The organism is Chryseobacterium sp. PvR013, assembly GCF_017833095.1.
Taxonomy (GTDB): Bacteria; Bacteroidota; Bacteroidia; order Flavobacteriales; family Weeksellaceae; genus Chryseobacterium; species Chryseobacterium culicis_A.
Genome location: NZ_JAFIBT010000001.1, coordinates 2,184,656 through 2,242,326, shown reverse-complemented (window position 1 = coordinate 2,242,326; position 57,671 = coordinate 2,184,656). Strand labels below are relative to the sequence as shown.

Annotated in this window: 55 protein-coding genes and 1 riboswitch (2 of these 56 running past the window's edge); of the genes, 25 read left to right on the top strand and 30 right to left on the bottom strand. The window is 36.4% G+C overall.

Annotated features, from left to right (window positions below):
• Nucleotides 1–41, top strand: partial view of a DNA primase gene (gene dnaG / locus JOE44_RS10060; RefSeq protein ID WP_209785481.1) — the end only. Its footprint begins 1,948 nt before the window's first position; only the last 41 of its 1,989 coding nucleotides appear in the window; its start codon lies beyond the left edge, outside the window; its stop codon occupies nt 39–41.
• A 111-nt stretch (nt 42–152) separates the two neighbouring features.
• On the top strand, nt 153–839 hold the full coding sequence (clpP, locus tag JOE44_RS10055) for an ATP-dependent Clp endopeptidase proteolytic subunit ClpP (RefSeq protein WP_027373257.1): 687 nt from the start codon (nt 153–155) through the stop codon (nt 837–839).
• A gap of 326 nt (nt 840–1,165) precedes the next feature.
• Here clpP and JOE44_RS10050 read toward each other — a convergent pair whose 3' ends face one another.
• A complete protein-coding gene (locus tag JOE44_RS10050) occupies nt 1,166–2,272 on the bottom strand; it encodes a T9SS type A sorting domain-containing protein (RefSeq protein ID WP_209785480.1) in 1,107 nt (368 codons plus the stop codon).
• A gap of 60 nt (nt 2,273–2,332) precedes the next feature.
• A riboswitch (cobalamin riboswitch) is annotated at nt 2,333–2,523 on the bottom strand.
• A gap of 234 nt (nt 2,524–2,757) precedes the next feature.
• Here JOE44_RS10050 and JOE44_RS10045 point away from each other — a divergent pair.
• Nucleotides 2,758–4,026 (top strand): esterase-like activity of phytase family protein, encoded by a 1,269-nt coding sequence (locus JOE44_RS10045; protein WP_209785479.1) that lies wholly within the window; start codon nt 2,758–2,760, stop codon nt 4,024–4,026.
• A 96-nt stretch (nt 4,027–4,122) separates the two neighbouring features.
• On the opposite strand, the gene tpiA is transcribed toward JOE44_RS10045, so the two are convergent.
• The 4 genes from tpiA to JOE44_RS10025 form a co-directional block, all read right to left on the bottom strand.
• A complete protein-coding gene (gene tpiA, locus JOE44_RS10040) occupies nt 4,123–4,881 on the bottom strand; it encodes a triose-phosphate isomerase (RefSeq protein ID WP_209785478.1) in 759 nt (252 codons plus the stop codon).
• Nucleotides 4,882–4,918: 37 nt separating this feature from the next.
• The gene (locus tag JOE44_RS10035; RefSeq protein WP_209785477.1) at nt 4,919–5,266 is read right to left on the bottom strand and encodes a TerB family tellurite resistance protein; all 348 of its coding nucleotides are present in this window, start codon (nt 5,264–5,266) and stop codon (nt 4,919–4,921) included.
• Between the two features lie 101 nt (nt 5,267–5,367).
• Complete coding sequence (locus tag JOE44_RS10030; RefSeq protein WP_209785476.1) at nt 5,368–6,477, bottom strand: BT_3928 family protein; 1,110 nt, start codon at nt 6,475–6,477, stop codon at nt 5,368–5,370.
• Between the two features lies 1 nt (nt 6,478).
• Entirely contained in the window at nt 6,479–7,045 is a 567-nt protein-coding gene (locus tag JOE44_RS10025) for a DUF1599 domain-containing protein (RefSeq protein WP_209785475.1), read from the bottom strand.
• Between the two features lie 408 nt (nt 7,046–7,453).
• Between JOE44_RS10025 and folP the strand changes: the two genes are divergently transcribed.
• The 7 genes from folP to ilvA all read left to right on the top strand — a co-directional run bounded on the left by folP (nt 7,454) and on the right by ilvA (nt 15,719).
• Nucleotides 7,454–8,224, top strand: coding sequence for a dihydropteroate synthase (folP, locus tag JOE44_RS10020; RefSeq protein WP_245169752.1), 771 nt, complete (start codon nt 7,454–7,456; stop codon nt 8,222–8,224).
• 369 nt (nt 8,225–8,593) lie between these two features.
• Nucleotides 8,594–9,466, top strand: coding sequence for a branched-chain-amino-acid transaminase (ilvE, locus tag JOE44_RS10015; protein ID WP_209785473.1), 873 nt, complete (start codon nt 8,594–8,596; stop codon nt 9,464–9,466).
• 179 nt (nt 9,467–9,645) lie between these two features.
• Nucleotides 9,646–11,328 (top strand): dihydroxy-acid dehydratase, encoded by a 1,683-nt coding sequence (gene ilvD, locus JOE44_RS10010; RefSeq protein ID WP_209785472.1) that lies wholly within the window; start codon nt 9,646–9,648, stop codon nt 11,326–11,328.
• Nucleotides 11,329–11,334: 6 nt separating this feature from the next.
• Nucleotides 11,335–13,065 carry a biosynthetic-type acetolactate synthase large subunit gene (ilvB, locus tag JOE44_RS10005; protein ID WP_209785471.1) on the top strand — a complete coding sequence of 577 codons (1,731 nt, stop codon included), beginning with the start codon at nt 11,335–11,337 and terminating at the stop codon, nt 13,063–13,065.
• Between the two features lie 5 nt (nt 13,066–13,070).
• Entirely contained in the window at nt 13,071–13,352 is a 282-nt protein-coding gene (locus JOE44_RS10000; protein WP_062671248.1) for a hypothetical protein, read from the top strand.
• A gap of 46 nt (nt 13,353–13,398) precedes the next feature.
• Complete coding sequence (gene ilvC, locus JOE44_RS09995) at nt 13,399–14,445, top strand: ketol-acid reductoisomerase (protein WP_105683973.1); 1,047 nt, start codon at nt 13,399–13,401, stop codon at nt 14,443–14,445.
• An 11-nt stretch (nt 14,446–14,456) separates the two neighbouring features.
• Nucleotides 14,457–15,719, top strand: a complete 1,263-nt coding sequence (ilvA, locus tag JOE44_RS09990; protein ID WP_209785470.1) for a threonine ammonia-lyase — start codon at nt 14,457–14,459, stop codon at nt 15,717–15,719.
• Between the two features lie 490 nt (nt 15,720–16,209).
• Here the strand turns inward: ilvA and JOE44_RS09985 are convergent, their stop codons facing one another.
• The 6 genes from JOE44_RS09985 to alaS all read right to left on the bottom strand — a co-directional run bounded on the left by JOE44_RS09985 (nt 16,210) and on the right by alaS (nt 27,195).
• Entirely contained in the window at nt 16,210–17,679 is a 1,470-nt protein-coding gene (locus tag JOE44_RS09985; protein WP_209785469.1) for a M20/M25/M40 family metallo-hydrolase, read from the bottom strand.
• Between the two features lie 8 nt (nt 17,680–17,687).
• Nucleotides 17,688–17,924 carry a hypothetical protein gene (locus tag JOE44_RS09980; RefSeq protein ID WP_047381259.1) on the bottom strand — a complete coding sequence of 79 codons (237 nt, stop codon included), beginning with the start codon at nt 17,922–17,924 and terminating at the stop codon, nt 17,688–17,690.
• A gap of 75 nt (nt 17,925–17,999) precedes the next feature.
• On the bottom strand, nt 18,000–20,327 hold the full coding sequence (locus JOE44_RS09975; RefSeq protein ID WP_348635052.1) for a hypothetical protein: 2,328 nt from the start codon (nt 20,325–20,327) through the stop codon (nt 18,000–18,002).
• A gap of 297 nt (nt 20,328–20,624) precedes the next feature.
• Entirely contained in the window at nt 20,625–22,439 is a 1,815-nt protein-coding gene (locus JOE44_RS09970; protein WP_209785467.1) for a cytochrome c peroxidase, read from the bottom strand.
• Between the two features lie 65 nt (nt 22,440–22,504).
• Nucleotides 22,505–23,983, bottom strand: a complete 1,479-nt coding sequence (locus tag JOE44_RS09965; RefSeq protein WP_209785466.1) for a hypothetical protein — start codon at nt 23,981–23,983, stop codon at nt 22,505–22,507.
• A 608-nt stretch (nt 23,984–24,591) separates the two neighbouring features.
• Nucleotides 24,592–27,195, bottom strand: a complete 2,604-nt coding sequence (gene alaS / locus JOE44_RS09960) for an alanine--tRNA ligase (RefSeq protein WP_209785465.1) — start codon at nt 27,193–27,195, stop codon at nt 24,592–24,594.
• Between the two features lie 276 nt (nt 27,196–27,471).
• Between alaS and JOE44_RS09955 the strand changes: the two genes are divergently transcribed.
• The 4 genes from JOE44_RS09955 to msrB all read left to right on the top strand — a co-directional run bounded on the left by JOE44_RS09955 (nt 27,472) and on the right by msrB (nt 29,940).
• The gene (locus tag JOE44_RS09955; RefSeq protein WP_209785464.1) at nt 27,472–28,026 is read left to right on the top strand and encodes a sigma-70 family RNA polymerase sigma factor; all 555 of its coding nucleotides are present in this window, start codon (nt 27,472–27,474) and stop codon (nt 28,024–28,026) included.
• A 5-nt stretch (nt 28,027–28,031) separates the two neighbouring features.
• Nucleotides 28,032–28,301, top strand: coding sequence for a hypothetical protein (locus tag JOE44_RS09950; RefSeq protein ID WP_209785463.1), 270 nt, complete (start codon nt 28,032–28,034; stop codon nt 28,299–28,301).
• Between the two features lie 80 nt (nt 28,302–28,381).
• Nucleotides 28,382–28,819: a DUF417 family protein gene (locus JOE44_RS09945; protein WP_209785462.1), complete on the top strand. Its 438-nt coding sequence runs from the start codon at nt 28,382–28,384 to the stop codon at nt 28,817–28,819.
• A 23-nt stretch (nt 28,820–28,842) separates the two neighbouring features.
• Nucleotides 28,843–29,940: a peptide-methionine (R)-S-oxide reductase MsrB gene (gene msrB / locus JOE44_RS09940; RefSeq protein ID WP_209785461.1), complete on the top strand. Its 1,098-nt coding sequence runs from the start codon at nt 28,843–28,845 to the stop codon at nt 29,938–29,940.
• 43 nt (nt 29,941–29,983) lie between these two features.
• On the opposite strand, the gene JOE44_RS09935 is transcribed toward msrB, so the two are convergent.
• The 3 genes from JOE44_RS09935 to JOE44_RS09925 form a co-directional block, all read right to left on the bottom strand.
• Nucleotides 29,984–30,613, bottom strand: coding sequence for a hypothetical protein (locus JOE44_RS09935; protein WP_209785460.1), 630 nt, complete (start codon nt 30,611–30,613; stop codon nt 29,984–29,986).
• A gap of 123 nt (nt 30,614–30,736) precedes the next feature.
• Nucleotides 30,737–31,582 carry an ABC transporter permease gene (locus tag JOE44_RS09930; RefSeq protein WP_209785459.1) on the bottom strand — a complete coding sequence of 282 codons (846 nt, stop codon included), beginning with the start codon at nt 31,580–31,582 and terminating at the stop codon, nt 30,737–30,739.
• A 2-nt stretch (nt 31,583–31,584) separates the two neighbouring features.
• Complete coding sequence (locus JOE44_RS09925; RefSeq protein ID WP_209785458.1) at nt 31,585–32,487, bottom strand: ATP-binding cassette domain-containing protein; 903 nt, start codon at nt 32,485–32,487, stop codon at nt 31,585–31,587.
• Nucleotides 32,488–32,603: 116 nt separating this feature from the next.
• Here JOE44_RS09925 and JOE44_RS09920 point away from each other — a divergent pair, with 116 nt between their 5' ends.
• From JOE44_RS09920 to JOE44_RS09900, 5 genes are all read left to right on the top strand, one after another.
• Nucleotides 32,604–33,959 carry an AAA family ATPase gene (locus JOE44_RS09920; RefSeq protein ID WP_209785457.1) on the top strand — a complete coding sequence of 452 codons (1,356 nt, stop codon included), beginning with the start codon at nt 32,604–32,606 and terminating at the stop codon, nt 33,957–33,959.
• 96 nt (nt 33,960–34,055) lie between these two features.
• Entirely contained in the window at nt 34,056–35,162 is a 1,107-nt protein-coding gene (locus JOE44_RS09915) for an FAD-dependent oxidoreductase (RefSeq protein WP_209785456.1), read from the top strand.
• 28 nt (nt 35,163–35,190) lie between these two features.
• Complete coding sequence (locus JOE44_RS09910; RefSeq protein ID WP_209785455.1) at nt 35,191–35,679, top strand: hypothetical protein; 489 nt, start codon at nt 35,191–35,193, stop codon at nt 35,677–35,679.
• A 130-nt stretch (nt 35,680–35,809) separates the two neighbouring features.
• Nucleotides 35,810–36,922 carry a peptide chain release factor 2 gene (prfB, locus tag JOE44_RS09905; RefSeq protein ID WP_209789157.1) on the top strand — a complete coding sequence of 371 codons (1,113 nt, stop codon included), beginning with the start codon at nt 35,810–35,812 and terminating at the stop codon, nt 36,920–36,922.
• Nucleotides 36,923–37,008: 86 nt separating this feature from the next.
• The gene (locus JOE44_RS09900; protein ID WP_105683992.1) at nt 37,009–37,707 is read left to right on the top strand and encodes a VTT domain-containing protein; all 699 of its coding nucleotides are present in this window, start codon (nt 37,009–37,011) and stop codon (nt 37,705–37,707) included.
• A 331-nt stretch (nt 37,708–38,038) separates the two neighbouring features.
• Here the strand turns inward: JOE44_RS09900 and JOE44_RS09895 are convergent, their stop codons facing one another.
• The 3 genes from JOE44_RS09895 to JOE44_RS09885 form a co-directional block, all read right to left on the bottom strand.
• The gene (locus JOE44_RS09895) at nt 38,039–38,908 is read right to left on the bottom strand and encodes an alpha/beta hydrolase (protein WP_209785454.1); all 870 of its coding nucleotides are present in this window, start codon (nt 38,906–38,908) and stop codon (nt 38,039–38,041) included.
• 50 nt (nt 38,909–38,958) lie between these two features.
• The gene (locus JOE44_RS09890) at nt 38,959–40,350 is read right to left on the bottom strand and encodes a serine hydrolase (protein ID WP_209785453.1); all 1,392 of its coding nucleotides are present in this window, start codon (nt 40,348–40,350) and stop codon (nt 38,959–38,961) included.
• 120 nt (nt 40,351–40,470) lie between these two features.
• Nucleotides 40,471–40,953 (bottom strand): tetratricopeptide repeat protein, encoded by a 483-nt coding sequence (locus JOE44_RS09885; RefSeq protein WP_245169750.1) that lies wholly within the window; start codon nt 40,951–40,953, stop codon nt 40,471–40,473.
• Nucleotides 40,954–41,108: 155 nt separating this feature from the next.
• Between JOE44_RS09885 and JOE44_RS09880 the strand changes: the two genes are divergently transcribed.
• Entirely contained in the window at nt 41,109–41,993 is an 885-nt protein-coding gene (locus tag JOE44_RS09880) for a DUF808 family protein (RefSeq protein ID WP_209785451.1), read from the top strand.
• 172 nt (nt 41,994–42,165) lie between these two features.
• Here JOE44_RS09880 and JOE44_RS09875 read toward each other — a convergent pair whose 3' ends face one another.
• The 6 genes from JOE44_RS09875 to proS form a co-directional block, all read right to left on the bottom strand.
• A complete protein-coding gene (locus tag JOE44_RS09875) occupies nt 42,166–42,846 on the bottom strand; it encodes a DUF4304 domain-containing protein (protein WP_209785450.1) in 681 nt (226 codons plus the stop codon).
• Nucleotides 42,847–42,941: 95 nt separating this feature from the next.
• On the bottom strand, nt 42,942–44,060 hold the full coding sequence (gene dnaJ, locus JOE44_RS09870) for a molecular chaperone DnaJ (protein ID WP_209785449.1): 1,119 nt from the start codon (nt 44,058–44,060) through the stop codon (nt 42,942–42,944).
• A gap of 101 nt (nt 44,061–44,161) precedes the next feature.
• Complete coding sequence (locus JOE44_RS09865) at nt 44,162–44,698, bottom strand: nucleotide exchange factor GrpE (protein ID WP_209785448.1); 537 nt, start codon at nt 44,696–44,698, stop codon at nt 44,162–44,164.
• Between the two features lie 512 nt (nt 44,699–45,210).
• Nucleotides 45,211–46,545, bottom strand: coding sequence for an Nramp family divalent metal transporter (locus JOE44_RS09860; protein WP_209785447.1), 1,335 nt, complete (start codon nt 46,543–46,545; stop codon nt 45,211–45,213).
• Between the two features lie 113 nt (nt 46,546–46,658).
• Nucleotides 46,659–47,990 (bottom strand): OmpA family protein, encoded by a 1,332-nt coding sequence (locus JOE44_RS09855; protein WP_209785446.1) that lies wholly within the window; start codon nt 47,988–47,990, stop codon nt 46,659–46,661.
• Nucleotides 47,991–48,108: 118 nt separating this feature from the next.
• The gene (gene proS, locus JOE44_RS09850; protein WP_209785445.1) at nt 48,109–49,584 is read right to left on the bottom strand and encodes a proline--tRNA ligase; all 1,476 of its coding nucleotides are present in this window, start codon (nt 49,582–49,584) and stop codon (nt 48,109–48,111) included.
• A gap of 144 nt (nt 49,585–49,728) precedes the next feature.
• Here proS and JOE44_RS09845 point away from each other — a divergent pair, with 144 nt between their 5' ends.
• Together JOE44_RS09845 and JOE44_RS09840 are read left to right on the top strand one after the other, a co-directional pair.
• Entirely contained in the window at nt 49,729–50,838 is a 1,110-nt protein-coding gene (locus JOE44_RS09845) for a prolyl-tRNA synthetase (protein ID WP_209785444.1), read from the top strand.
• Between the two features lie 29 nt (nt 50,839–50,867).
• Nucleotides 50,868–52,277, top strand: a complete 1,410-nt coding sequence (locus tag JOE44_RS09840) for a hemin receptor (RefSeq protein WP_209785443.1) — start codon at nt 50,868–50,870, stop codon at nt 52,275–52,277.
• Nucleotides 52,278–52,337: 60 nt separating this feature from the next.
• On the opposite strand, the gene JOE44_RS09835 is transcribed toward JOE44_RS09840, so the two are convergent.
• The 6 genes from JOE44_RS09835 to JOE44_RS09810 all read right to left on the bottom strand — a co-directional run bounded on the left by JOE44_RS09835 (nt 52,338) and on the right by JOE44_RS09810 (nt 55,656).
• Nucleotides 52,338–53,069, bottom strand: coding sequence for a ZIP family metal transporter (locus tag JOE44_RS09835; protein WP_209785442.1), 732 nt, complete (start codon nt 53,067–53,069; stop codon nt 52,338–52,340).
• Nucleotides 53,069–53,794 carry a class I SAM-dependent methyltransferase gene (locus JOE44_RS09830; RefSeq protein WP_209785441.1) on the bottom strand — a complete coding sequence of 242 codons (726 nt, stop codon included), beginning with the start codon at nt 53,792–53,794 and terminating at the stop codon, nt 53,069–53,071. Before JOE44_RS09830 ends, JOE44_RS09835 begins: the two co-directional genes overlap by 1 nt.
• Nucleotides 53,795–54,080: 286 nt before the next feature.
• Nucleotides 54,081–54,308, bottom strand: coding sequence for a hypothetical protein (locus JOE44_RS09825; protein ID WP_209785440.1), 228 nt, complete (start codon nt 54,306–54,308; stop codon nt 54,081–54,083).
• Nucleotides 54,309–54,357: 49 nt separating this feature from the next.
• Nucleotides 54,358–54,534, bottom strand: coding sequence for a type II toxin-antitoxin system HicA family toxin (locus tag JOE44_RS09820; RefSeq protein WP_209785439.1), 177 nt, complete (start codon nt 54,532–54,534; stop codon nt 54,358–54,360).
• Between the two features lie 125 nt (nt 54,535–54,659).
• The gene (locus tag JOE44_RS09815; RefSeq protein ID WP_209785438.1) at nt 54,660–55,190 is read right to left on the bottom strand and encodes a DUF4468 domain-containing protein; all 531 of its coding nucleotides are present in this window, start codon (nt 55,188–55,190) and stop codon (nt 54,660–54,662) included.
• Nucleotides 55,191–55,194: 4 nt separating this feature from the next.
• Complete coding sequence (locus JOE44_RS09810) at nt 55,195–55,656, bottom strand: hypothetical protein (protein ID WP_209785437.1); 462 nt, start codon at nt 55,654–55,656, stop codon at nt 55,195–55,197.
• 220 nt (nt 55,657–55,876) lie between these two features.
• On the opposite strand from JOE44_RS09810, the gene JOE44_RS09805 reads away from it, so the two are divergent.
• The gene (locus tag JOE44_RS09805) at nt 55,877–56,158 is read left to right on the top strand and encodes a hypothetical protein (protein ID WP_209785436.1); all 282 of its coding nucleotides are present in this window, start codon (nt 55,877–55,879) and stop codon (nt 56,156–56,158) included.
• Nucleotides 56,159–56,210: 52 nt separating this feature from the next.
• The gene (locus tag JOE44_RS09800; RefSeq protein ID WP_209785435.1) at nt 56,211–56,645 is read left to right on the top strand and encodes a hypothetical protein; all 435 of its coding nucleotides are present in this window, start codon (nt 56,211–56,213) and stop codon (nt 56,643–56,645) included.
• A 227-nt stretch (nt 56,646–56,872) separates the two neighbouring features.
• Here JOE44_RS09800 and JOE44_RS09795 read toward each other — a convergent pair whose 3' ends face one another.
• Entirely contained in the window at nt 56,873–57,304 is a 432-nt protein-coding gene (locus JOE44_RS09795; protein WP_209785434.1) for a hypothetical protein, read from the bottom strand.
• A 182-nt stretch (nt 57,305–57,486) separates the two neighbouring features.
• Between JOE44_RS09795 and JOE44_RS09790 the strand changes: the two genes are divergently transcribed.
• On the top strand, nt 57,487–57,671 hold the 5' portion of the coding sequence (locus JOE44_RS09790; protein WP_209785433.1) for a hypothetical protein. 85 nt of this gene lie beyond the right edge of the window; the window shows 185 of its 270 coding nt (coding positions 1–185); it begins with the start codon at nt 57,487–57,489; its stop codon lies beyond the right edge, outside the window.

Sequence of the window (57,671 nt, the reverse complement as noted above, 5' to 3'; positions counted from 1 at the left end):
ATTCGCCTATCAAAGGAATCTATGGAGATAGAAGAAGATAGTTTTTAAGTCAGTTTTTTTGATATTCTGTGACAAAAAGTCCTATAAAATTTTAGGAATAAATATTGTAATTTAAACTTCGAGAATAGTTAAAAATAATACATAATAGAAATATGGACATTAAAAAAGAATTCAGAGATTTCTCTGTAAAACATTTAGGAAACAACGGTTTGGTTACCGATCAGTATATGGGAATGTATGGCCCAACGAATCTTACTCCGTACATCATGGAAGAAAGAAGATTAAACGTTGCTCAAATGGACGTTTTCTCTCGTTTGATGATGGACAGAATTATCTTCCTGGGAACAGGGATTGATGATCAGGTAGCAAACATCGTTACAGCACAGCTTTTATTCTTAGAAAGTGCAGACCCTTCAAAAGATATTCAAATCTACATCAACTCTCCTGGTGGTAGCGTATATGCAGGTTTAGGTATTTATGACACCATGCAGATCATTAAGCCGGATGTAGCAACAATCTGTACAGGGATGGCTGCTTCAATGGGAGCTGTATTATTGGTTGCCGGAGAAAAAGGAAAGCGTTCTGCGCTTAAGCATTCAAGAGTAATGATCCACCAGCCTTCAGGAGGTGCTCAGGGAGTTGCTTCTGATATGGAGATCAACTTAAGAGAGATGTTGAAATTGAAACAGGAGCTTTATGAAATCATCGGTCATCACTCAGGACAAACGTATGAGTGGGTAGAGAAATCTTCTGACAGAGATTATTGGATGACTTCCGAAGAAGCAAAAGGTTACGGAATGGTAGATGAGGTTCTACAAAGATCTACAGAGAAAAAATAATTGATTGTAAAATCATAAGAAACCGCACCATCTGGTGCGGTTTTTTTTGTAGGATTAATTATGGATTTAAGCTGTATTTACTGTGTGGATTCCTGCGGAACGACACAATTGAAATGATGGTTTATACATAAAGTTTGTCATTCCGTAGGAATCCAGCCGCAATTATTCATGAAGAAATACTTCAGAAATAATTACAATCCAGACGATATTTCAATTAAAGACGTAAAAATTCCCATCCTTTGGAGGGGTGGCAAAAATTCAAAGAATTTTTGACGGGGTGGTTTTCTACACGCATTCATTAAACAACAACAATTAGGCACTTTTCTTTATTTTTTAACAATCTTATGGATCACAGAACCACTATTGGTTTTAATCTCAACAAAATAAACTCCTGAGGATAAAGATCGGATAGGAATCTTCAACTCCTGAGAAGTTATTACTTTCTGTCCTGTAGCAGAATAAATATTCACTTCTTTCAGTTTCTCATCAGTTTCAATCTGAATAAAATCACTGGCCGGATTTGGATAAATGCCGAATTTTTTCTTTGTAACGGAAGAAATACCTAAAGTCAGTTGTGCTTCAGTTGGAGTAAATGGTCTTCTTTGTCCGAAGCTTAATCCTAACCAATCGTTATTGCTCAGCTGAACCTGAGATAGATTTGCTTTCATTTGCCAGCTTGATAAATCTTTTCCTTTATACAATTTCCAGCTGTCCGATCCGGAAGTATTCCCGGTAAATGAATTTAATGATAAGTTAGAAATCTGATTGTTCGCTGATGTAAAATTAAAATAGGAAATCTGAGTCTGAACCAGCTGTAGAGCCTGCTCTGCAGTTATACTTCCGTTATATTTAATTCCAAACACAAAAGAATTGGCATTTCCATTGGCATTGTCTGTCCCAAAATCAATAACTATGAGGCTTTTATTATTTCCGGTTCCCACCCAATGAGTAACCTGAGAGGGAGTAAACCATGAAGAACTATAAGCCGGAACAGGAGGAGAAGGAGGGATGTCATAATGATCAAGGCCATATGAAACTCCATACCATTTTCCGTCCACTAAAGGAGTATAGCCTACACCGTTGTTCCATGTCATGCCGGATGTACTGGATCCGGACCATGTTATCCAGCTGTCATCAATGGTGGATGTATGATGGTTATAATTAAGAATAGAAAGATATCCTGTGGGAATATCAACGTTCATTTGGGGTTCTGCTGCCACAATTGCATTGATAAGATCTTCCATCAATAAATCATTGCCATCAAAACGGTATCCCCATGCATAAGAATTGGGAGTACTGCTGTCATTAAAATCTGCAATGAAATAGGCCTTTTTAGAACCGGTTCCTACCCAAAATTTAATGTCGTTTTCTGTAAATTGGGCCGACAAAAGCTGCATACAAAGCAGTAAGAAAAAAAGATAAATTTTCCTCATGATATTAATTTAAAGTTTTATTCCCGAAACTTATCTTCACGGGGAGAAACAATTCTTTCTCTGAAGTCAGTATTCTAAGGCAGGTCTCCTGGCTCACATCTTACAGCTTCCTTCCCGGATTTCCCTCCAGTGGATTATTATGCTATAAGTTTAAACAGTTTACAGTTGCGGGTACAGCTCAGGATTTGAATAGTATTCTCACCTGATTCCCTATTAATGAACATTGTTCAGCCTTAAAACGCTGCAAATATATCATATAAATTGATGAGTCTGTTTTGTGAATTATTTTTTTTCAGATATCCTTAAAAAATTGATTTTCATATTGTTTAATGATTTGATTGTATTGTTATTGTTTTATTTTTAAATCCTGAATTTTTCTGTTTATATTCAATTCATTTTGTAGATTCTAATGTTAAAATACAATTATCATTATATTCAAGATCAGTTTACAATCAGTTTATACATTCGCAGCCATAAAATAGCATATGAAAAAATTACTATGGTCTGTTGGAGTACTGGCAGTATTGGCCTCATGTAAAAGTGATGATGACACAACAATAATGAATCAGGATATTAATTATTCCAAACTTCCTCAGGAGTTTCCATTTACAAAACTGGCTACGATTAACGGAGTGGATGTTATCAACGGCGGATTTGGTTCCGGAGCTGCAGCTCACCCTACAAGAAAAGGTGAATTTTATGTCATTACAGACAGAGGTCCAAATACCGACTTCCAGAATGGAAAAAAGTTCTTAGCACCTAACTTTACGCCAACGATTATGCATTTTAAAATTAATGCTGACGGGAATGTAGAGGTTATCAAATATATTAAGCTTAAAAATCCATCAGGACAACCTATTACAGGTCTTCCAAATCCTGTAGGAATGGGAAGTACAGGAGAAATTGCTTATGATGCTTCCGGAAATGTTTTAGGTACTGATCAGTACGGTCTTGACAGTGAAAGTATTGTAGCAGCAGCCGACGGTACATTCTGGGTTTCCGATGAATACGGACCGCATATTGTGCATTACAGTGCAGAGGGAGTAGAAATGGAAAGAATAAGCCCGATAGGTGTAAATACCGGATCCAGAAAACTACCTGCCGTTTTAGCCAAAAGAAGGGCCAACAGAGGGATGGAAGGATTGTGTATTACTCCGGACGGAAGAACGCTGGTAGGAACCATACAGTCGATGATGCTGGTACCAAGCAAGGCATTGGCAACCAATACTACTTTAACGAGAATTGTCACATTTGATATTATTACAGGGCAGACCAAGCAGTTTTTATATAAACAGGATGGAGGTGCTTCGGATTCGGTTTGTGATATTACGGCGTTAAGTAACAACGAATTTTTAGTGATCGAAAGAGACGGAAATTTTGGTTCCCAGGGAGGAATTAAAAAAGTATACAGAATCAATCTGAGCAATGCAACGGATGTAAACGGAACAGATATTACTGCTATGGACGGTATGAAAGTGAATGGAAAAGCTTTGGAACAGTGCTCATGGGATGAAATTACCACTGCCGGAATAAAAGCTGTGACCAAAACATTGGCTGTTGATCTTGTTGCAAAACTGGGGTATGAGCATGATAAGTTTGAAGGGATCGTTTATTTGGGAAATAATAAACTTGCTGTTTTCAATGATGATGATTTTGGAGTAGTGGATGATGGAAACGGAAATCCGAAAGCTAAGATTCTTCCTAAAACAGGGAAGGTAGATAAAGGAACGATGTATGTAGTCGATATTCAATAATTAGATTTTTTTAACGGAAAACGGCGGCATCGAAGATGCCGCCGTTTTTATGTATCAATAGGAGCAGACTTAATCCGGGACCTGTTTTTTTTGATATTAGTTAAAACCTTCAATAATCTTAGAGAAATCCTCTAATTTCAAAGCAGCTCCTCCAATAAGACCTCCGTCAATATCCGGCTGAGAGAAGATTTCTTTTGCATTGTCTGGCTTCACAGATCCTCCATAAAGGATTGAAATTTCATCAGCAACTTCCTGTCCATATTTGGCAGCAATGATGCTTCTGATATGTGCATGGATTTCCTGAGCCTGCTCAGGTGTTGCCGTTTCTCCTGTTCCGATAGCCCAAACTGGTTCATAAGCAATCACTACTTTTTTGATCTCTTCAGCAGAAAGTGTGAAAAGAGCCACTTCAGTCTGATTCTTTACCACATCAAAGTGCTGTCCTGCTTTTCTCTGTTCAAGAGTTTCTCCATTACAGTAAACAGGAATAAGGCCTTTATCAAGAGCTAATTTGATTTTTCTGTTACAGTGAGAATCTGTTTCTCCGTGATACTGTCTTCTTTCAGAGTGTCCGATTAATGAACCGGTAGCATCGATAGATTCCAGCATATCTGCAGAAATTTCTCCCGTGTAAGCTCCACTTTCATGCTCACTCATATCCTGAGAAAATACTCCGATCTCATCCTTTTCAAAGATGTCTTTTGCCATCATTAAATATAATGCTGGTGGTGCAATCCAAACCTCACAGTTCGTAGCATTATTGTTTTTATAGCTTAGTAACTGAATCATCAATTGTTGTGCATCAATTACATTTTTGTTCATTTTCCAGTTTCCTGCAACTATTTTTCTTCTCATAAGATTTATTATATTGATTTATTTACTTTTTTCGCGTTTATAATCCCCAAAGGTTCTTTAGTAAAACATAGAAAGTATGCTCTTCTTCAGTTACTTTATTATCTGCTTTAATAAGTGATTTTGCAAACTGAACAAACTTTATACGTTCTTCTTCTGTAGAATCTTCGTGGAAACATCTTGCATGGAATTCAAAATGATCTTTCCATTCTTCAGGCTGTAAAAGAGCAAGGGTCTCAAGCTCATTGTCAAGATTCATTCTGAACGGGAATTCATCTGCCAGGTACTGCTGTACAAGCATTCCCTCCTCAGGAGCAAACTCTCCGTCCACAGAAGAAAGGATCATTGATAAGTGATAACCAGCGATTGATTTATTTGATTTTTGCATGAGTAGTTGTATGTTTAAGTTTAGTGTTTAAAGTTGATAATTGATAATTGAGCTATGATTATCCCTTCTATCATTTATAATTCATCATTCATCATTTATAATTAATTAACGTAGTCCTTTGCAGGCTGTTTGTCAATGATTTTTCCATTTTCAAGAATCAGTACAAATGGGTTGCTTCTTGCTATTGTTTTGATGGCAGTTCCGTCCATCATTAAATTTTTGATGGTTTTAAAAGTATTGGGTTCCGTAGAAACGCCATAGAGAAGAGCTCCTTTCTGAGTTTTTACTTTCGCTTCTACTTTCTGAAGAAGATCTGCAGGAACATCTTTGGGATGGTAAGAGAACACCAAAATTGCTTTCGGAGCATTAATGATCTCATTGGTAGCGTCCATTCCTGTAGGGTCTTCAATCTTAAATTTCACAATTTCAGACTTGTAGCCCTCTTTGGTTAGTACAGATTCATTCTTGCCTTCTTCAATTTTCCATGGAGAACCTTCTGCCCAATATTCTGTTTTTTTGATATAATCATCCTGATTTACTTTTACAACAGCTCCGGTTTTCTGATTTTTCAGAGAATAGAAAGTCTTGTATTCAGAAGGATTTTTTTCGATTTTTACTTTTTCACCTTTAATATCTGTTCCTATTTTATAATCACGGAAATCTATGATCGGTTCATGCATAATTCCTTGCGCCATCACGTAGATCATTCCCAGTGAAAAGACTGTTAAAAGGATATATTTAAATGTATTGGAAGGCTCTTTCTCCGTAACTCCATACTCATCTTTTTTGCGGAATTCTTTTCTGTAAAGAACAAATAGTATAATCAATCCTACAAGAAGGACAACATCTTTAAGGAAGCTCTGCCAAGGCGTGAATTTGATAGCATCACCAAAACATCCGCAATCGGTTACTACGTTGAAATACGCTGAATAAAATGTCAGGAATCCAAAGAAAATACACAGGGCAATTAATATGGATAAGGTAAATTTAAGCTTTAATTTAAGCAGCAGCATAAATCCTAGGAAAAGCTCCAGTACCACTACAATGATGGAAAACAGCAGGGCAAACTTTTCTAAAAACGGCATATTGAAAACCGGAGGGGCAAAATACTCTTCCATTTTGAAAGAAAAACCTACCAGATCCACGGCTTTTACAAAGCCTGAAAGGATAAAAATAACAGCAATAATAAAGCGTAATAAACCTTTGAGCATATTAAATATTTTTGGGTTCGAATTGATTTTCTTGTTCTGAGAACTTAATCAGACAGAAGACAGCGTAATTCAGCATATCGAAATAGTTGGCATCAAGACCTTCTGAAACGATTGTTTTCCCCTGATTGTCCTCAATCTGTTTGGTTCGTAATACTTTCTGATAAATAAGATCTGTGATGGAAGAGATTCTCATATCTCTCCAGGCCTCACCATAATCATGATTTTTTCTTTCCATTAAAGCTTTGGCTTCATTGGCATATTTGTCATACAGACCTAAAATTTCTTCTTTATTTTCATTAAAATCATTGGAAAGACCTTTCTCTAGCTGAATAAGTCCAATGATAGAATAGTTTACAATTGCGATAAACTCACCTTCCTCACTCTCATCCACCATTTTTTTATCAGTCATCTGCAACGTACGGATTCTATTGACCTTGATATAGATCTGATCTGTAATAGAGCTGGGTCTTAAAACCCTCCATGCTGCACCGTAATCCTGTAATTTTTTACCGAAAAGATCACGGCATTCACTGATAATTTTCTCGAACTGTACTGATGTTTTTAGCATAAATTTTCTTAATCTTCCAAATATACGAATTCGGTTTTAGATTTTTGAATTTGAAGAGCTGAGTTTGTGTGTGAGAGGGGGTGAGAGTGGGAGAGTTTGAGAGTTTTTAGGGTTAGAGATAAGAATTTCAAAATTCGATTTACTGAGTTTTAGGATTTGAAAGTGCACATTTAGCTTCCAGCCTCCAGCTTCATGCTTCCAGCTTGCAATTTCTAATTTCCAGCTTCTAACTTCTCATAAAAACTGATAAATCACTAATTTTGCAGAATAGCCAAAATCATTTATCATTTATCACTCATCAATAATAATCTCATGCTCTCCAACCCTCCAACTCTCCAACCCTCAGACCCTAAAACCTATTCAATCAACTGTAACGGTCGTTTAGTACAACTCGACACTCCAAAAATCATGGGAATCCTCAATCTTACGCCGGATTCTTTCTCTGATGGTGGAAAATTCAATAATGAGAATTCAGCTTTAAAACATGCGGAAAAACTATTGAATGAAGGTGCTGAAATATTAGATGTCGGTCCTCAGTCTACACGTCCCAATGCTGAATTTTTGAGCGCTGATGAAGAAATAAAACGAATCGGAAATCTTATTTCTCTGATCAAAAAAGAATTTCCGGAAGCCCTGATTTCTCTGGATACTTTTTATGCAGAAACCGTAAGATTCGGATTTAATGAAGGAATTGATCTGATTAATGATATCTCAGGCGGTCAGTATGATGCAGAAATGTTTGATACAGCTGCAGAAACGAAACTTCCTTACATTTTGATGCATATAAATCCTTCCTACGAAACCATGCACGATAAAATAAAGTTCGAAGATATTACGCTGGAAGTGAACCGGTATTTTTCCAAAAAAACAAAAGAACTTTTAGAAAAAGGAGTGAAGGATATTATTCTTGATCCCGGTTTTGGGTTCGGAAAAACAGTGGAAGATCAGATGAAAATGATCCACGAAGTTGAATATCTGGGATTTGGAAAATTTCCTCTTTTAATAGGTATTTCCAGAAAATCATTTATCTATAAACCGCTAGGGAAATCTTCTTTGGATATCAATGATGAAACACAGAAACTGCACCTAAAAGTTTTGGAACAGGGCGCAAAGATTCTAAGGGTTCATGATGTGGCTCAGGCAAAGGAAACATTGACTCATTTTTTACGAAAAAAATAAAAAGTGTGAAAAAAACTTGTGAGTAATTAAAAAGTTTATACATTTGCAATATGAATTTTACGAATCAGAAAAATATTATTGTCATTTCTATTATTGCTGTTGTCATTAACAACAGTAAGGAAACGGCATTTTAAATAGATTTTAATTTAAATTATATATAAAACCGTTTCAAATTATGAAACGGTTTTTTTTGTTTTAATTTTTTATAGTAAAAAATATGTATCAGTTATTATCAGTAATTATTATCGTCATTATTATTCCCTTGCGTTTGTGAGAAGGAAGATGTATGACTGTACATATATTGAGCCCTCTCACACTGTGAGAGGGCTTTTTTTATTCCCATTTTTTAAATTTTTTAAACCTTATAACATGTATTACAACGACGACACGATCATCTACTTTGACGGAAAATTTAGGAAAGCCAAAGAAGCCGGAACAGACCTTTACGGACAATCTCTGCACTATGGTTACTCTGTTTTTGAAGGAATTAAATCCTATAGCACAGATCACGGACCCAGAATTTTCAAAGCAAAAGAACATTATGAAAGACTGAAAAGATCTGCAGAACTGATGCATATTCCCTTTGATTATTCCGTGAACCAGCTTACAGAGCTTACGTATGAGCTTCTGGATCGTAATGGTTTTACGGATGCTTATATCCGCCCATTGGTTACATGTTCGCCCAATATGTCACTTTCAAAAGGACAAAAATCTTATCTGTCTCTTCTTGCCTGGGAATGGAATAACGGATATCTGGCAGACAAAATGAAAATCATGACTTCGCCTTTTCAGCGTCCTAATCCTAAAGCCTTTAAGGTTGAAGCCAAAGTAGGTGGACATTATGTAAACTCGATACTGGCGTGTCAGGATGCCAAAGACAAAGGCTATGATGAAGCGCTGGTATTGGATGAGGACGGAAATGTTGCAGAGAGCTCAGGTGCCAATGTTTTCTACGAAAAAGACGGAGTTTTATTTACTCCGGGCAAAGGAAGTATCCTTCCGGGAATCACAAGACAAACGGTTATGGAAATCTGTGATGAACTCAACATTCCTGTGAAAGAAACCTTCTTTAAACCGGAAGAAATGCGTGGTGCTGATGCAGGTTTTTTCTGTGGTACGGCTGCAGAGATTGTTGCCCTGGATTCCCTTGATGATGTTCCTTTTAGCAAAAACTGGGAAGAGACTGCCAGTAAGAAAGTACAGCAAGCTTATTTGAAACGGGTAAGAGTTTTGTCATTGTAAATTTAAAGAGTTTAAATGATTGATTATTAATTAAATATGTCTGTTTTTGAAACGATTGGATATTGTAGTTTTCAGGAAATTTGAAAATGAATAAAATATAACAAGCTGTAGTTTTGGGGCAAAATTAAGTAAAGAACTAGATTTTTAAATGATGAAAGAACATCAAATGCATGATAAATATGTTAAATAAATATTCAAAAACATTCACGCAGAACAGTGAACAACCCGCAGCCAAAGCTATGTTGTACGGGATAGGATTTACAGAAGAAGATATGCACAAGGCTCAGGTCGGAATTGCCAGTATGGGCTACGACGGGAATACCTGTAATATGCATCTGAATGATCTGGCTAAAATGGTAAAAAAAGGAACATGGGATCATGGATTAGCCGGATTGATTTTTAATACCATTGGGGTAAGTGACGGGATGAGCAATGGAACAGATGGAATGCGCTATTCTCTGGTAAGCCGTGATGTGATTGCAGACAGTATCGAAGCGATCTGCGGCGCACAATACTACGATGGATTAATTGCTCTCCCAGGCTGCGACAAAAACATGCCGGGAACTATTATTGCAATGGGAAGACTCAACAGGCCATCGATCATGGTGTACGGAGGAACTATTGCTCCCGGCTGCTACAAAGGGGAACAGCTCAATATCGTTTCTGCATTCGAAGCGCTGGGTAAAAAGATTGCTGGAGAAATCACAGAGGAAGATTTTGATGGAGTTGTAAAAAATTCTTGTCCCGGTGCCGGAGCATGTGGTGGAATGTATACAGCCAATACTATGGCTTCCGCTATAGAAGCATTAGGAATGAGTCTTCCATATTCTTCTTCCAATCCCGCTTTGAGCAAGGAAAAACATGAAGAATGCCATGAGGCAGGAAAATATCTCAAAGTATTACTGGAAAAGGACATCAAACCTTCAGATATCATGACCCGCAAAGCTTTTGAAAATGCTCTTCGCATGATTGTTATTCTAGGAGGAAGTACCAATGCTGTTTTACATTTTATAGCCATGGCAAAAAGTGTCGGAGTACCTCTTACTCAGGATGACTTCCAGAAGATGAGCGATGTAACTCCGGTATTGGCAGACCTGAAACCTAGCGGAAAATACCTGATGCAGGATTTGTATGAACACGGAGGAATACCATCAGTAATGAAATACCTTTTAAAACAAGGATTATTACACGGTGATTGCCTGACTGTAACCGGAAAAACACTGGCTGAAAATTTAGAAAATGTTCCCGATCTGGATTTTAATAAACAGAAAATCATAAAACCTCTGTCAGAACCTGTAAAAGCTACCGGACACCTGAGAATACTATACGGAAACCTTGCAGAGAAAGGAAGTGTAGCCAAAATTACAGGAAAAGAAGGTGAACGCTTTGTAGGAAAAGCTCGTGTATTTGACGGCGAAAAAAATCTTATCAGAGGAATTCAGGATGGAACCGTACAGCATGGTGATGTCATTGTAATCCGCCATGAAGGTCCCAAAGGAGCTCCCGGAATGCCGGAAATGTTGAAACCTACCAGTGCTTTGATAGGAGCCGGTCTGGGAAGCAGCGTTGCTTTGATTACCGATGGAAGATTTAGCGGAGGAACCCACGGATTTGTGGTAGGACACATCACTCCCGAAGCTCATGAAGGAGGTCTGATAGCCTTTGTAAACAATGATGACCTGATTGAAATTGATGCTTTAAACAATATCATACAGCTCAAAGTTTCAGAAGAAGAAATAGAAAGAAGAAAAAAAGGATGGCAAAAACCACCACTTAAAGTACAGAAAGGACTGCTTTATAAATATGCATTAACAGTATCATCAGCCGCAGAAGGCTGTGTAACAGACGAAATCACTCAATAAAAGTATATGGAAAACCTGAATTTATCAACAGAAATACAACTTAGCGGAAGCCGCATTATTCTTGAAGCTTTTCTTCAGGAAGGAGTGAAAACCGTTTTCGGATATCCTGGAGGTGCCATTATTCCTATCTATGACGCTCTTTATGATTATAAAGAAAACCTGAAACACATTCTTGTACGTCACGAGCAGGCAGCAGTACATGCAGCACAGGGTCTGGCAAGGGTATCGGGAGAAGTAGGTGTCGTTCTGGCTACCAGCGGTCCCGGAGCAACCAATCTTGTGACAGGACTGGCAGATGCTTTATTGGATAATACACCTTTGGTATGCATTACGGGACAGGTTTTTGAACACCTTCTCGGAACGGATGCTTTCCAGGAAATAGATGTAATGAACGTCACTAGCCCGGTCACCAAATGGAATTATCAGGTGACTGATGCGAATGAACTTCCCGAAGTACTGGCAAAAGCATTTTACATTGCAAAATCAGGTCGTCCCGGCCCAGTATTGATAGATGTTAGCAAAAATGCCCAGCTCCAGTCTGTTGATTATAAAGGATATTCACCATGTCATTCATTGAGAAGCTATAAACCAGATCCTAATCCATGTAAGGAAAGCATAGGAAAAGCTGCAGAATTGATCAATAATGCAGAAAGACCATTTGTCATTGCAGGACAGGGAATTATGCTGGGTAAAGCTGAAAAAGAATTTTTGCAGTTTGCCGAAAAATCAGGAATTCCGGTAGCATGGACTGTTCTGGGAATGAGTGCCATTCCTACTTATCATCCTCAAGCTGTAGGCATGGTAGGAATGCACGGGAATTATGGACCGAATATATTAACCAACGAGTGCGATGTTTTGATTGCTGTCGGGATGCGCTTCGATGACCGCGTAACCGGAAGGCTGGATCAGTATGCAAAACAGGCAAAAATTATTCACTTTGATATTGATAACGCAGAGATCAATAAAAATGTGAAAGCTGATGTTCCGGTTCTTGGAAACTGTAAACATACGCTTCCTCTTCTTACGGAAAGGATCATGAAAAGAGAACATCATGACTGGCATGATAGGTTTAAAAAATGTCATGAAGTGGAAAGTATCAATCTTATCAATACTGAGCTTTACCCTGAAGAAGGAGAGATTACAATGGGAGAAGTTATCCGTCACCTGAATGAGATGACAGACGGTGAGGCAGTGATTGTAACGGATGTGGGACAGCATCAGATGGCAACATGCCGTTATTCTCATTTTAAACATTCCCGAACGAATGTCACAAGCGGAGGACTGGGAACAATGGGGTTTTGTCTTCCCGCAGCAATAGGAGCATCATATGCAGGGACCAATCGTCCTGTGATTGCGGTGATGGGAGATGGCGGGGCTCAGATGAATATTCAGGAACTGGGAACCATTATGCAGTATCATCCTGAGGTTAAAATTTTAATTCTTAATAATTGCTATCTGGGAATGGTAAGGCAGTGGCAGGAATTGTTTCACGAAGAAAGATATTCTTCAGTAGACATTCAGAGTCCTGATTTTGTTCAGGTTGCCAAAGGTTACAATATATCAGGGAATAAAGTGTCTGAGAGAGAAGATTTGCAATGGGCTCTCCGTGAAATGCTCGATCATAAAGGCTCTTTCCTCCTTGAAGTCATGACAGGAAAAGAACACAATGTATTTCCGATGATTCCACAGGGGAAAAGTGTTTCGGAGATTGTATTAAATAATAAAACTCAAAAATAAAAAAGATGAAAACAGATCATAAAGAATATACCATTACCGCGTATACAGAAGATTACTTAGGATTGATCAGCCGGATCAATGCTATTTTTTCAAGAAGAAGAATTTCTATGGTGACCTTCAATGTAGGGCCTTCCGAAATAGAAAAAGTAAAAAAGTTTGTCATTGTGATCAGAGAAACGGAAGATTCTGTTCAGAAGATCAGCAGACAAATGGAAAAACAGGTAGATGTTCTGGAAGTACATTATCATAGAAATCCATACCTGACGGCTGTAGAATATGCAAGCTAAACACAAAAATTAAACATCATAATCAATAATTATAAAATCAAAAAAAATGGCAAAATTGAATTTTGGAGGAGTAGAGGAGAACGTAGTAACAAGAGAAGAATTTCCGTTGGAAAAAGCTCAGGAAGTATTAAAAAATGAAGTCGTAGCAGTGATCGGATATGGAGTACAGGGCCCCGGACAGGCTTTAAATCAAAAAGATAACGGAATTAATGTCATTGTAGGACAGAGAAAAAACTCCAAATCATGGGATAAAGCAGTAGCAGACGGATTTGTACCTGGAGAAACCTTATTTGAAATTGAAGAAGCTTTAGAAAAAGGAACTATTATCTGCTATCTTCTGAGTGATGCTGCACAAATTGAGTACTGGCCAAAAGTAAAACAGCATCTTACCCCAGGGAAAGCATTATACTTCTCTCATGGTTTCGGAATTACTTTTAGTGAGCGTACAGGAATTGTTCCTCCTGCCGATGTAGATGTATTTCTGGTAGCACCTAAAGGTTCAGGAACCTCATTGAGAAGAATGTTTCTGCAGGACAGAGGTTTGAACAGTAGTTTTGCCGTATATCAGGATGCTACAGGAAAAGCCAGAGAAAGAGTAACAGCATTAGGGATTGCGATAGGAAGCGGATATCTGTTCGAAACCGACTTTAAAAAAGAAGTATACAGTGACCTTGCCGGAGAGCGTGGAACATTGATGGGTGCTGTACAGGGAATATTTGCCGCTCAGTACGATGTATTGAGGAAAAACGGACACAGCCCTTCAGAAGCGTTCAATGAAACGGTAGAAGAATTGACTCAGTCATTAATGCCTTTAGTGGCAGAAAACGGAATGGACTGGATGTACGCCAACTGTAGTACCACAGCTCAGAGAGGGGCTCTGGATTGGTGGAAGCGTTTCAGAGATGCCACTTCACCTTTGTTCGAAGAACTGTATGACAACGTAGCTAAAGGAAACGAAGCTCAGCGTTCCATAGACAGCAACAGTAAACCTGATTATCGTGAAAAATTAGAATTAGAGCTTACTGAGCTAAGAGAAAGTGAAATGTGGAAAGCGGGTAAGACGGTGCGAAGTCTGAGACCCGAAAACAATTAATAACTGAACAGATGATGAAAGAGGAAGTAAGTTCCCCTGTTTTAGAGAATGTCTATAAAGCGGAGGAGCGATTAAAAAATGTAGTAGTAAAAACACCTTTGGCTGTCAATAATAATTTGTCAGCCATTTATGAAGCGAACATCAGTTTTAAAAGAGAAGACCTTCAGAGAGTAAGATCCTATAAAATAAGAGGAGCATATAATAAGATGGCAACGATGTCTGAGGAAGAACTCTCCAAAGGAGTAGTGTGTGCCAGTGCCGGAAACCATGCGCAGGGAGTAGCGTTTGCATGTCAGAAAATGAAGGTGAAAGGAACTATTTTTATGCCTTTGCCAACCCCCGGACAAAAACTTGAACAGGTAAAAATGTTCGGTGGAGAATACATAGATGTGATTCTCTACGGAGATACTTTTGATGATGCTAAAGATGCTGCGATGAGGTTTTGCAAAGACCATAACAGTGTATTTATTCATCCTTTTGATGATCCGGCCATTATTGAAGGGCAGGCCACAACTGCGCTCGAGATTCTGGAGCAGACAGAAGGTAGTGTTGATTATCTTTTTGTTCCGATTGGCGGCGGCGGATTAGCTGCAGGAATCTGTACGGTGTTTCAACATTTATCTCCCCAAACAAAGATCATTGGGGTAGAGCCTTCCGCTGCTGCAAGTATGAAAAAAGCTTTAGAAAAAGGAAAACCTGTTCTCCTTGAAAAGATAAGCCGTTTTGTAGATGGGGCAGCAGTACAACAAGTGGGAGATCTCACTTTTGAACGCTGTAAAAATATCCTGTATGATATGGCTACTGTAGATGAAGGACTGGTCTGTGAAACCATATTGTCGTTATACAATAAAGATGCTATTGTGGTAGAGCCGGCGGGAGCCCTTTCAGTGGCTGTACTGGAAAAATACAGAGAGGAAATAAAAGGTAAAAATGTAGTGTGTATTATCAGCGGAAGCAATAATGACATTACCCGTATGGAAGAGATCAAAGAGAAAGCATTACTGCATGCAGGATTAAAGCATTATTTTCTGGTCAGATTTCCACAGCGCCCCGGGGCATTGAAAACTTTTGTAATGGATGTTCTCGGTCCTGATGACGATATTACTTATTTCGAGTATACTCAGAAAAACTCAAAAGAAAAAGGAATAGCAGTCGTAGGAATTGCTCTGAAACAAAACAAAGACTTTCCCCCTTTGATTGATAAGATGAAACAATATGATTTTTTTGTCAACTATCTGAACAATGATCCTTCTCTGATGAATCTTCTTATTTAAAAGGAATGTTTATTAAACACAGAAATTTTCTTTTATCAACCATATTAATGACATAAGAAACTGCAGCGTTAAAAAAATGAATTCTGAGAACGTTAAAAAAACTCTACTGTCTGAGTGCGGGACATAATATGATTCTAAACATACATTGCTACCGCACGAGTTTTAGATTTTTTAGAGAACAGATTTCATTTTTAGCGGAAGTTTCTAAGTCTTGAATTTTTGGTTCTTTTGCTTCAAGGCAAAAGAACAATAACAAATATTAAATTATTTCGTACACAATCAGATTCTAAAAACACAATGATGAAAAAAGCTTCACAATCTGTGAAGCTTTTATTTTTTTGAACCATTAAGAAGGATTAAAATTTTAAGAATAGTGAAGAAGAATATCTTTTGATATTTAGTAAGCAGATTGCTTCATTCAAATTGATTTGAATCTTAATTTTCCTTACAGCCTAAATCCTTCTTAATGGTTCAATTTTTTCAGTATTGTTTATCTTTCAAGCGAAAAATTGGAAATTACTTTCGGCCTTTCAGTTTCATTCGCTACTTTCCAGGATGTTCTGTACATCCATTCGGTCATTTTATAAAGCTTTTTGTAATTGATATTCTCAGATTCATCTTGTGGTGTATGATACTGGTCGTGCAGTACACTGGTGAAAAATATAGCAGGAATCCCAATTTTAGCATAAGGAAGATGATCACTTCTGAAATAGAAATACTCAGCATGACTCGGAGCATCCCAATCCTTTAAGTATTTGAATTTTGTACTCTCATTATTAGCATCTTCAGCCATTTTTACAAGCTCTTCAGAGTTTTTATGAGGAGCATTTCCTCCTAATAGTGCTGCCTCGTTATTATCATTTCTTCCGATCATATCGCCATTCAGTACGGCTACAATTTTCTCTTTCGGAACAACAGGGTGGGCTGCATGCCATCTTGACCCCAGCAAGCCTCTTTCTTCAGCTCCATGGAAAACAAACAGGATACTTCTTTTTCCCGGCTGTTTTTTATAAGCTCTGGCCATAGCCAGCATTGCAACACAGGTGCTTGCATTATCATCTGCTCCGTTATAGATGGTGTCATTCTTTACAGGATGTCGGATTCCGTCATGATCCTGATGTCCGCTTAGCAAAACATATTCATTTTTAAGAACCGGATCTGTACCTTCTATTTTCCCGATAATATTCACTGACGGATATTTGTAGGTTTCAGTGATCAGGTTCAGAGAAGCTTTAGGATTATTTTTTACCCAGGCAGCATTTTCTCTTTTAATCCATAAAACAGGAATATTATTCGTGATTTTCTCTCTTAGTCCTTCCACGCCGTAGCTTCCTCTTGTCATTTGAGGCAGTACTTCTACCCAGCTTTGTTCAGAAGTATCATCGGTAATGAAGATGATTGCCTTAGCTCCCAGTTCAGCAGCTTTATTGTAGTATTTGTTTCTTACAAATCCGGGATATCTTCTTACAAAAAGAGTCATATCTTTTGAAATGTTTTTGTCTGAAGCATTCACCGCAAGAACTTTTCCTTTAATATTTAATTTAGTCAGATCTTCAGGTTCTGCATTTCCGGCATACACAATTTCAGCATCTACAGAAGCATTCACAGGTTCGGCAACCAAGAAGTCTTTCCATAATTTCAAACTTGTATCCCCAATTTTCAGGCTGCTTTGAGGAATCACCTGATGTCTGTACATATCAAAAAACTGGAAAAAAGTACCATTGTCTCCGGCCGGTTTCATTCCTGCTTCTTTTGCTTTGTCAGCAAGCCACATAGAAACTTTTAATTCATCCAGTGTTCCTGCTTCACGGCCCCAGAACTGGTCTGCGGCAAGCTGATACATATCGGTACGAAGATCAGATTCTTTGATGGCTGAAACCAATGGTTTTTTATAATTCTGAGCACTTCCTATAGTAAATAAGAAAAGCCCCAGTAAAGAAAAAATATAATTTTTATTCATGGGAATTCTTAATTGAAGTTAGCCAGTTTCTCTGAAAACTGTTTTGAAAATTCCTTTCTGTCTTCTTCCAGTTTTTCCTTTGTAGAAGGTAAAATATAAGTAAAAAGGATCTTGTCTTCATTGTCTAAAAAGATAATTTCCTTTTCATTTCCATCAATCATCTGTGAGAAAATCTCCCACATCGGAGTGTCTTTTAATTTTAATAATTCAAAAAACTGTTCTGCTTTGATTTCGATTTTCTGCATGCTCTTTTTTATATATTATCGTTGGATATTTCTGAATTCTGATTCAAAAATAAAGAATTTGTATTTGCCGGGGTATTAAAACTCGAGAAACTTCAGTTTAAACTGGATGGCAAAATTTTCTTTAAAATGCGGTGTTGCATAATAACCCACTCTGTAGAATAGCCCCAGATTAAAATAGCTGGAAAGGAAATTATTCCATTCCAAACCTACTTCCTGATACAGGTGATCCAGTTTTCTGAACTTGAACTGATGATATTCCGGATGCTTCATATCTCCGATTGTCCCTCTCAGAACAAAATCAAAGCTGGAAACATTATGCCCGAAACTTTTGAAATACCAAGGCAGTTTATGGGTAAAGTAATAGGCAACGAATTTATCGTTATAGTATTTTCCGCCCTCCAGTGTTGCAAAACCAAGGTAAGAAGTAAGGTTGAAATTAAAATCTTTTCCCGGAGAGGCAAGTCCGTTCATGGTAAAGTTTTTCCAGATCGGCGCTCCTCCTAAAACGACTCCGCCATACAATCTGAAACCGGTAGTTCCGATGGGTGTTTTGAAATTATGAACAAAAAGGGCATCAAAACGTGAATAACTGAAGTCTCCCTGCAGTATTTTGTAGCTCTGTTCATAATTAAAATAAAGCTCAGGGTATTTCTGGTCAATCAGTGATTTCCCTTGAGGAGTCATAATATTGGTAGAATTCGGAGAATATTTTAAGGTAAATAATGTATTAAAATTCCTGTATGAAGTTCCTCTGTCTCTGAACTGATAGTCGAACTCTGCCGCTTCTGTATTTCGTCTTACTGCAAGGGCAACGGTAAGTCCGTTAGTGACATCATTCAGATAGGATAATGAAAATCCTTTAAAGTGAAAATATCGGTCGTTGTTTAAGTTATTCCCGAAATTCATCATTCTCATTTTGAAATTCCAAAGCTTCCGGTTGAATTCTCCCGACGCTGTTACATCATCATAAACCTCAAACCTGAAAAATGAATTTTTTTCCAGGGTAGTTTTCATATCAAGCCCCATTCCGTATTTCCACCTTCTGTCTTTCACACCATATGCGAAATAATAATCCGGTGAAAAATAAGGATTGAAGTTTTCATTAAGTTTGGCTTTTAACCCTAATCTGAAGCCTTCATAAGAGTTGTAATTGACAATTTCATCTACCGCAAAATCTACAGAACCCACTCTGATCTGTCCGTTCAGTAATCCTGATAAAATCTGTGCTTTACTGTCGATTTTATACTTTTTACCTAAACTGTCAATGGTTTTATAGGTGTTTTGTTCCCTGTCAGTAAGAGGATCGGTTCTGTACTGATCCAGAGAATGCCCGTCAATATTTTTTACAGAGAAGGTATAGCCTTTGAAATCTTTTGGGTTTTCCTCAATAGGTGCTTCAAAATCAAAATATTTTGAGGTCAGAAATGCATAGGTTCCAAAGCTTCTTTTATCTTTCTTATCATCAGCATGTTCTTTGTCATCCATCGCCATTTTACCCATTTTAAGCTTGGCTTTTTCATGGGCAAGAAACCATTTGTTATTGTAAAATACCCAGGTGCTGGTGATAATTCCTTCGTTTTTGTTTTTACTGAAATTCTCAATTTTTTTAACTCCGTACGTTTCAGTATCTACATAAATAGCTCCATTATATTTTCGCTTCCTGTCTGGCTTTTTATAGTTTACTTCACGGAAACGGATCACAAAGTTTTTTCTTCCGTCCAGGGTAACGGTATCTGAAAGGAAAAATCTGTACAATCCTCTGTTTTCCGGTTTCAACTGCTCGGGAACAACATCTCTGTTACTTTGCTGAAGAGCGATCATTTCATAGATAGGCTGTCTTAAACCTGAGATTCTGTTGTCCAGGATATTGATCTTTTCACCATATTTCTTAGAATATAAAAACTCTTGCGCCCTTTCCCAAAGAAAAAGTTTGCTTTTTGAAAATATCTTTTTTGCGTTGATATTATTCAATGAGTCCTTTTCTCTTTTTTTCTTGAAAATATTTAAATCATTGAAGTACTGATTAAACTGGGAAAGACTGTCTTCATCAATATCCAGAGATATTTTTTCATAAGATTTATAGGAATAGGAACCTAAGCTTTTTGGAGAATTCTCTTTAAATAATTTATTTACTTTTTTAAGGATTTCCAATGCTCTGGGATCACTTTTATCTTCAATAACTACCGCTTCAATGTTGGTGGTTTTTGAAGTTTTTTTGAGCAGGGAAACCTCCATGCTGCTTTCTACTGTGATGGTTTCTTTCTGGTAAGAATCAGCGTCAATATCAATGTTTTTACATCCCGTTTTAAACTCGAGAATGCCCTGTTCATTGGTGTATCCAATGATTGTATTGTCGCATGACACTTTAGCATTAAAGACAGGTTTTTGACTGGCGTCATCCACAACCTTAATTTTTGATTGTGAATACCCCAAAAAGCTGATTATAAAAAATAATAACAGTAAACCCCTTTTCATGTAAAAAAACTACGTCAAAATTAATAATATTTATGATGGTAAAAAAGTTTTTAACAGAGTATAACATTGATTTAATCTAATGTTTTCATGGGACTTCCCTCTGATAAAATTAAATGACAAAATCATTCAGATAGTCTTTCTGTATTTTCTGGAGATTTCCAATAAAAAAACTCCTAAACATATAAGGTACAGGAGTTTTTTAATTATTTGTTGTTTTTCGGGGACTTAATGATCATCCAAAGCTTTCATAAATTCGATAAGATCATCTATTTCCTTATCCGTAAGTTGTAATGGAGCATCAGAAAGAGTTTGGTTTTCTATTTTAAATCCAAAAAATTTTCCTCCGCCTTTGTTGTAAAAATTCATGACTTCCTTCAACGTTTTGTATCCTCCGTTGTGCATATAAGGTGCTGTTTTGCTGATGTTTCTAAGTGTTGGAGTTTTGAAAGAATGCTGTAATGAAGCTACTGTTTCATGGAATTTTCCTCTTCCCAGATCATTGTCAAATGTTTTATTTTCTCCATTCACAGCGACTCCCAGTACTTCCTGTTCCGTTTTTTTGAAATTTGGAGGAACCGTACCATTGAATAAAGGTAAGAAATGACATATAGCACATTGAGCTTTTCCTACAAAAAGATTAAAACCACGCTTTTGATTTTCTGTCATTACTGATTTATTCCCTCTCATGTATTCATCAAAGCTGGAATTAAATTTCGCCAGAGAACGGATATAACTTGCCAGTACATTCTGCAGCTGCCATACCTCAGTTTTCTGAGAATGATAAATCTTTTTAAAGGCTGCCTGATAATTTTTATCCTGATTGATTTTTGCAAGGATGATATTCAAATCACCATGCATTTCTTCCTTATTGGAGATCACATCCGAGCTTTGGCCTTCCAGATCATCTTTTCTCATATCCCAAAACTGACCATGCTGATATCCTGCATAATTGAGCGATGGAGCATTTCTGGCAAGTTCTGAATTTCCAAGAGACATAGATCTGGCAAGCCCGTCAGTAAATGCCTTCTCAGGAATATGACAGGTGGCACAGCTCCGGTTGTTGCTGTTGGAAAGAATTTTATCATTAAAAAGCTGATGACCTAGAGCGGCTTTTTCTTCAGAATAGGCATATTCCTTTCCCGGCGTGAAAGCATTAGGGTTAAAAGCGTTTTTAGAGAAAAAAGTAGCGGCATTTTTGTTCAAGGCAGTGGTTACTTCTACATTCGGAATATTCTCCTGATTTTTAAAATCAAGCATCAGAGCAGTGATTTTATTCAGGTGGTCAGGGATAAAATTGACATAATCAAATGTATTCTTGTATGTGTTTTTCTTCAGAACTTCAATCGTTGAATTGATTTCTGCCACAATATTTTTTAAAGCTTTATCTTTTGACCGATCCGTAGAGATTTGCTTCAGCGTTTCTTTAATCCCTTCCAGAGAAGAGGGCATTTCCTGCAAAAACACACCAGAAACAGGCGTGTCAAAACCTGAAATTCCTAAGCTGGAAATTCTGAAAGCTTCCTGTCTTAAAGCATCAAAAACCTGATCTTTACTGATGGTAATCACCTGAAAGTTGGTGGCTATCGTATTGCTTTTATTGATAAGTTTATTAAGCATTCGGGTTACTTCCTCTTTGTTTGCTTGGTCATAGGGATAAAACATCTCTTCCAAAACCTGTAATCCTTCCGGTTCTATTTCGGTGTGTTCATCCATTTCTATTTCAGGAAGGGCAGGACCATTGATAAACCTTGCAGAGTGAGGCAGGAAATATTCTACAGCCCATTCCATTTTTTTGTAGGTTTTTCTGATATCCTGAAACTTTTGCTGAAGAAGTTTTTCATCGGAACTTTTAGTGACCAGGGTTTTAAGCTCGTTGATTTGTTTTTCAAAATCAGTATTGGTTTTGATAATCCTGTTTTTTACAGAACCAAGATCTTCGTACACAGGCTGCTGTTTATCATTTTTACAATAATAGAGTGTAAAAAGTGCTGCTGCAGAGTATAAGAAAAGGAGTATCGGGTATTTTGAAAGTTTATGCATAGGTATGAAAAAGTATCAACAGAGATTTTCTATTGATACTTTAATTTGATATGAAGAAATTAAAACTATTTTTCTACGTTTCTGATGATTACAATCTGTCCACCTTCTTTATTGGTGTTGATTCCGGAACCGTCAGGATTTTTGAATTTATCCAGCTGCCAGGTATGAGAATGGATATTCACAGAGAATGTATTCGGAACTCCAATGATATCTGAAATATCAACCATAGCACCGAATTCCCATGAACCGAATTTCTGAAGATCTCCGGATTGGTTATAAGCCGTCTGCCATGCAGAATCATTTCTGTTGTGTCTCATATTCAGCCATGGCTTGTATTGTTTTGTAGCGATATTCAGCTGCCATATATAAGAATCATGGTTGGCATTTTTATAGTAAGAATCTCCGTCTTCCTGGATGTACACAAAGTTTTCAGTTACACATAAGTTGTCCGGGTTGATAAGGTTATTTCCAGGATTGGAATCTCCTTCTGCTACCACCTCTAGTTTTCCTGTCAGCATATTGTTAGCATTCAAAAAAAGTTTGTAAACTCTTCCCCACATGGTTAATCCTGCTTTTGGATTCACACCGTCAGAAGATTCTCCTGTAGCGGTAAAATAAATTTCTCTTCCTTTTCCTGCTCCTTTTCTGTAATCAACATCTTCCACTCTTGAAAAACGAATGGCATTATTATCAATATTTTTCTGATTGATCTGAGCTCCTGTAAGGTTTTTGGCATTCGGAATTTCAACAAATTCTACATCGTAGCTGCTTCCTTTCGTCATATCCGTTTCAGTATAGTTGTTGTTTGTTCTTTTTAAAGAATACAACTTACCGTTATCCAAATCTCCCTGGGTATCGGCTACATACATGATCAATTGTCCTGCAGACTGATGAGAAGATGAATAAGATTGGTCTTCCCCGATAACGATATAAGATTTTCCATTAGAAACATCTTTAGGAAGCGGAACTGCATTTTCCATTGACGCCTTTCCTAAAGCTGGTTTTACTCTTGTTTTATCTGCTGCCTGAGATACAGGAGCCAAAGGATTTAAAGCATGAACCATACTTTCTTCACCTGATTCTCCAGCAGTAAGGAAGGCACTGAAGCCATGAATTTCAGGAGTTGCCAGGGTAGCGGAACATAACCTTGTCATTCCTCCTGTTCCATTTAAGATATATTCTCCTTTTACAGGCTTAAACGTTTTGTCTAAATATACTCTGGATACCGATTGTTTGATCTCATGGTTGGTGATCATCAGGTAACCATCAGAGTTAGGATCTTTCATAATTCCCATTCCGTCCGGCTGACCTCCGAAAACGAAATCCGGAGAACCTGGAAGAACATCTGAGCTGGAAATAAGGGTGGTAATATTTAAATTTTCAAAACCTTGCATTCCATAAACGAAAGCAGGCTCTTTAGAAAAATTTTCAATCTTGATTTTGTCATTGGAAGGGGTATTGGAATCCCCGTTATTGTCATCGTTGCAGCCTTGAAATACAAGGGAAGCAAAGAGTAGGGCTCCGATAGTTTTGTTAATTTTCATAATTATATTTTTTGAATTTCGATTACGACAAAACTAACGGTCTAGTGTTAACTAAGTTTTAAAAAGACAAAACAAATAGTTTAAGATTAAATGATGATTTGTTAAGGTAAGGTCAATAATTAGAACGGATATAAATAAAAAGAGTCTTTGATGAAAATCTGAGTCATAAAGAATGGGATTTTATAACGCAGAGACGCTAAGGTTTCTGTCCATCTACTTTTTCGTTCGCAAAGGCATTCTATTTAGCAAAAAACGAAATCATTTCATAGCTGAGTGTAATGCCTTTGCGATCGGAAATATTTGTGATAGCATGAGCCTTTTATTGCGATTCTTAGCATTAAATAAAACATATATTTGGTTTCCTAAATTATTTTAATTTCCCACAGATTACACGAATTATACAGATGTTTATGGAAAACTAGATCGGAGTATGATTAGTACACAAGCTTCTTCAGGATCAATGAAGTTGATTCCAATCTTTGCCTCCTGAAATATAAAATAATATAGAAAATACTCTGCGTCGAAAAATATGATATACAATAAAAACAGCCCCGGCTGTCTCAATTCTGAGACAGCCGGGGCTAAAATTTATAATAGAGCTTCCTATTTTAGATATTCAAAGCTTTCTGGTAAGCGTTTTCCAAACCATCAAGGTTTTTACCACCTGCTGTTGCAAAACCTGGGTTTCCGCCACCGCCGCCTTGGATTTCTTTTGCAAGGTCTTTTACGATAGCCCCAGCCTGATAATCTGCTGCAAGATCATCAGAAACGCCAACAGTAATCATTGGTTTTCCGTCTGCATCAGAAAGAATAATCGTCACGGAAGAAGGGATCTCTCTCTTTAGCTGGAATACGATATCTTTTACAGAACCTGCATCCAGAGAAGTTTTCTTTACAAGAAGCTGCTTGTTGCCTTTTTGCTCATAAGCATTCTTCCATTCTCCGATTTCTCCTTTTGCTTTCTCCTTTTTAAGAGCATCTACTTCAGCTTTCAATGAAGTGTTTTCTTCAATCAGTTTTTCGATGGATCTTACAACATCTTTGGACTTTAACAGTTGAGAAAGTTCAGTGATCTGTTTTTCAAGATTGTTGAAATATTCTTCAGATTTATCTCCTGAAATAGCCTCAATTCTTCTGATTCCCGCTGCTGCAGAGCCTTCAGAAGTGATTTTGAAATGACCGATTTCGCTGGTGTTTTTAACGTGAGTTCCTCCGCAAAGTTCTTTTGAACTTCCGAATTGAATCATTCTCACACTGTCACCATATTTTTCACCAAACAAAGCCATTGCCCCTTTTTCCAAAGCTTCCTGAATCGGAATATTTCTGAACTCCTGCAAAGCAATACTTTCTTTGATTTTTTTGTTTACTTTTTCTTCAATTAATGCCAGTTCTTCCTCAGTCATTTTGTTGAAGTGAGAGAAGTCGAAACGAAGATAATCAGGACCTACATAAGAACCTTTCTGCTCTACGTGAGTTCCTAAAACATCTCTTAAAGCTTCATGCAGAAGGTGAGTCACAGAGTGGTTAGCCTGAGAATTCTTTCTGTCAGAAGCATTTACTTTCGCATAGAAAACAGCACCTGCATCCTTTGGAAGTCCACTGATCAATGAAATAATCAATCCGTTTTCTTTTTTAGTTTCCAATACTTCAAAGCTTTCGACTGCATTTTCAAGAACACCTTTGTCTCCAACCTGTCCACCTCCTTCAGGATAGAAAGGAGAATTGCTTAATACCACCTGGTAAAATTCTCCGTCTTTGTTTTCTACCTTTCTGTATCTGGTAATATACGTTTCAGATTCTATCTGATCATATCCTACAAAGGTTTCAGGTTTTGATTCAAGGTTTACCCAGTCATATACTTTCTGAGCAGAATCAGCTTTTGAACGAAGTTTTTGCTTTTCCATTTCAGCTTTGAAACCCGCTTCGTCAATAGTCAACCCTTTTTCTTCAGCAATGATTCTTGTTAAATCATCAGGGAACCCATATGTATCATACAATTCGAAAACCTCTTCACTTGGTAATACTTTCTGATTATCTGCAATGGTCTGCTGAATCAGTTTTTCAACTCTGATCAAACCATTTTCAATTGTTTTTAAGAATGAATCTTCTTCACTTTTGATTACTTCAGCAACCAGTTTTCCTTGTTTTTCAAGTTCCGGGAAGAAAGGTCCCATTTGTTCCTGCAGAACAGCAACCAATTTGTAAAGGAAAGGCTCTTTCATTCCTAAGAATCGGTAAGAATAAGAAATTCCTCTTCTTAAAATCCTTCTGATTACATAACCTGCACCTCCATTGGATGGCAATTGTCCGTCTGCAATAGCAAAAGAAACCGCTCTGATGTGGTCTACCACAACACGGATAGCAATATCTTTTTCGTCTTCTAAAATTCCCGTATATTTTTTACCTGAAAGTTCTTCAACTTTAGAAATAAGCGGGGTGAAAACATCTGTATCATAGTTGGAAGACTTCCCTTGAAGCGCCATACAAAGACGTTCAAAGCCCATTCCTGTATCTACATGCTGTGCAGGAAGTTTCTCTAACGATTTATCTGCCTTTCTGTTGAACTCCATGAAAACCAGGTTCCATACTTCTACAACTTGAGGATGGTCGTTATTTACCAGCTCAAGTCCTGAAACTTTAGCTTTTTCTTCCGGTGTTCTTAAGTCAACATGGATTTCTGAACACGGTCCGCATGGTCCGCTTTCACCCATTTCCCAGAAGTTATCTTTTTTATTTCCGTTGATGATTCTGTCTTCTGAAATGTGTGATTTCCAGAAATCAAAAGCATCCTGGTCTCTGTCCAGATTTTCAGAAGCGTCTCCTTCAAAAATCGTTACATATAAATTTTCTTTTGGAATTCCGTATACTTCAGTCAGTAATTCCCAGGCAAAAGCAATAGCCTCTTTTTTGAAGTAATCCCCGAAAGACCAGTTTCCTAACATCTCAAACATGGTGTGGTGGTAAGTATCTCTACCTACATCATCCAGGTCATTGTGTTTCCCTGAAACTCTCAGACACTTTTGTGTATCGGCAATTCTAGGGGCGGTAGGGGTTTTGTAGCCAAGGAAAAAATCCTTGAACTGCGTCATTCCGGAGTTGGAAAACATAAGGGTAGGGTCGTCTTTCAGCACAATAGGAGCTGAAGGAACGATTAAGTGCTCCTTACTTTTAAAATAATCTAAAAATTTTTGACGTATCTCTTGTGATGTCATAGTATTGCTTTTGCTTTTTTTAGTATCAAATTTTGATAAGATGCAAATTTAAGATTTTTAAGCGATTTGTAATAATTTTATACTATGTTTTGAATGGTGATGGGTTTTGATAATAAATGTACATCAGAATTTTTAATGGCTTTCCATCAATTGTATAGGGTTTCAAAGCATGTACAATTTGCAGAGTCTGTAACCAATGATTATCTATTAATTTTGCAATTTTCCGTTTAACTTATTACCTTCGCTGTGATCTGAGATAAGATAAAAATCCTTCCCATGACAAAAGATGAAGAGTTGAAAAGCTGGATAGAGCAGTATTCCGGGCCGCTTTTGAAGCGGGCACTGTATGTACTTTCGAATAAAGAAGACGCTCAGGATGTTGTTCAGGAAGTTTTTCTTGCAGCCTATTCAGCCCATGATTCTTTTGAAGGGAAAAGTAATCCTCTAACCTGGCTGATGGCTATTCTGAACAGGAAAGTGGCAGATTTTTACCGAAAAAAATACAAATCCGAACCCAATGTCAGACTCGATCATTTTTTTGACGAAACAGGATCCTGGAAAAATAATGATGTTTTGAATGACTGGAATGTCTCAAGGGAAGGAGATGAACTTTTAGACAGTGCAGATTTTAATAAAACATTGGAGGAATGTATCGAAGAATTGCCCTCCAGATGGAAGATTCTGCTGAAAATGTATTATATCGAAGAAAAAAAAGCACCGGAAGTCAGTCAGGAATTGAGTGTTTCTACGACTAATCTTTGGAAGATTTTGCAAAGAAGCCGAATGCAGTTGAGAGAATGTCTGGAGTTTAACTGGTTTTCAAAATCATAAGAAAAATGATAAGAAGAATACTACATATATTATTTTTACCATGCAGTGAAGCTACTTTACTGATGGAAAAAAGGAATGCCCAATCCATTTCTGCCAGAGAAAACAGGATGCTGAGCATGCACCTGATGATCTGCAAATGGTGCAGAATGTACAATGAAAAGCTGGCACTTCTGGATAAAGTGTTTAAAAAGAAATTTTCTGAAGAGAAAACTGAAATAAATGATTCTGAAATTCAGGACTTTAAAAATAAAATGATCGATAAATTAAATTTCTAAGAAAATTTCTGTCAGGATTTTAAAAATGCTCCGACTATACTTTTGAAAACAATAAAGTATTCAATTAAAATCTTAAAAATATGGTCGGAACAGTACAGGAATCTAAAAATCAATTACCCCGAACCGGGTATTACATTTCGCTTTTCGGAGCAGCGCTTATATTGCTGTGGATTGGTATCTTCAAATTTACCCCTACAGAAGCTGCTGCCATAAAACCTTTGGTGGAAAACCATTTCTTAACTTTTTTCGTATATAAGATTATGAGTGTCCAGGCAGTGTCAAATCTTATCGGAACGATAGAAATTATCATTGCATTACTCCTGATATTTAGTGCGAAATTTGCTGTATTGAAAAAGTATGCAGGGATAGGAATGATGGTAACTTTTCTGGTAACATTAAGCTATTTATTTACAACACCGGGAATGTGGAAAATAGTAGATGGAGTGCCTGTGACGGATTTCTTTATTTTAAAAGACCTTATGCTTTTAGGATTCGGATTCATGATTGTTCAAAAATAATAGTAATGAATAAAAAGGTAAATATGAAAAATATATTCATTGTACTCGGAATCATTCTGGGTATAGCAGTATTTGCTGCGGGATCAGGACTTTTTAAGAAAAACAAGCCTAATGTAGTGGAAATTAAAAAAGAAAATGAGAAAATTATGGATAACAAAAACGTTAGAGAGATTTATTTTGCAGGTGGATGTTTCTGGGGAACAGAACATTTTTTTCAACAGATTCGAGGAGTGGTAGGAACAGAAGTGGGCTATGCCAACGGGAATACTCAAAATCCTACTTATGAAGAGGTGGTAAGTCATACAACAGGTTTTGCAGAAACGGTAAAAGTAAAATATGATCCGGAACAAGTGGATCTGAAACTGTTGATTGATTTATATTTCAAAACCATTGATCCTACAAGTAAAGATCAGCAGGGAAATGACAGAGGAAATCAGTACAGAACGGGAATCTATTTCACCAATAAAACAGATGAAGCTGTGGTAAAAGATGAAGTTCTGAAACTGGCAAAAAATTATAACAAGCCATTGCTTGTAGAAACAATTCCATTGAAAAATTTCTACAAAGCAGAAGATTATCATCAGGATTATCTGGATAAAAATCCAGGCGGATATTGCCACATTGAACCGGGACTTTTTGAAATGGCGAAAAAAGCCAATCCACTTCCAAAACCAGCTTATCAAAAGCAGGATAAAAAAGTTTTAAAAGAAAAGCTGACTGCAGAGCAATATAATGTCACTCAGGAAAACGGTACAGAAAGACCTTTTCAAAATGAATACTGGAACGAAACCCGTGAAGGAATTTATGTAGATATTACCACCGGAGAGCCTTTGTTTATTTCTACCGATAAATTTGAATCCGGATGTGGTTGGCCAAGTTTCTCAAAACCTATTACAAAGGCTTTGATTGACGAAAAGCTGGATCGTACCCATGGTATGGATAGAGTAGAAGTAAGAAGTAAAACAGGTGATGCCCATTTGGGACATGTCTTTACAGATGGACCACAGGATAAAGGAGGACTCCGCTACTGTATCAACAGTGCTTCTCTGAAATTTATTCCGAAGGCAGAAATGGAAAGTAAAGGATACGGAAAATATCTTCCGTTGTTAGATAAAAAGTAATGTGAAAGGAAGGCTGCCCAATGGCAGCCTTTTATTTTTAAAACTAATGATGTAGCTGAAATCGTTCTTTAATGCTGAGCATACAGATATGCAGAAATATGAGAAATCCAAAAATAAAGTAATAGGTATCTTTTGGAAGTTTTGTGAGAAACAACTGTATTTTTTCAAAAAAATCAGGTTTATATTCCGGTCTGATAACATCATAACAAAGTAAACATTCATATTCGGGAGCCTGGACATTGGGGGTAATATAGTTATAAACCGCAAAAATATGTCCTGTTTTCTCCAAGTCAACCGCATACTGTTCTTGTTGAGCTATTGCCAGATCATTCAAAACTGAGATAAAATCACCATAGCTATTTTTTTGATCTAAAATAAACTCAATACCAGATTTTTTCTCATTTCTTTTTTGAAGATTTTTCAGTTCGGAAACATATAATTTTGAATTTTGCTCAGCTGTTCCGGGAACAACTTTTATTTTCCTGTAATCCCAGCTTCTGTAAGGTTCAAAACTGGCAAAAGTATTTTTATCTCCCTCTCTTTCTTTAGCAGGAAGTCCGATATCCATAACAGAAACGTTAATGTCTTCAAACTTTTGATTTCCATAATACCAGAATAAAATAGGAATCAGCACGGCACTGATTAATCCGGGTACGTAGAATATTTTTTTCATGGTTAGTTTTTGAAAAAGCAGAATGAAAATATTAAGCCAAAAAAAGTGATCCGAAACCGAACCACTTAAAAAGAATCTTTAAATATTTTAATGATTAAATCTTTAAATTCTTAATATTGACCTCTACCAATCCCTTTTTCTCAGAATCCAGTAGGATCCGAAGATGAAAACGGCAGACCAAGCCAGACAGGCAATAAGGCTTTCCGTAGGGTAGTGGAATTCATATTTTACGCCCATCATTTTCACCATATTCAATCTCATCATAGGATTAGGAATAAGGCTGGACATACTTTCCAACGGCAAAAGATGTGTGATAAAAAAGTCATTCTGAAGAACTTCGTTTCTTTGTGCTCCCTGCAGTCCTTTTACTTTGGTGAAAACTTCAACAGCTGTTAAAATTCCCTCACCAATCCAGAAAACAAATAGGGCAAGAAATACAAATACCGATTTTCTCAATAAAATAGAAAGGAACATTAAGAAACAGAAGAACGTAAATAATTTTACCAGGTAATTTCCGATAAAGAAAATCTCCGCAAAAACCTTTGTAGATTCGGTTGTATTAGAATACTGATATCCAAGCAATATCGTAAGACCCAATACAATTGCCGTTGACACAATGGTGAAGATACTTATGGTCAGCAATTTTGAAGTGATAAATTCCTTTCTGCTTAATCCGTCAATCGTATTTTGCTTGAACATTCGGTTGCTGAATTCCTGCGAAATGGAAAAAACAATAATCAGTCCCAGGAAAATTTTTAATAAAGCAACAATCCATGTCGTGAAATTCCAGATTTCGGGGAAATTATAAATGCCCTGTTCTTTTAAATTGATGGTACTTCCGAAAAGATCAAAATCAACCAATCCGATGAAAAGCAAAGCGACAAGAATGGCAAAATAAAGTATCGTAAAAACCTTAAACGGCTTATAGTTCAGGTTTTTGTAGTATTCCAGTTTTAATAATTTTATCATGACTAATTGGTGTTTTTTACAAGTTCAAGGAATTGTGATTCAAGAGATAGTTTTTTCTTGGCCAAATGAGATAAGAAAATCCCTTTTTCCGCCAGCTTCTGATTCAGTGCTGAAGCTGAAATTGACACATCATCACGGATCTGGGCTTTAATATAATCCCTGTCCTGATTGACGAAGCTAAACCACGGTAATTCGTTCAATGTATTGAAAAGTAATATGTTATTATCAGCTTTCAGTTCAAAATATCCGTTGTTGGAAGTCATTTCGTCTACTCTTCCACAGTAAATAGAATTTCCTTCTTTCAATACAATAACATGGCTGCAGATTTTTTCAATTTCATCCAAAAGGTGGCTGGCAATAATAATGGTGATTCCCTGCTTGGCAATATTGCTGATGATTTCTCTGATCTGAATAATTCCTTCAGGATCCAATCCGTTGGTGGGTTCGTCCAATATCATTACCTCAGGATTATTTAACATCGCTGAAGCAATAGCAAGACGCTGTTTCATTCCCAAAGAAAAAGTTTTGAAAGTATCTTTTCTCCTTTCATACAGATTAACGGTTTTTAGAACTTCATCAATCCTGGAATAGGGTGTTTTTTTGATTTCTGCCACAATCTTAAGATTGGTTTCCGCACTTAAATACGGATAAAAGTTAGGCTGTTCAATAATAGCTCCAATCTTCTTTAAGGTTTCCGGGTCTGTTCCCTTTTTCCCAAACCAAAACCAATCTCCACTGGTAGGATTAATGGTGGAAAGCAACATCCCGAAAGTGGTGGATTTTCCACTTCCATTCGGGCCCAATAGCCCATAAACGTTTCCTTTTTCAACATCAAAAGAAATATTGTTGACTACAACTCTTTTGAATTTCTTTGTCAAATTTTTTACTGATAAAATCTTTTCCATGTAATTTGTTTTACATAGTAGTAGTCTATATAAATTAGATAATGTTACAGAATTATCATAAATCAATATAAGTTTAAATGTAAATACATTAAATTTGATAGAATTAATCAAGACTTATGAAGCTAATTGAACTGGCAGAAGAACTTAATGTTTCTGCAGAAGCCATAAAACAATTTATACAGGATTTCGATCTTGAATTGGTAGAATGCATCAGTACCAATTTTGAAGTAAAAGAAGATTTTGAAAAATTTGCCCGCGAAAATTTAGATTTTTTAAGGCTGTACGAAAAAGATCTTGATAAAAATAAAACCCTGGAGCAGATTGCCGAAGTAATTAAGCAGCCAAAAGACAAGGTGGAAAAAGTAATCAAGGATAATAATCTTAATATTTTCGATAATGGCTTTTTCAAATCTTCTATATCAAGCTATGGGATTGATAACAAACTGGGGGGAAACTATCAGTTTGTCTATGATTATTTTGGGCATAAAACAAGCCTTAAACAAAGAGATTTTATAGGATACAGAGACTTGTTCTTTTATACCTCTACGGTTTTGGAACCTTTTCTGAATCCACAACAGATCAAAGACTGGGGCATTAATAAACCTGCAGGAATTATTCTCTACGGACCTCCGGGAAGCGGGAAAATATTCTGGGCTAATAAAATTGCTGAAATCATTGGCTATCAGTTTAAAGAAGTCAAAAAGCACTATTTAGGAACTTCATTGATTGACGGGAATGAAATCAACTTCAGTGATTTCCTGTTGAGTATGATGAAGGAAAATAAAATGCTGCTTTTCATGGATGATTTTGATGAAATTATGATGCAGAGAAGAGCTGAAAACGATATTGCATCATGCAACCTGGAAGCTCAGGAGCTGATTCTTCATTACATCGGGAAATTTGAAAAAGAAGGTGTTTTGATGGTAGGTTCTGCCAATTCTGTTTCAGAAATTGACGAGGAAATTCTTGCTCCGGGAAGATTTGATGTGATGATACCGATCTTTCCACCTAATGCTTCAGAGCGTTCAGAAATTATTCTTTACGCCATGACCAGAGGACTTGAGGAAGATTCTTTACTCTATAAAATACTTAAAAATAACAAAGCGGATAAAATTCCTTTCTGGCATGAAATCTCTTCAAAAATGAAAGCATTCAGCAATACGATGCTGATAGATTTTACCCAAAGCCTCAAGAAAAGAATTAAAAACCTTTACCAAAGAACCAGAAACGAAAAGCTGAAAATTGATCAGAAACTTTTAGACAGCGCATTAAGAGATGCCGGATCAAAGCTTACGGAAGAATATCTTGATCAGGTAGCGAGATTTCTTGCTGATGCCATTATCAATAATTTTGATGACTTCCAATTCAGAATTCAGGCATTGAAGAGCGAGCTGGAAACCTACAGAGTTGTTGAAGAACCGGTAAGAGCAATCGGATTCCAGCATAATGAGGAAGAGAAAGACAAAGGGTAAGATATTCAAGGTTTAAGGTTTAAGGTTTAAGGTTTAAGGTTGCGCTGCATCGTACATTAATACTTTTTACATTATACATTTTACAAAAAATTACTCATGAACAGCATCTGGGAACTGGACACTTTCTACAGAAAAAGAGACATCATCATTATAGGTGCGGGGTTTTCCGGACTATGGACAGCAATATCCATCAAGGAAAAATATCCTGAGAAATCCGTTTTGATTATTGAACGGAATGCCATTCCATTGGGTGCTTCCACGAGAAATGCCGGGTTTGCCTGTTTTGGAAGCCTTACTGAGGTCATTGCAGATGCTCATAAAATGGGTTGGGAGAAAACGCTGGCACTTGTTAAAATGAGATTTGACGGATTGCAGAAAATAAGACATTATTTTACCCATGAAGAAATTGATTTTGAGTTGAATGCAGGCTATGAAATTCTCAATAACGAAGAACCTTTATCTCATATCGATTTCGTGAATGAAAAGCTGAAAGCAATAACCGGCGTGAATCAAACATATATTCTGAAACAGAATAAAATACAGGAATTCGGATTAGAAAAATCTGCATTTCTGGTGGAGAATCCTTGTGAAGGAAGCCTGCATTCAGGAAAGCTGTTACAGAAATTGCTGGAAAAATGCCATGAACTGAAAATTGAATTTTTATTCGGAACAGAAGTTCAGAATATTGAAGAAAAAACAGATGAAGTTGAGGTTTACCTTTCCACTGATCTTTGTGTAAAAGCCAATCAACTCATCTATTGTACCAATGCATTCACTTCAAAGTTTCTGGAAGATGAAAATATTATTCCTGCCCGCGGACAAATTCTTCTGACTGAGCCTATAGAAGATTTAAAACTTAAAGGAACGTTTCATTATGACGAAGGCTACTATTATTTCAGAAATGTAGGAAACAGAATATTGCTGGGTGGTGGAAGAAATCAGGATTTTAAGACAGAAGAAACGACGGCTTTTGGAACGACAGAATTTCTGCAAAATCATTTGGAAAATTTTTTAAAAGAAGTCATACTTCCTTATACAGATTTTAAAATAGCACTTCGCTGGTCAGGAATTATGGCCATGGGTGATGAAAAAACACCTATTGTAAAACAACTTTCAGAAAGACAGTTTTGTGCCGTAAGACTTTCAGGAATGGGAGTTGCCTTAGCTCCGAAGATTGGAGAAATGATAGCAGAAATGATATAAAAATGATATAAATATACGTGCATTATACATGAAATATTTGCCTTTTGAACGCATTACTTACAGAACCCATTTATCCGAACAGGAAGTTTTAACAAGACTCTCCGGTTTTGTAGAACCTAAAAAATTCGGTTTAGGGAGAAATTATATGAAAGAATATGAAGGATCTATCCATAATAACAGCTTTGAAATCAGCAAAGTGATACAATACAGGAATTCTTTTCTTCCTCAGATAAATGGTAGAATTCAAAAGGAAAATGATGGAGTAAAAATACACGTGGCTCTATCATTACATGCATTTGTATTATTTTTTTTAATAGTCTGGTGTTCATTTGCCCTGATTTTCTTCATAGGTGTTTCCATAAGAGCTATAAGAGAAAAAGAAATATCGGTAGAACTTTTTCTTCCTTTAGGTATGCTTTTGTTTGTCTATGCTTTAACTATGGTAGGTTTCAAATCTGAAAGTAAACAATCAAAAGAATTCCTTAGGAGAAGCTTTGAAGCTGAAATTATCAAATAATCGTAACTTCTAATCATCTTCTGAAGCCTTAATAAAGCTCCAATCCGAACCCAAAACTTTAAACCTGGAACTTTAAATTCAGAATGCTCCACTCTAAAAGAATTCCTTATTTTTGCAAAAAGAAAAATTCGTGATTAACAACGACCAGATAAAAGAAGTTCAATCCAGAATTGAAGACTTACACAGATACCTTCAGATTGAAAAAAAGAAGATTGAAATTGCCAATGATGATGAAAAAACGGCGGCACCCGAATTTTGGGATAATCCAAAAACTGCTGAAGCATTTCTAAAACAGCTTCGTTCCAAGAAAAAATGGGTAGAAGGCTATGATGAAATTCAGACACAGTTTGAAGATCTGCAGGTTTTAGCTGACTTTGCGAAAGAAGATCCGGATTCTGAAAAAGAACTGGATGAAACATTCCCGCAGTTGGTAGAGAAAATTGAGGATCTTGAATTCAAAAATATGCTTTCCAATGAAGGAGATGGGCTTTCGGCTGTTCTTCAGATTACAGCAGGTGCAGGAGGAACGGAAAGTTGTGACTGGGCAGCCATGCTGATGAGAATGTATACGATGTGGGCCGAAAAGCAGGGCTATAAAATCCGTGAACTGAACTTTCAGGAAGGAGACGTGGCAGGTGTGAAGACTGTTACCCTGGAAATTGAAGGGGAATTTGCTTTTGGATATTTAAGAGGCGAAAATGGAGTACATCGATTGGTAAGAATTTCTCCTTTTGACAGTAATGCAAAACGCCATACAAGTTTTGTTTCTGTTTACGTATATCCTTTGGTGGATGATACTATTGAAATTAATATTAATCCTGCAGACATCAGTTTTGAAACCATGAGAGCTTCCGGCGCAGGAGGACAGAACGTAAACAAGGTAGAAACTGCCGTACGTCTTCGTCACGCCCCAACAGGGATTATTATTGAAAACTCAGAATCCCGTTCTCAGCTTCAGAATAAAGAAAAAGCAATGCAGCTCCTTCGTTCAAGACTCTACGAAATGGAATTGGAAGAGCGTATGAAGGCCAGAAATGAGATAGAAGCCAACAAAATGAAGATCGAGTGGGGAAGCCAGATCCGAAACTACGTAATGCACCCTTACAAATTGGTGAAAGATGTACGCTCAGGTCATGAAACGTCTGATGTGGATGCCGTAATGAACGGAAATATCACTCCTTTCTTAAAAGCATTCTTAATGGCCGATGGAACGGCAGTTTCCGATGATGATCTGGACTTATAAAAATCATGTTTGAATTTTAGTTAAAATCTTATAATTAATTTTTGTTTCAGACATTTTAGGCTTACTTTTGTTGTTCATCGATATTTATGGAAGATTTCAATAGCTGGAAGGATTTATTAAACCCGGAGTTTTATATAAAAATGGGAGGGTTTTGGCTGATTTTGTTTATTGTTTTTGCTGAAACAGGTCTTTTTGTAGGATTTTTTCTACCTGGGGACTCACTACTCTTCGTTTCGGGGATTTATGCCGTTGAAATCATCAAAGAGACTTTTGGGTCTACAGGAAGCGATTTCTTAGATACCACATTGTTAGCTTCAGGGGTAGCTCTTGCAGCTATTATCGGAAATGAGGTAGGATATTATTTTGGAAGAAAGGCAGGACCTGCTTTATATAAAAGGCCAGACTCAATGCTTTTCAAGAAAAAATACCTTTATCAGGCACACGATTTCTTTGAAAAACACGGCGCATTAGCTGTTATTATGGCAAGATTCTTACCTGTTGTGAGAACTTTTACCCCTATTGTAGCAGGTATTGTAAAAATGGATAAAAAGGAGTTTTTAAGAGATAACATCATTGGTGCCGTATTATGGTCATTCATTCTGATCTTTGCAGGGCATTATCTGGACAAACTTTTTATGGAACAGTTTGGAATCAACTTAAAACAAAAGCTGGAATACATCATTATTGTCATCGTGTTAGTCACTACACTTCCGGTGATCTTTAAATTTGTTTTTGGAAAAAAAGAAGATCTTTCTAAAAAATATGAAGATCAGGACTTTGAATAATTAATAATTCAATCAAAATATACAGAGCCGTCTCAGCAATGAGATGGCTTTTTTATGCATAAGAATTTTTTTTTTACCCCGCAAAGCTCGCAAGATTATTATGATGATCTGTTATTTTTTCGTTCGCAGAGGCGTTTCACTTAGCTAAGTCACCTGCCTAGCTGAACGAAGTGTCTTTGCGACCGAGAGATATAAGCATTAAAATTCTTTTGCGCCCATAGCGTTTTTAAATACATCTACCAGGCAAAAATTGTTTTTTTTATACTGAATATTTAAAAGATTCTTATGAACGAAGTGGTTAGAATAGTTGTTTAATTATTTAAATAGATAACTATTCTTTAATCCATTCCAGAATATTCGGATAGATAATGCTGTCTCTTTTTCTTTTGCTGAAAAACCTTGGAGCATGCCCGGCGCCCTTCATGAAAATGAATTTGTGTGGAACTTTCATTTTTGTAAGCGCTGAATCCATAGCAATTCCCTGGTGCTGATTAACCAGTATATCATTATTTCCCTGAAATATCAGGGTAGGTACATTGGTAATATTGGCGATGGGACTGGCTTCTTTGAAAGCTTCGGATATATTTTTCCGGTCAAATTTAGTTCCTACTACCTTTTGAAAAGTAGGAGAGGTGTATTTGGAATAAAAAGATTTAAGATATTCCGGGCTATAAAAATCCGTAGGGCCGCTTAAAGAGATGATTTTTTTGATCTGTTCGGGATACTGATATCCGTAAAGTAAGGCCAGATGCCCACCTGCACTTTCTCCCAAAAGAATATAATTGTTGGGTTGAAGTTCCGCCTTTTCTGCTAGAGAATTGAATTTTTCAATAGCCAGGGCAATATCTTCAAGCTGTTGTTTATAAGTGATTTTTTCTTTGGTAGAAACCAATCTATAATTCATATTGATACTCGGAATCCGGTTTTCAAAAAGCATTTTCTGAACCTGAATCATATGCTCTTTTTTACCTAACGTCCATGCTCCGCCGTGAACAATAAGAACTACAGGAGAATCTTCAGCATAATCTTTGGGAAGAAAGACATCCATTTTCTGTCTTTTATGCTCACCATATTTCAAATTGTAAATCTTCTGCTGACCTCCGGGACCAACCCATACTCTGAATTTGGTATTGCAGGACTGCAAGAGGAAACCAATGCATCCCATGACAAAAAAATGATACCTGAGAATGAGCTTTTTCATTACTTAAATTTACGAAAAATTCTATTGATTATGAAATGATTAATGTTGACTTAAAGTCGTTCTGCGGTCTTTGATGAAAGCCCTTTTTTGATCGTAATAACATCCTTTTCTCCTTTTTTGAAAATAAAAGTAATTTCGGTGTCATCATCCTGCAGGAAAAATACATCCTCTTTTTCAGCCAGCATTCTTACTTTAGGATCTTTATTGTTCTGTATAAAAAGCTGACCGTTTTCGTCCAGAATATGAATAACATTATTATCAGAAAGAGCATAGTCACCAACATATTTTTTAAGAATATCAGATCCCAGAGTGATGTCTTTCTTGGGCTGTGGAAGGGTATAAGGCTGTCCTAACAGGGCTGCTAAAATAGTATTTCCTGCTTTCTCCAGTTTTTTACTTGTGATATTATTCAAAAGGATAATGCAGAGGTCATCTTCAGGAAGCATGGCAAAATAGCTTGTAGAGCCTTCTATATTTCCACCATGGTTAATAAGTTTTTTCCCGTAAAGATCATCAATAAACCAACCGTAGCCATAACCGCTTAAATAAGGTGTGATAGCTTTTTTAAAAACTTCTTTGGATACAATTTTATAATCTCTCAATCCGATATAGTAATTGTACAGGTCTTCGGCAGTACTATAGATTTGGCCTGCAGAACCGGTTAATGTGGAATTCCATACTTCAGTTTTTTCCTGTCTTGTCTTTGAAATATAAGAATAAGGAACTGTTTTGTAAGTACTTTTCAAAGCCATGTAATTAAATCCGGTATGATTCATCTTCAGAGGATTTAAGATGATTTTTTTTACAGCATTTTCATAGGAAAGTCCTGTGAGCTTTTCAATAATGAGTCCCAATACAATATATCCTGAATTGGTATACGAAAATTGAGTGCCGGGCTCAAAATCCAGGGGTTCATTTTTAAAAAAGGAGAGTTCTTTATTTTTGGCTATTGATTTTCCGGTGTGAAGCAGGCTGACATATTCTTTATTTCGCAGTACTTCATAAATACCCGACGTGTGGGTGAGCAGGTGTTCAATCGTAATTTCATTTCCTCTCGGATAATCGGGAATAAACTTTGAAACCGGATCTTTAAAAGAAAGTTTCCCTTCCTCACTTAGTTTTACAATAACCAGGGCTGTGAATGATTTGGTTAAAGATGCAATCTGATATACACTTTTGTTCTGGTTGGATATCTTTTTCTCTGCATCCTGCCAGCCGTATGACTTTTCGAAAATATTTTTGTTCTCATAATGGATTAGGGCGGTTCCATTAAACTTATTAATGGCAGCGTATGCTTGTATAATGCTGTCTATTTCCTGTTTTTTCTTTTCCTGATTAATAGTATTGGGATAAGTTTCTGTCTGAGCTTTTAAAGTTGGGCAGATGGTACTGAACAGACAAAATAAACATCCTAAAGCTAAAGATTGAAATTGACGTCGCATAGTATCAGGTTTTAAAAAACGGTTAAAATTAAGCTTAATATTGATCGTGTACAATTCTGTGTCTGTAAGGACTGGACTTGAATGTCATATCTGGTTGAAACGCCGGAATATAGTTTAGAATTAAAGGTTTTCAGCATAGCGGCTTAAAGAATTATTGTATCTGGGCAAATGTTTTGATAGTGCTTTTAAAGCGATAGATAGTGCTTCTTTGTGCTCTCCTGCTGAGGAAAGAGACAGTGCTAAGAAAGAATCTACCGCATCATTCAGTTCATCAGACTCATTAGCTTTTTCTTCCCTTAAAATATGGATGCTTTCTTCTATTTTCCCATTATTTCGTAAGGTACTTGCCAGCTGAATTCTTGCTCTTCTTCTTCGTAAACCGGTGAGTCCTTTATCTAGCGCAGATCTGTACAAAGGTTCAGCCTCTTTTTCATGTCCGGTAGAGTCAAAAGCGCAGGCTCTTTCAAAATCTGCAATAGCCCGGGAATCTGCCACTGTAAGTAATTCTACATGATTTTTAATTTGTTGAATAAACGCTTCACTGCTTATTGTTCCAAGTTTTAGCCAGATACTTTGTAGCTGGGTTTCCCAGTTTTCATCCATGGAATAGATTTTAAACAAAGATATAAAATATTGAAAATGGAGCATTGCTTAATCTTTCTCATAATTTTCAAAATTATTGTCATATTATGAATCCAAAAACGGAATTAAATATTTATTTTTGCTGAACTTAACAAAGATTAAAAAATTATTAAAATATGGCATCAGGCTTTTTTGCTATTTTGGATGATATTGCAGCATTGATGGATGATGTAGCGGTTACCAGTAAGGTCGCTACCCAAAAGACAGCAGGAATTTTAGGAGACGACCTGGCTGTAAATGCAGAAAAAGCCACAGGCTTTCTTTCCTCAAGAGAAATTCCGGTTTTATGGGCAATTACAAAAGGTTCTTTTATCAATAAACTGATCATTCTTCCCATCGTTTTTTTACTTAATTGGTTGTATGCTCCGGCTATTAATTATGTATTGATCCTTGGAGGATTCTATCTGGCCTTTGAAGGGGTTGAAAAAGTAATAGAATTTCTTTTTCACCGTGACAAAAAGGGTCATGAAGTTATAGAGGAAATTGAAGAAGATAAAAAAAGTTCTGAAGAAATAGAAAAAGAGAAAGTAAAATCGGCCATTACAACGGATTTTATTTTATCCATCGAGATCGTTATTATTGCTTTAGGAACCGTATTGGAAGAAAGTCATCCCTTCATTACGCAGATTTTAGTAACGAGCTTGGTTGCATTTATTGCGACTGTTGGAGTTTATGGAATTGTAGCTTTGATCGTAAGAATGGATGATGCAGGGTTTAAATTAATAAAGAAAAGTAATGATAAAGGTTTTTTCGGGAGGCTTGGGCATTTATTAGTGAAGGCTTTACCTATTGTTATTAAAATATTAGGAGTTGTCGGAACAATTGCTTTAATAATGGTTGCTGGTGGAATTTTTCTACACAGAGTAGAATTTCTTCATGGTATACTTCCAACCTGGCCGGATGTTTTAAAAGAGCTTACGCTTGGCGTTGTTGGCGGATTGGTAGCGGTTGCCATATTTACTTTAGGAAAAGGGATTTACGCTCTGGCAACCAAAAAATAAAACAGAATTAGAATTAAATAACCAAAAAATCCTGTATTCGTGAGAGTGCAGGATTTTTTATTAATACATGTAGAGAATTTATCGGTTGATATATTAAAAGTTATAATCGCATTTTTTGCATAGGCATTTCTGAGATTTTTATCCTTTATTAAGATATAGTTTTGTACTAACCTTATTTTATTTTCAACCCATTCATGTAGGCTAATTTAATGGTTTGAGCTCCATGAAATTCAGAATAATTGAGATCAATTTCATTTTCCGTTTTTAGACTCTCGTAAAGTTTAAGAATTTTCCCTTTATATGGACAGCTGTTTACAAAATTATTTAGAAAAACTTCAGAGGTCTCTTTTTCTGAAAAACATAGAAGGAAATCTAAAGGAGAAATTGAATCTTTTGACCATTGATTAAACTTTGTTCCCTTGTTCTTTAAAAACTCGATGGCGATTTTCTTAGAATTAAAAATTTCGAAAATTGGAAGTATATATTTCTCTATATTTTCTGTGATTTCAAGAATTGATTTTTCATAAGACAATCCTGCTAAATTCCATTCTTTCCAATTATTATAGGGCATTAAATACCCTATCTGATTTCCAAAAATTAATCCCTGAGCATATTCATTTTTAGTTTGCTCTATCTGCCATTTCTTTAAAATTTTAGAATAGATAGTAATATGAGGAAGGAGCTGAATGGATGAAGAATCATTCCTAAAACTCGACTGAAAATAAATTTCAAAATAGATATCTTTATCAAGAGATACTTTCTTAAGCCTTTGTCCTTTTTCAAGTGTTTTGAAGCCATCAAGCTGAGTGGCGATTTCGTTACAGGCATTTAAAAATATTGTTCTTGTATCCATGGATTTCCAGAAGTCTTTTGAGTCAATCAAATAATGGACAAAAATATAAAAAATTAAAGAGCATAAAAAAAGAGGCTTAAAAAGCCTCTCTTATATTAATTGAATAAATCTTTTACTTTATCAAAAAAAGTTTTTTCCTTTCCGGAGGGTTCTGCAACCATTTCTCCGCTGGACATCTGCTTTTCAAAGAAGTCTTTCTGTTCCTTAGTAAGCTTTTGCGGCGTCCATACATTGATGTGGATGAACATGTCTCCTTTACCATAGCTGTCGATACTTGGAAGTCCTTTTCCAGCCAATCTTAAGATCTTTCCGGATTGAGTGCCCGGATCAACGGTAATTTTTACTTTTCCACCTACTGTAGGAATTTCTTTTTTAGTTCCTAAAGCGGCTTCAGCAAATGAAACATACAGTTCCTGATGAAGATTATCACCTTCTCTCTTGATCACCTGATCTACTTCCTCTTCAATAATCACCAATAAATCTCCCGGAATTCCACCAAATGGGGCATCATTTCCTTTTCCTCTTACATTAAGCTGGATACCGTCTCTTGCTCCTGCCGGAATATTGATGGTAATTTCCTCTTCATCTTTAATAAGGCCTTGGGCATTAGCTCCTGCCGGAATTTTGTCAGCAACTTTTCCAATTCCCTGGCAAGTACTACACGTTGTTTGAGTCTGCATCTGGCCAAACATGGTATTCATTACTTTTAACTGAACACCAGAACCGTTACAGGTAGGACATGTTTTTGAAGTGGCGCCTTCTGCCATCTTCATTTTCTTTACTTTAATGGTTTTCTGAGTACCGTTTACCATTTCCTCAAGATTCAGCCTGATTCTGATTCTTAAATTAGAACCTTTTACCTGCTGACGGCCTCCGCCGCCACCGCCGAATCCTCCGAAACCTCCACCGAAAATATCTCCAAACTGGCTGAAAATATCTTCCATGTTCATTCCGCCTCCGAAGCCACCGCCTCCGAAACCGCCATTTCCACCTACTCCGGCATGACCGAACTGATCGTATCTTGCACGTTTCTGATCATCGCTCAGAACTTCATAAGCCTCAGCAGCTTCTTTAAATTTTTCTTCAGCCTCTTTATCACCGGGATTTTTGTCCGGGTGAAACTTGATGGCCATTTTACGGTATGCTTTTTTTATTTCGTCGGCGGATGCAGATTTGCTGATCTCAAGAACCTCGTAATAATCTCTTTTTGACATGACAATTTTATAATTGATTGTTGATAGATGATAAAAGATATTGTAAAGCTAATAAGTGAAACATTTATCAATTATCACTCATCATTTATCATTTATGAATTCTAATTTCCTGTTACTACTTTTGCAAAACGGATTACTTTATCTCCTAAAGTATATCCAGTTTCAATAACGTCTACGATTTTTCCCTTCAAATCTTCTGATGGAGCAGGGATCTGAGTAATCGCTTCATGGAAATCAACATTAAAGCTGTCACCAGCCTTTACTTCCATTGTTTGTAAGCCTTTTTCAGTAAGTTTATTCTTGAATTTCTGATAGATAAGCTCTACACCTTGCAGGTCAGCCGGATTTCCGTTTTTAGCGATTTCTTTTAAAGCTCTTTCAAAATCATCCAAAACTCCTAACATTGAAACCATCATTTCCTGGTTGGCATATTGGAAGAATTCCATCTTCTCTTTGCTCGTTCTTTTTTTATAGTTTTCGAATTCAGCATACAATCTGATGTAACGGTCTTTTTCCTCTGCCAAAAGTTCCTCTGGCGAAGGAGCAGCTGTCACATTGTCCTGAGACGTTGCGTCATTCTGAACAGTGTTTTCTTCGTGATTATTGATGCTTTCTTCGTTAATATCCTGGTTTTCCATAATTCAATATTTATTTACTGATTGTTTGACAAAGAGCCTGCCAAATCCAAAATCTGGACATTAAGGCAGAAAAATGAGTAGCGGTGAATAGTGAATATATCAATCCGCTTCGCTAGTGAATTTTTTGTAGTGTGAGATTAAAAATTGACTTTGCGAAGCAAAAATTGACTATTGACCATTCACTTGTCAATGGTGAATAAGTCAATCCGCTACGCTAGTGAATTTGTCGTAGTGTGAAATTAAAATTGACTATTGACCATTCACTTGTCAATTGTGAATATGTCAATCCGTTACGGTTGTGAATTTGTCGTAGTGTGAGATTAAAAATTGACTTTGCAAAACAAAAATTGACCATTGACCATTCACTTGTCAATTGTGAATAAGTCAATCCGCTACGCTTGTGAATTTGTTGTAGTGTGAAATTAAAATTGACTTTGCGAAGCAAAAATTGACTATTGACCATTCACTTAATAATGGCCAATAGTCAATTTAAAAACTATAGTTTGTATTTTCTATTCTCCTGTAAAAGTCTGGTATAGCAGGTACAGGTTTAAAACAATGATAATGATGGAAATAATCCATACACAGATTTTAAGGAAAGGCTTATTGACAAATTCACCCATTTTGGCTTTATCATTGGTAAACATCACCAATGGAACAACGGCGAAACTCAACTGCATGGATAGAATTACCTGGCTTAAAACCAATAATTCAGTAGTTCCCTGTTCTCCGTAAAGAATGGCAACAATAAGTGCAGGAATTACAGCAATAAGTCTGGTGATAAGCCTTCTCAGCCACGGTTTTAATCTGATGTTCAGGAATCCTTCCATGACGATCTGTCCGGCAAGCGTTCCAGTCAATGTAGAGTTTTGTCCGGATGCTAATAAAGCAATGGCAAACGCAATACTTGCCATAGAAGCTCCCAGAATAGGAGTCAGCATTTTATAGGCATCATGAATATCAGCCACATGTTCGTTTCCTGTAGTATGGAATGTAGCGGCTGCCAGAATAAGGATTGCTGCATTGATGAAGAAAGCAAGCATTAATGAAACTGTGCTGTCTAGGGTGGCAAATTTTATCGCTTCTTTTTTTCCTTCAGCGTCACGGGTATAATCTCTGGTCTGTACAATACTGCTATGAAGATACAAATTGTGAGGCATTACCGTGGCTCCTAAAATTCCGATGGCAATATAAAGCATAGCCGGATTCTGAATAATTTCTTTTTGTGGAACCAAGCCTCCCAGAATCTCATTGAAAGCAGGCTGTGAAATGACAATTTCATACACGAAACAAGCCAGAATGATAAATATAAGGCCACCTACAATACTTTCAATCCATCGGAAGCCTTTGGCCTGAAGTAAAAGAATAATCAAAACATCTACTGTTGTAATGACAATTCCCCAGGTTAACGGGATATGGAATAGCAGGTTCAGTGCAATGGCTGAACCAATAACCTCGGCGAGATCACAGGCGGCAATCGCGATTTCACAGAATACCCACAGAATAAAATTGGTCGTAGGGCTAAAGTGGTCTCTGCATGCCTGTGCAAGATCTCTTTCTGCAACAACTCCCAGCTTTACAGATAAGTGCTGTAAAACCATCGCAAAAATATTGGAGATAAGAATTACTGAAAGGAGTGTATATCCAAACTGAGCGCCTCCGGCAATATCGGTAGCCCAGTTTCCGGGGTCCATATAGCCTACAGCAATCATCAGTCCTGGTCCTGCAAATGCCAGATATTTTCTCCAGAAAGTGGCATTTTTAGGTACTTTGATAGATGAATAAACCTCTGATAAGGAATGGTTTGTTTTATCTTTTCGCCAGGCGCTTTTTATATTGAAATTCATAAATGTTAGAAATGACTAACAAATTTAATTAAATAAATGTAAACAGAAAAATCATAGCATAAAAAAATCCCGGAAATTGATTCCCGGGATCTAATTTTTATTAAATCTAAAGACTATTTTGCAAATCTTACAGACATTTTTCTGTCAGCAGCTCTTTCAGCATCAGAAGCTTTTGCATCTACTTTTGCAAATTGACTTCCATAGCCTTCTGCTTCCAGAACCTGAGCACCAACTCCTGCTTTTGCTAAAGCAGCTTTGATGAATTCAGCTCTGGCTTTTGACAGTTTTACGTTGCTAGCCTCATTTCCTGTTTTGTCAGTATAACCTCCGATTTTGATTTTTGCATCAGGGAAAGCTTTAAGGATAGCCACTAAGTTATCCAGCTGTCCTTGTGAACCTGCTTCAAGTTCAGAAGAACTTCCCATTTTGAAATTTACGTGATCGAAATCGTACCACTTATCTTTCAATGCTGAATCATCAGCGGCGTTTTTGTAAGCTCCGGATTTCAGGAAAGTAATCATCTGATCTTCCATTCCTCCTTTGTAACCTTTTAACATCACTCCGTTAAGATCAATGTTTTCATCCGTTTTAGCTGTTGCAGGAGCAGGAGTTACTGTTCCTGTAGTAGCTGCTGTATCTGTAGTGGAGCTGGTAGCTGCAGAATCAGACGTAGTGGTCGTAGTTGTAGTCGTCTGTTTTTTCTCACACTGTTTCCATAAGAAATAAGCAGCGGCTATCAATAATAAAAGCGGAAGCAACCATTTCCAGATTGAACCTCCGCCTTGATTATTATTGTTATTATTTTCAAATCTTTCTCTTACTTCTCTAGCTCCTTCGGAAACATTTTCTCTTGCTGTAGCAACACCTTCTGCAAGGTTATCTTTAGCAGTAGAAGTTACTGAAGAAACTGTTTCTTTCGCCTGACCAAACCAATTTTCAGCTCCTAATCCAAAGGAAGCCAAAGAAAGACCTGCTGGTAATAAAGAAGAAATAACGCCTTTCTGATCATTCAGTAAGCTGGAAATACCTGAAGCACCCAAATTATTGTCTGCTGCATATTTTCCAACAGTGCCTACTGTAGCTCCAGTCACCAGGTTTAACAAAGAACCTGCAGAGGTATTGCTGACTCCTGAAAAACTGGCAATGGAATTAACTAATGCACTTACTTTATCTCCAAAAATTGAAGACAACAAGTTCGAAATAATAGGATTGCTGGACGAGCCACCTAATAAATTTCCTAAAATTCCACTTGAAGAGGCTTGTGTAATAGCATCCACAACGCCAGGCTTATCTGCGTTATTGGCTAATCCACCTACTACAGCAGGTAATAATCCGCCAATTGCTTTAGAAATACCGGATTCACTTTCTCCAAACTGCGATGCAGCCTGTGAAACTAAAGCGGGACCTAATTGTCCTTTAATTAAATCAATGACATTTAAAGACATAATAATAAATTTTTTTGATTAATGTTGAGATAAAATTAAACAAAAATCCGTCCAAATGTCACTTTTTTTTGAATATTTCTTTAAAAATTAACGATTTTTTTCTAAATCATTAAAATTATTAATAAGCTTTTGCGAATAATACACGTCTCTTAGAAGGTTTTCCGGAAATTAATGAAATTCCTTCTTCTACATCGTCATCCAAAGGAATACATCGGATCGTAGCCTTCGTTTCATCCTTGATTTGTTCCTCTTCTTCAGCTGTACCATCCCAGTGAGCATAGATGAATCCACCTTTCTCTTCGAGAACTTTTTTGAACTCTTCATAAGTATCAACTTTCGTCATATTATCTTTTCTGAATTCAGATGCTTTATTGTAAAGGTCCTGTTGAATTGTTTTCAATAGCTCTTCAATGTACGAATCAAGCCCTTCAATAGAACGAACTTCTTTCGTCAGATTATCTCTTCTCGCGATTTCCACAGATTTATTTTCCAGATCTCTTGGTCCCATTGCAATTCTAACAGGAACTCCTTTCAATTCATATTCTGCAAATTTCCATCCTGGTTTGTTCTGAGTATCATTATCAAATTTCACAGAAATACCTTTAGCTCTCAGTTTAGCCTGAATGTCCAAAGCTACTTCACTGATTTGTTCTAACTGCTCTTCTCCTTTAAAGATCGGAACAATCACCACCTGAATTGGTGCCAGCGTAGGAGGCAGTACCAATCCGAAATCATCAGAGTGTGTCATAATCAAAGCTCCCATCAAACGAGTGGATGTTCCCCATGAGGTAGCCCATGCATGTTCTATCTTTCCTTCTTTATTGGTGAATTTTACGTCAAATGCTTTTGCGAAATTCTGACCTAAGAAGTGAGATGTTCCTGCCTGTAAAGCTTTTCCGTCCTGCATTAATGCTTCAATACAATAGGTTTCATCAGCTCCTGCAAATCTTTCAGATGGAGTTTTTAATCCTTGAATTACCGGCATTGCCATAAAGTTTTCTGCAAAATCTGCATATACTTTATTCATCTTTTCTGCTTCTTCCACAGCTTCATCTTTTGTAGCGTGAGCGGTGTGACCTTCCTGCCATAAAAACTCTGCGGTTCTTAAGAAAAGACGTGTTCTCATTTCCCAACGAACAACATTCGCCCATTGGTTGATCAATATTGGTAAGTCTCTGTAAGACTGAATCCAGTTTTTGTAAGTATTCCAGATAATTGCTTCTGAAGTAGGACGAACAATAAGTTCTTCTTCCAGTTTTGCATCCGGATCTACAATCAGTTTGGAAGGATTGTCCGGGTCGGTTTTTAATCTGTAGTGGGTAACAACAGCACATTCTTTTGCAAAACCTTCTGCATTTTTTTCCTCAGCCTCAAATAAGCTCTTGGGCACAAAAAGCGGGAAGTATGCGTTAACGTGACCTGTTTCTTTGAATTTTTTATCCATTTCATCACGCATTTTTTCCCAGATCGCATAGCCATACGGTTTGATCACCATACATCCACGCACGCCTGAGTTTTCAGCTAAATCAGCTTTTACAACCAGCTCATTATACCATTTGCTGTAATCTTCGCTTCTTGAGGTTAATTTTGCCATTATTTTTTAAAATTTTTTTAACTTTTGTACATTATTGTTATCTAAAAATAAAAATCTATTTTTGATAGATTTTTTTACCAGTATTTTGGTACATTTTTGGTACAGATTGCAAATATAATTTAAATTAAAAATTTTTACGTTATCATGAAAAGAAATATACATAAAAATTTGCTTGGTCTGCTAAGATCCAAAGGGGTATTGGCTATATCAGGCGGATTATTACTTGTGTCTTGTGGTGCTCAGATGGGAGGGTATAGCGAGACCGATGGGGTGTATTACGACCCCAATAAGGATACGCTACCTGAAGGAGTTATCATTAATGATAGCGGAAACAGAGTAGGAGAATATTATGACTACTATCAGGATTCCAATGTAATTCAAAATGCACAAACGAATTCCAGAGAGCAGCAAAACAGATATAATGACTGGAGTAATACCAATACAAACTGGAACTCCAATGCTACAGATTCAGATTGGGGACTTTATGCAGGTTCTCAAACCAACTATTATGACAACAACTCATGGGGATGGGGATCTCCTTGGGGATGGTATGGTGGTTATAGCCCGTATTGGGGCTGGGGTATGAACCGTGGCTGGGGCTGGGGTGCAAGTATGTCCTGGGGTTGGGGCGGATCATTCGGCTGGGGCTGGGGAGGCTCTATCGGATGGGGAAGTCCATACTGGGGATATGGTTATGGAGGATACTATGATCCATTCTGGGGCGGATACTATGGAAACCCATATTGGGGATACGGAGGAGGTTACTGGGGTGGTGGCTACTACAACAGACCTGTTTACAGAAGAAGTGGTATCAGCGGAGGCGGATTCCAGAATACAGGGGTAGGTAATGCAGTGTACAGAACCAATACCGCTAATTCAGGTTTCAGAAATAGTAACGGTGGTTTCAGAAATACCAATAATAATGGTGGTTTCAGAGATGCAAACTCAAATGGTGGCTTCAGAAACAGTAATGGCACCAATTCGGGCGGCTTCAGAAATACCAATTCGGGTGGTTTCAGAAATACGAATTCCAATGGTGGATTCCGTAATTCTGCACCACAAACAAGACCTAATTATAATTATCAGCAACCACAGCCAAGATATAACAACAATAATGGAGGCTTCAGATCTAATGATTCAGGAGGTTTCAGATCCAGTGGTGGCTTCAACTCTGGTGGAGGCGGCTTCAGAGGCGGTTCTTCAGGCGGCGGCGGAATGAGATCCGGTGGCGGCGGCAGAGGTGGCTTCAGATAATTTTCAAATTAATAAACTATAAAAAAATAATGTTAAAAAAATCTTTAGTATTAATGAGTATTTCTGCTGCATTTTATGCGCAGGCTCAGGATGTTTCTGTCATAAGAAATACTGTAGAGGTTTACTCAAGTACTCCTATGGTGGGATCAGCTAAGTTTAATGCGATGGCTGGAGCTAATGGTGCGCTAGGTGGTGATGCAAACTCTTTGCTTACTAACCCGGCAGGTTTAGGAGTCGCTATTTCAGGAGAGGTTTCAGGAACTTTATCTATTTTAGGAAATAAAAACACCAGTTCTTTAGGAGGATCTACAATAGATTATAGCAAAACCAAAGGAGATCTTGGGAATGCAGGAGGAGTAATTGCTTTTCCTTTAATGACAGAAACTGGATGGAAGTTTATCAATATTGGTATTAATTTTTCTAACCAGACTCTGGACAATGTCATCCAGTCCCCGGGAAATAATAATATCGTTTATGCTTTTGATAAAGATGATATTACCAAAGATGCAGCATTGGCGGGTCATCTGTATGAAAGATATGGAAACTTGTCAAAGATGAGTTTTGGGGTAGGTGCCAACTATAATCATAATTTATATTTAGGAGCAGGTTTCAATTTTTTCAATGCTTCACTGGATCAGTATGACAGCTTGTTTTACAGAAATCTGACCAATAATTCCACAGAAGGATTCAGTAAACAAGATACTCCTTATTCAGAAAGATCTTCTGGTTTTTCAGCTTCATTAGGGGTAATCGGAAAGCTAAGTCCTAATTTCAGAGTGGGAGCATCTCTTGAAACGCCTACATTCTGGACAATAGACAGAAATTATTATTTCTATAATGATCCTGTTTACGGGGATGATATGGGAGCTGAGAACAGAAAGTTTACTTCACCGCTTAAAGCAACTGTGAGTGCTGCCTTTGTAGCAAGTAAAAACTTCTCTTTGAACGTAGACTATACGCTTGGACTTACAAAACCTGATTATAAAGTATATGGAGGAGCAGAAAGAGAGTTGAATGATTTCTTTAAAGATAATTACAAGAATCTTTCAGAAGTAAGAGTAGGAGCTGAGTACAGAGTACAGCAGTTCAGATTGAGAGGTGGTTATTCTTACCAGTCAAGTCCTTTTGATGCGCTTACCATCAGCAGATTTAATGATGCTGGTACTGTAGGTGATCAGTCTTACAGCAATCTTATGCTAAGTGACAGAAATACACTTTCACTGGGTATCGGATATGATTTCAAATCATTCTATGTGGATGCTTCTTATCAGAATATCTCATCCAAATATAGTAATCCTTTCATGAGAGGATATATGGATGGTAATTTTGATTCATCTTATTATTCTGCTAAAAACAGCTTCCAAAGTGATGCTTATGCAGTAAGTGATGTAAAAAGTAACAGAAATAATTTCTTCCTTACATTAGGATGGAAATTCTAAGCTTTGATAATTAAAGCGTTATACCATAAAAAGCTCCGGATTCCGGAGCTTTTTTACTTTTTAATGAGAATGAACAGCGGTAGGATGCTGATGGAAAACATGCATCATCAATGCAAGTGAAACTCCTAAAACTACCAGTCCGATTTTTACCCAGTCTATATTATGATTTTTATTACTTTCAAAAATGATTACAGAGGAAATATGAAGAAATATTCCTCCTACAATAGCCAGAAAATAGGGCTGAAGATCAGGATTGAAATAGTTTCCTAATAACATTCCCATTGGAGAAGCCAGGGCAAATAAGGCTACAATGAGAATAGAAGGATAAGAGGACGAACTTTTTGATTCTCCCTTTCTGTTAAATAAAAATGCCCCCAGAATAAATGAAATAGGCAGATTGTGAAATACAATCCCCCAAAGATAAGGAGACATCTCGTGCGTTTCATTGGCAAGAGGAATTCCTTCAATGAAAGCATGGATGAATAAACCTACCATTAAGGCAACGGGAAGGATATTATGTTCACTATGATGATGGAAGTGTCCGTGTTCAAAACCTTTGGTAAGTGCTTCCAGAATCATCTGAAGAAGAACTCCTCCGATGACGAATATCCCAAGATTACTGCTTCCGGCAGAGGTATACACCTGAGGGAAAACTTCATTGAGACAGATCGTAATTAAAAAACCGGCACTCAATATCAAAAGATTTTTAGCCAGTTTTTCTTTTTTACCAAAGTGTTTTCCCAGAAATACGCCTGTTACGACACTTAAAATCAGTAAAAGTACTGTTGTCATTATTTTTTCTTAAATAAATTGATACAACGTGGGGAATTTTCTTTATTAAATTCATTCAGCTGATAGTCTCCCCAGATTTTTATTCTTTCAAAGCCACATTCAGAGGCATAGTTGTGAATGGCTTCTAATGTATGAAGCTTTACCTTTTCAAAAAAATGAAACGGTTTACCGTCAGCTTCAAAACGGATATCTTTGATGACATGCCTGCTTTCGATTTTTTTCAGGATCCTGAAATCAATATCACTGCGTGTGACTGTTGTTTCAGGGATCAGTGTATTTCTTACATACGCTTCATTCAGATAATCAAGGACAAAATATCCTCCGGGCTTCAATGCATTATAAACCGATTGAAATACTTTTTTATCATCATTTTCATTATCAAAGTACCCAAAACTCGTAAATAAGTTGAATACAGCATCCATAGGATCTGCATCAATTGGGTTTCTCATATCATGAACTTCAAAAATCAGTGTTTGATTTTCATACTGTTTATCAGATTCAATACTTTGTCTTGATAGGTCAAGACCCAAAACATCATACCCTAATTTATTGAGGAAAACAGAGTGTCTTCCCTTTCCACAGGCAAGATCTATGATTTTCGACTGAGGCGGAAGCTGAAGGTCCGCAGTAAGCTTTGTAATGAAGTTTTCAGCTTCAGTATAGTCTCTGTTGCTATAAAGCAAATGATAATAAGGGGTATCAAACCAAGATTCAAACCATTCCATAATGCAAAAATAACTAAATTTTACTACATTTTAGATGATGTTGTATTACAGTAAGTTATGATTTTTGTATAAGGTTGATTTGTAGTGTTTTTACTGAGTTTTTTACTATTTTTTTACTACAATTATATTGCAAATATAGAAAAAGAGAAATGAAAACCACACCATATTGATAGAGCACCTTGATAAATTCATAACAAAATTGTGGATAAAATTTAATATAGAATAAAGCCACTCTTTAAAGAGTGGCTTATTTAATAATGTATAAGATCTAGTCGGACAATTTTTTTTAATTTATTATATCATTATCCAGGTAAAAGACAATATCATATTTACCTTTCAAAATATTCGGAACATTTTCTTCGTCGTTATATTTTTTAAGCAGTTTGATGGACTTTATTATAGAATTCTTTGCGTCCTCTATTGTTTTGCCGCCACCATATAATCCTTCTACATTTTCTGCATAAGAGTTATACCAATCCGGGGTTTTTTCAATTATAACTTTTATAGTACACATAAGCATAAATTTTGATTTTTAATAATCAAGTTTTAAAACAAGGGGCTAATTAAAGCCCCATCTCCTTGATGATCTTTCTTTCAAGACCTTTACCGACTTCCTTTGAACCATGAAATGGTACAGGGTAAGTTTTTCCATTCTTCGCATAAATGTAGTGACTTCCATCAGTTCTAATGTGAAGCCATCCATTTTTCTTTACCATACGGTGCAATTGTCTCGACTTCATTGATCGCTTCTACATTAAGAAGCAAATTTAAACATTTGTATTTTATACAGCAATTATTGTATGCTAATTATATTTTCAAAGTTTTACTTATCTGCATAAAAAAGGCCCCGTTTGGGGCTTTATTTTTACCAGTTGTTGGTTGTTTCGTGTTTTTTGTTCATAGCTTCATTTAATGAAGAAATCAATCTTTCAGCAGTTGTGTTTGCTAAATCTTTAACTTCTCTCCATCCTTTATTAGGTTGTTTTGGATGCTCTTTATCTTGTGTTAAAAGGCCATATGAAACTAATCCACCGCCTCCGGGACATCTTGTTCCTTCATGGATAAATGAATGGAAGTTATACTTATATCTTCCATCCTTTACATATATATTTATTTTATAAGATATATATCCTGTTGCACATAAGGCTCCAAAATAGAAACCTCTAGGCTCATATCTGATAGCTCCATTCCCGGAAATCTCTCCCAAATTTTTATCGTCAATACTCATTACATCCTTTTCACTATGAAATGTGTCTGCGTACCAGCTTCTAGCCCTATTGTATAGTTCATCTTTAGTTGTTAAAGAATCGACTTTTACAACTTCTTCATATTTTAGTTCTTGAGAGAAACTAAAAATTGAACTTGTTAATAAAATTAAACTATATATAAATTTCATATATTTATTTTTTGTCAACATCTGAAAGTAAAGCAAACCATTCTAAAATACTTAAAAAAGGAGTAACAACAACTTTGGTAGAATTAACTTTTTGAAAAAATATTGCAGTGTGTCTTTCTGGTATTTTACCTAAAAAATTAACTGTTATTTTATAATCGCCTGATTTAAATATTTTTTCTTTTACATCTGCATTTTCATAATCATCAAATACACTTTTATAAAAGGCATACATTGTTTCTGGCTTTTCATTTAATATTACAGCTTCAGGAATTTTTAATTGCTCATAAGAGTTATCAATGAATGAAAAAACATAATAATCATCATTTATTTTTTCTAATGTAATTTTAGTTTTGGACATTCCAGACTGTATACTCCCAATCTCTTTCCTATTACTCTTAACTTCTGTCATCTGACTTGAAAATAAACTAAAAGTCAATAATAAAAAAATACATAAATTTTTTTTCATGATTAAATTTTTTGCAAATATAAAAATTAAAAAGATTTCACATTTTACGGAAACCCGTAATGTATTATCAAGAAAATTTATAATATTTGAAAATATTTATAACACACTAAACAATGTGTTAAATAAAATATTATATTAGCATTTCATGAAAAAGTGATATAGTGTAGTAGTTGTCGTTTTAGAATTGTTATTTTTGCAATGAATTAAAAAACAGTTATCTATGAAGACAAAACTAATTATTTTGACTGCTGCAGCTGCAGTTTTACTTTATTCATGTTCTGACCGTGATGATGAAGCGAGACAGGAAGCTATAGAAAAGGTCAAAAACAGTAACCAAAACTTTAAGTTAAACAATTCTGGACTTCAAAGCCGTGAAGGCGAAGATGCCGTAACGAATGATACAATCATTATTCGAAATGGTTTGGCAGAAGATCCAGTAACCAATACAGATCCAATTGATGGAGGAGATCCGAAAGACGTTCCTATCCCGCCTAGGAGGTAATAGAGTCATTAATTACATAAAATATAAAGTAAGTAAGCACAAATTAACTTACTTGAAAGTTTTAGGCTCGGTAATAGTAATATTATCGGGCTTTGTGCCTTTTACTGATAATATATGGTCTTGGATTGATCCAAGTTTCAATGATATGCTTGATGGTAGGGGAGTAAAACTAAGATCAGATATATGGATTGAAAGTCTTTATGTTGCTATAGCGCTATGTTGTTTAGGAAGATACATGCGAGCATATATACATTGTTATATTTTGCCAATATATGCATCATTGTATTCGTTAACAATGTACGAATTAATGAGGTTTGGTTATGAAATAGATCCGGATTGGTGGCACAGGCTTGGGTTCTTGATAATGCTTATTCCAGTGTTTTACGTTATATATCGATTAAATGAACACATTAAGGATCTTATCCGCCTAGATGAGATTCAGTTTAACACGATTGAACAAATAGCAACGAAAAATAATGGAGGGTAAAAAAGAAAACAGGAAAAAAATAATGACTCTCCATTTTAGAAATGAGGAGCTTTACAAATGCGGTCTAATTACTTTTGAAGATTATATTAGTAATAATCATACATTATTGCTTAAGCTAAGGAAAAGTATTTTCTCAGACGAGCAGTCATTTGTTTTATTTAATATATGTTTATCGGATTTAGATTTGTGTAAATTTAACTTTTGTATTTCTATGCTTAGAACAAGCTCTAATTAAGATGTTCAAGTAGTTTTTTCTTTAAATCTTGATCTATACTTATTCCCATCTTCATTGCTATTGGGGAAAGGTAAAGCTCTATTAATGCTATAGTGTCATCTAGTTTATCTGACAAATTATTGTTTTCTTTTCTTAATTCTAATATATCTTTATGAAGTATAGCCATTTGCTCGTCATGTGGCTTATTTTTTATTTCACTACCTTCATTCTTATCGTGACTATTAGCATCAGAAATATATTTTTGTTTTATATAACTAGTTATTGTTTCTAATGTTCTTTCTAGTGGACGTTTCGACTCCCCATTTATAATTTTTTGTATACCAACTGCTGAGATGCCTGTCCCTTGCGAAATATCGTAAGCGGTTATTGAGTACTTGTTTATCAGTTTTAGGGCCTCTTCTAGCAATTCATCTCTTTTATCCATAAAAATAATATTATTGAAAATCAACTAGTTATATAATATATGTAATAAATTATATAAAAAGTTTGGTTTGTGATGTAACTTGTTATATATTTGTCTCAACAAAACAACAACGCAAAGATAGAGTTTTTGTTGGATGTGAAAAAACAGTGATAAAACTAATTTTTAATTAAAATAAATAACATATGGAAAATTTAGAAGTAGGGAAGACAATTAGAGCGGAAGTGTCTCATTTTCTAAAGGAGTTTACAACAGCTCAGGATATAGCAGATGTTAATGCTGAAACTGGAATTAGCGTGTCAACATTGAACTATTTAAAAAGAAGAGTTGGCAATGTAACCGAAGATAACAAAAAGGGAATCATTTCTCT

Bases quoted from the DNA above. Each gene is read 5' to 3' on its own strand.
- clpP (WP_027373257.1), top strand. From the start codon at position 153: ATGGACATTAAAAAAGAATTCAGAGATTTCTCTGTAAAACATTTAGGA.
- JOE44_RS10050 (WP_209785480.1), bottom strand. From the start codon at position 2,272: ATGAGGAAAATTTATCTTTTTTTCTTACTGCTTTGTATGCAGCTTTTG.
- JOE44_RS10045 (WP_209785479.1), top strand. From the start codon at position 2,758: ATGAAAAAATTACTATGGTCTGTTGGAGTACTGGCAGTATTGGCCTCA.
- tpiA (WP_209785478.1), bottom strand. From the start codon at position 4,881: ATGAGAAGAAAAATAGTTGCAGGAAACTGGAAAATGAACAAAAATGTA.
- JOE44_RS10035 (WP_209785477.1), bottom strand. From the start codon at position 5,266: ATGCAAAAATCAAATAAATCAATCGCTGGTTATCACTTATCAATGATC.
- JOE44_RS10030 (WP_209785476.1), bottom strand. From the start codon at position 6,477: ATGCTCAAAGGTTTATTACGCTTTATTATTGCTGTTATTTTTATCCTT.
- JOE44_RS10025 (WP_209785475.1), bottom strand. From the start codon at position 7,045: ATGCTAAAAACATCAGTACAGTTCGAGAAAATTATCAGTGAATGCCGT.
- folP (WP_245169752.1), top strand. From the start codon at position 7,454: ATGGGAATCCTCAATCTTACGCCGGATTCTTTCTCTGATGGTGGAAAA.
- ilvE (WP_209785473.1), top strand. From the start codon at position 8,594: ATGTATTACAACGACGACACGATCATCTACTTTGACGGAAAATTTAGG.
- ilvD (WP_209785472.1), top strand. From the start codon at position 9,646: ATGTTAAATAAATATTCAAAAACATTCACGCAGAACAGTGAACAACCC.
- ilvB (WP_209785471.1), top strand. From the start codon at position 11,335: ATGGAAAACCTGAATTTATCAACAGAAATACAACTTAGCGGAAGCCGC.
- JOE44_RS10000 (WP_062671248.1), top strand. From the start codon at position 13,071: ATGAAAACAGATCATAAAGAATATACCATTACCGCGTATACAGAAGAT.
- ilvC (WP_105683973.1), top strand. From the start codon at position 13,399: ATGGCAAAATTGAATTTTGGAGGAGTAGAGGAGAACGTAGTAACAAGA.
- ilvA (WP_209785470.1), top strand. From the start codon at position 14,457: ATGATGAAAGAGGAAGTAAGTTCCCCTGTTTTAGAGAATGTCTATAAA.
- JOE44_RS09985 (WP_209785469.1), bottom strand. From the start codon at position 17,679: ATGAATAAAAATTATATTTTTTCTTTACTGGGGCTTTTCTTATTTACT.
- JOE44_RS09980 (WP_047381259.1), bottom strand. From the start codon at position 17,924: ATGCAGAAAATCGAAATCAAAGCAGAACAGTTTTTTGAATTATTAAAA.
- JOE44_RS09970 (WP_209785467.1), bottom strand. From the start codon at position 22,439: ATGCATAAACTTTCAAAATACCCGATACTCCTTTTCTTATACTCTGCA.
- JOE44_RS09965 (WP_209785466.1), bottom strand. From the start codon at position 23,983: ATGAAAATTAACAAAACTATCGGAGCCCTACTCTTTGCTTCCCTTGTA.
- alaS (WP_209785465.1), bottom strand. From the start codon at position 27,195: ATGACATCACAAGAGATACGTCAAAAATTTTTAGATTATTTTAAAAGT.
- JOE44_RS09955 (WP_209785464.1), top strand. From the start codon at position 27,472: ATGACAAAAGATGAAGAGTTGAAAAGCTGGATAGAGCAGTATTCCGGG.
- JOE44_RS09950 (WP_209785463.1), top strand. From the start codon at position 28,032: ATGATAAGAAGAATACTACATATATTATTTTTACCATGCAGTGAAGCT.
- JOE44_RS09945 (WP_209785462.1), top strand. From the start codon at position 28,382: ATGGTCGGAACAGTACAGGAATCTAAAAATCAATTACCCCGAACCGGG.
- msrB (WP_209785461.1), top strand. From the start codon at position 28,843: ATGAAAAATATATTCATTGTACTCGGAATCATTCTGGGTATAGCAGTA.
- JOE44_RS09935 (WP_209785460.1), bottom strand. From the start codon at position 30,613: ATGAAAAAAATATTCTACGTACCCGGATTAATCAGTGCCGTGCTGATT.
- JOE44_RS09930 (WP_209785459.1), bottom strand. From the start codon at position 31,582: ATGATAAAATTATTAAAACTGGAATACTACAAAAACCTGAACTATAAG.
- JOE44_RS09925 (WP_209785458.1), bottom strand. From the start codon at position 32,487: ATGGAAAAGATTTTATCAGTAAAAAATTTGACAAAGAAATTCAAAAGA.
- JOE44_RS09920 (WP_209785457.1), top strand. From the start codon at position 32,604: ATGAAGCTAATTGAACTGGCAGAAGAACTTAATGTTTCTGCAGAAGCC.
- JOE44_RS09915 (WP_209785456.1), top strand. From the start codon at position 34,056: ATGAACAGCATCTGGGAACTGGACACTTTCTACAGAAAAAGAGACATC.
- JOE44_RS09910 (WP_209785455.1), top strand. From the start codon at position 35,191: ATGAAATATTTGCCTTTTGAACGCATTACTTACAGAACCCATTTATCC.
- JOE44_RS09900 (WP_105683992.1), top strand. From the start codon at position 37,009: ATGGAAGATTTCAATAGCTGGAAGGATTTATTAAACCCGGAGTTTTAT.
- JOE44_RS09895 (WP_209785454.1), bottom strand. From the start codon at position 38,908: ATGAAAAAGCTCATTCTCAGGTATCATTTTTTTGTCATGGGATGCATT.
- JOE44_RS09890 (WP_209785453.1), bottom strand. From the start codon at position 40,350: ATGCGACGTCAATTTCAATCTTTAGCTTTAGGATGTTTATTTTGTCTG.
- JOE44_RS09885 (WP_245169750.1), bottom strand. From the start codon at position 40,953: ATGGATGAAAACTGGGAAACCCAGCTACAAAGTATCTGGCTAAAACTT.
- JOE44_RS09880 (WP_209785451.1), top strand. From the start codon at position 41,109: ATGGCATCAGGCTTTTTTGCTATTTTGGATGATATTGCAGCATTGATG.
- JOE44_RS09875 (WP_209785450.1), bottom strand. From the start codon at position 42,846: ATGGATACAAGAACAATATTTTTAAATGCCTGTAACGAAATCGCCACT.
- dnaJ (WP_209785449.1), bottom strand. From the start codon at position 44,060: ATGTCAAAAAGAGATTATTACGAGGTTCTTGAGATCAGCAAATCTGCA.
- JOE44_RS09865 (WP_209785448.1), bottom strand. From the start codon at position 44,698: ATGGAAAACCAGGATATTAACGAAGAAAGCATCAATAATCACGAAGAA.
- JOE44_RS09860 (WP_209785447.1), bottom strand. From the start codon at position 46,545: ATGAATTTCAATATAAAAAGCGCCTGGCGAAAAGATAAAACAAACCAT.
- JOE44_RS09855 (WP_209785446.1), bottom strand. From the start codon at position 47,990: ATGTCTTTAAATGTCATTGATTTAATTAAAGGACAATTAGGTCCCGCT.
- proS (WP_209785445.1), bottom strand. From the start codon at position 49,584: ATGGCAAAATTAACCTCAAGAAGCGAAGATTACAGCAAATGGTATAAT.
- JOE44_RS09845 (WP_209785444.1), top strand. From the start codon at position 49,729: ATGAAAAGAAATATACATAAAAATTTGCTTGGTCTGCTAAGATCCAAA.
- JOE44_RS09840 (WP_209785443.1), top strand. From the start codon at position 50,868: ATGTTAAAAAAATCTTTAGTATTAATGAGTATTTCTGCTGCATTTTAT.
- JOE44_RS09835 (WP_209785442.1), bottom strand. From the start codon at position 53,069: ATGACAACAGTACTTTTACTGATTTTAAGTGTCGTAACAGGCGTATTT.
- JOE44_RS09830 (WP_209785441.1), bottom strand. From the start codon at position 53,794: ATGGAATGGTTTGAATCTTGGTTTGATACCCCTTATTATCATTTGCTT.
- JOE44_RS09825 (WP_209785440.1), bottom strand. From the start codon at position 54,308: ATGTGTACTATAAAAGTTATAATTGAAAAAACCCCGGATTGGTATAAC.
- JOE44_RS09820 (WP_209785439.1), bottom strand. From the start codon at position 54,534: ATGAAGTCGAGACAATTGCACCGTATGGTAAAGAAAAATGGATGGCTT.
- JOE44_RS09815 (WP_209785438.1), bottom strand. From the start codon at position 55,190: ATGAAATTTATATATAGTTTAATTTTATTAACAAGTTCAATTTTTAGT.
- JOE44_RS09810 (WP_209785437.1), bottom strand. From the start codon at position 55,656: ATGAAAAAAAATTTATGTATTTTTTTATTATTGACTTTTAGTTTATTT.
- JOE44_RS09805 (WP_209785436.1), top strand. From the start codon at position 55,877: ATGAAGACAAAACTAATTATTTTGACTGCTGCAGCTGCAGTTTTACTT.
- JOE44_RS09795 (WP_209785434.1), bottom strand. From the start codon at position 57,304: ATGGATAAAAGAGATGAATTGCTAGAAGAGGCCCTAAAACTGATAAAC.